Here is a 57,671-nt window from a genome sequence, read left to right as displayed (position 1 = left end):
ACACATGCTGAATTTATTTTTACATTGGTGATGAGCAGCATCATTGGCATCATTTTGTTAATGAAGGTCAAAGACCTCATTCTCTTCTGCTTTGATCCGATTCAAGCAAAAGTTGTGGGTTTACCCGTGACATTGATGCATTATCTCCTATTATCCATGCTCTCTTTAACGATTGTTACCGCGCTACAAGCGGCAGGCATCGTGCTTGTGATTGCAATGTTGATTGCCCCTGGCATCACTGCATTTTTACTCACCAAACGTTTTGAGTATATGTTATTGATCGCGGTGATCGCCTCTGTCAGTGCTTCAGTGATTGGCACCATCATCAGTTACCATTTAGATGCGGATACAGGTCCATCGATTGTCATTGTGCAAGCCATTCTCTTTGCTTTAGCGTATGGCGTGAGTTTACTCCTTCGCCCTTCAGCAACAAAAACGCCGCATCAAACTTGATGCGGCGCTGCCGTTGAATCTAGATTCATCCGTTAAACTAATGCTAGCCCACTTGCTCAGCCGCTTGCACTAAGAGATCGCTCAAGAACCAATACGCAAATGAGAAGTAAATCACCACGCCTAAAAAGTCCATGATGGATGTGAGCATCGGTGAGCTCAATGTGGCCGGATCAATGTTAAAGCGCTTGGCGATGAAGGGCAGCAAAATACCGATCAAACCACCCACAAATGTCACGGTAATCATGGACAATGCCAAAATCATCAACACTTGAATGCTGATACCATCTTTAAAGAAGTACGCTAAAATCACTTCCACCGTTGCTACCGTCACACCGAGCATCAAGGCGACCGGAATCTCTTTTTTGAAGATGAACCACACATCTTCCCATTTCAGCTTAATATCACCAAGCGCCATTGAACGAATCACAAGCGTTGCCGATTGACTGCCCGTATTCCCGCCCATGTCCACAATCGGTGCTAAGAACGCTGCTAAAATGATCACTTCAGATAAAATTTCCTCTTGTTTGGCCACAAAGCTACTGGTGAAGACGCCAAAAATCGTCAAAATGATCAACCAGAAACCACGCACGGTGAGCATGCGCCAAAAACCTGAATATTGATAATCCAGCTCTGGCCCACTCATCGGCACGTTACCCCCAAGCTTGGCAAAGGAGTCCGCAGCGGATTCACGTAAGCGCTCCATCGCATCATCGACAGTGACAATCCCGATCAAATGCCCATAGTTATCCGTCACAGGTAATGCATCAAAGTCATAGCGCTCAATCAGTTCAACCGCCACCGTATCTTTATCTGAGGCGCGCGCTTGAATGATGTCGCTCACCATAATGTCCTTCATACACACATCATCATCGCGCAGCAATAGATCCTGAAAGGAGAGTACGCCCACTAAATGACGAAATTCATCGGTCACATAGATCATGGAGAGCGAATCTTTATTGCGCGCTTCACGGCGGATTTGTTGCCAAACATCGCTGACGGTGGCATTGGCAGACACATTCACATAGTCGGCACTGGTCATCGCGCCCACCGTGCCTTCAGGATATGATGAAAGCTCTAAAATGGCATCGCGCTCACCTTTATCTAACGATGGAATGATGGAGTTGCGCTGCACTTGGCTCAGCATCACAAATAGGCTCACCTGCTCATCTGATGGCAATGCCTCAAACAAGCGCTTTAACGCCGCGATGGATAGATGCGGCACAAAACGCACTTTTTCTTCCTCTTCAAACTCCTCAAAAAGATAGGCTAAATTCTCGGCATCTAATTGTTCAAGGAGGGCGACGACATCTTCTGTGGCAAATTCTTCCACCGCATCGGCTAAGTCAATGGCTTTGGTATTTTGAATCAGTTCAATAAAACGCTCAACATCACGCGCTTGAATGATGGGTTCTAAATGAAAATAAAGATTAGATTTATGATAAACACTCATTAAGTTGCTCCCTTTTTTAATGATGAATTAGGAGAACCATGGTTTCAGACCATTGCAATCTTCAGCTGCCCTGAAGATTGAGGATTTCAGGACTCAGCTTATTGTATTGTGGTGTAAGATCGCCATATCGGCACGATCGAGTCATCATCCATGGAAAGTTTCCCTCTGTTAAAATTGTCGCCATTATACATGTTCAGTAAACAGTTGAATGTTAAATTATCTAAATGATAACCTCTGTCCTTTAAAAAATTGCTAACTTTTTAATTATTAAGCACTTTTTTATTTGTGCATTTGATCATATAATGCCAAATCGCAGGAGAGTGAGTTTAATCTCTGCCGAAGGCGCAAACTCCCATAAACGCTCAGGCTCATGGACTGCGAACAACGATATCAATCGCCAACTGGAGAGAGAGATGTGAATCTCCACCGAAGGGGCAAGCAATTTAGGTTGCGTAAACTCTCAGGTAAAAAGGACAGAGGGAGTGGCAAAACTCAATCCATTAGGAGTTTTTGTGCTTTTTTACATCTATATTGTAGCCATTACGGCTGAAGCCATGTCTGGCGCACTCGCAGCGGGACGTCGTAACATGGACATGTTTGGCGTGGCGCTCATTGCCTTTTTAACTGCCCTTGGCGGCGGCACCATCCGCGACATCATTTTGGGTAATTATCCCATTTCTTGGACGCAGCACCCAACATACATCTATCTCACCATTTCCGCAGGTTTATTGACCATGTTGGTGGCACGCTTCATGCATCGCTTAAATCGCATCTTTTTGATTTTAGATGCGATGGGGCTCATTGCATTTACCATCATTGGTTGCAATGTGGCGCTGCGTTTAGAGCCACAATTTCATTACAGCACCATTGTGGTGATCATGGCAGGCATGATTACAGGTGTGGGCGGCGGCATTTTACGCGATGTGCTCTGTAATCGCACGCCACAAGTTTTGCGCCATGAGTTATACGCGAGTGTCTCTTTATTGGTGGCATTGCTCTATTTGGGGTTAAAATACTTCCATGTGGATGAAAACATCAACATGGGCATCTCATTTGTGGTGGGCTTGAGCATTCGTTTAGCGGCCATCCATTGGAATTTGTCTTTACCCGTTTTCTCCTATTCACCCAATAAATGGAAATGATCCAATAGATAAGGAGTTATTATGATCCGTGCGTTGATACTCTCAACCCTCTTACTGTTGCCAAGTGCTGCGTTTGCTGTGGATGCACAATCTTCTGACCGCTGTGTGATACTCGAAGATGGCGCTGAGCTCTGCTTAAAAGCCCCGAAACAACCCAGTAATGCTCAGCCAAATCCTAAAGCGGTGGCCGAAGCCTTAACGCAATTATTGGCATTGCCGCAAGATTACGAGCCTTCTTTGCAGGCGGGCTTAAACTTTTTGTCTAAAAAAGATCCCTCTGAGATCGATGTGGTGACACTTGTCAATCAGCTGCTCACCGTCAACGATGTGCCCAGTGAAATTGGCAACACATTGCAAAGTTACGTCACTATGATCACCCAAGATTCACAAGAAGCTGAGGATCAATTTTTAAAAGCAGGCACCGGATTATTAAAACTCATCATTCAAGCCTCTAAAGAGACCGATGAAGAATAAAAAAAGCGCCTAAAGGCGCTTTTTTTATCTTAATTACGGCGTGACTTCTGCTGCTTTCGCGCCGCCTTCATCTGGCAGCGTCACAAAACCAATATTACCAAGCCCTGCCTTACTCAATGCCGTGATGGTTTTGGCCACCACTTCATACGGCACTTTCACATCCACATGCAATTGTACCAATGGATTGTGCTCAGGATTATTCGCTGTGGCTTCTGCCTTTAAGTTTTCAAGGGTTGTGAGCACCGTTTCATCATTGGGCATCAAGGTTTCATTGATGTGTACCTCTGATTGTTCATTGATGGCAATGATGATGGGCTGATTTTCCGTTTGATCTTGTTTGACCTGTTCTTTAATGTCCACCGCTTCAGGCAGTTTCAACTTCACCGACTGCGTGACTAAAGGCGCTGTTAGAATAAAGATCACCAAAAGCACGAGCATCACATCGATGAGTGGCACCATGTTGATCTCTGCCCGCGCCCGAGAATTTGTCCCACGTAAACGTCCAAAGGCCATGCTTATGCTCCCTGTTTTTTCGCTTTATCGTGACAATCATTGTGACAACCTGAGCAATCGCCGCCCAATAGATTCAACAATTCAAAGGCAAAAGAGTCAAGTGTGCCCATCGTCACTTGATTACGGCGCGTCACCCAACTGTGTGCCAATACTGCAGGAATGGCCACAGCTAAACCCACGCCAGTCATGATCAAAGCCTCACCCACAGGACCGGCCACTTTATCAATGGTGCCAGCGCCTGTTGAGCCAATTTCAATCAACGCATGATAAATGCCCCAAACAGTTCCGAATAAGCCCACAAAAGGTGCCGTTGCAGACACAGCTGCCAATGCCGTCACACCATTTTCACAGCGCAAATGAATTTCATCCAATTTCGTACTAAGGGCGCGCGTGATCACTTCACTGAGTGAGCCGCTGTCACGCAAAGAGTTGCCATGTGTTTTTTGATAACGCTGCACAGCATGCACGCCAGCATCGGTTAAAATCTCATGATAATTATTTGGCGTATGTTCCGCTAAATAGCCATCAATGTCTTCAACGGATTTAGCACTCCAAAACATTTTTAAGAATTTTTTTGTACGCACACGCTCAGACAAACCTTGCAGTGCCTTTAAAATGATGATGAGCCATGAAACCACCGACATTAAAATCAAGATGCAAAAGAGCACCTTACTCACCATGTCTGCTTGCCCAATAAAATGTTCAAATCCCATACTCGAAACTTCTGGTTGCATTGTCTTTCCTTTCTTTAAATTGTGAGGCTTAAAATTTTAATTGATACGGGATGCGAACGGAAAAGCTTTGTGCTTGACCATTGACCACATACGGTTTTAAACGCACTTTATAACCTGCTTTTTCTGCAGCTTTATCGATCTGCTCATTGCCTGAGGATTTTTCAATCTTAACAGACACCGCATACCCTTTTTCGTTAATTTGGATGAGCAATACGGTTGTGCCACCGACGCGGCGCATGATGACAGAACGCGGATATTGTGGTGAGGGTTTTGCGAGCACAGACACTTCCTGCATATTGAGTACACGATGATCAACGCGCTTAGATTGACGTTTATTTTCGGGTTTCGCCTCTTGCTTCTTAGGTTTAGGCTGTGGCTTTTTCACCTCTTTTTTCGGCTGCTGAATTTTTGGCGCATCAGGCGTTGGCTTTTTCACCGCAACAATCTCTTCTTTAGGCGGCTCAATGACAGGCTCAGGCTCAACCACTGGTTCTTCGATTTTTTCTGGCGTCTCCTCAATCGGTTCGGCTTGTGCAGTCACCGCTTCTGATGCTTCAGATGGCTGATCCTCATCATCGTGTTGATTCGTCACCTCTTTTGCCGTATCGACCCCGGCTAAGGTGATCTGACTCATGGTCATGGTGGGCTCAACAAACTCAATGTGCATCTCTTGGCCGCGCCCTGTATGCGTAATGGCATAAATTAAGCCACCATGAAGTAAAAACACCCCGATCAGTGCAGTCACAAAGATCATTAAATTTGTTTTGTCATGCAATAATGGCACAGCACTTTCCCAATTGGTTGATGTGTAAATTAAAATTGATATTTAGCAGTGATCCAAAAACGGCGACCTTCTTCTAAACGACGATAACGGTTAGTAAAATCGCTACTTTTGCTCACAATTTGAGGTGCTTGATAATCAGCAAAATTTTTATTGAGTACGTTGTCAATACCCGCGCTAAAACTCATTTGTTCATTCACTTGGTACTTCGCACCGACATTCATAATGACATAAGGTTTATAATAAACTTTTGCCCCTGCAGCTGTCAGGCCGTGATACTGTTTTGCACGATATTCAGCATCCATCCATGTACTCCATGCATCATCAATCGCCCAATGAACTTTGGCATTTAGCATGTGTTTTGGTGTTTCACTGAAAGGAATTTTTCGTCCCGTCGCATTACGAAACTCACTGTCTGTATAGGTGTAATTAAGATTTAAAACGATGTGATCAAACATTTGATAGCGCATGCCCGTTTCAATGCCATATACTTTGGCATCATCCACATTTCGATATTGGGCGGCTTCAGAAAAACCCGTCAAATCAATACCCGAAATCTGTGCACTTGGCTTTGTTTCTGTATTGATCTTATCTTTAAACTTCGTATAAAAGAGCGTGGCATTGGCCGAAAAATTTGTTTGATTATCAAAATACACACCCAACTCAGCAGATGTTGACGTTTCTGGCTTCAAATCTGGATTGCCCACCAATGGCAATGCTCCTTGACGACCATAACCCACAATGTCATTACGCATGAGTTGTAAATCTGGCGCTCTAAACGCACGGCTCACGCCGCCTTTGATTTGCCAATCATCATTCACATTCCATGTTAAGTAAATGCGTGGGCTAAAGTGACTGCCAAAATCCTCATTTTTATCATAACGTAAACCGAATGTTGCAATAAATGCATCACTGATTGACCATTCATCTTCTACAAAGAGCGCCCATTGCCACTGTTTGACATCTAAGGGCGCAGACGCTAAACCATCCGTGAGTTTTTGATGCTTATATTGCCCACCTGCTGTGATTAAATGGTCCCTGAGCCCAAACATCCATTTATTATCCACAATGATATTGGTATATTGAATATCGCGTTTTGTACCATCATAAGGCATTGGCTTGGCGGATAGAGGATTGATACGCCCCAATGTTTTTGTGTGATCCCATAAAATGGCGCTGTCCACTGTGACAGCATCATAACGGCCTTGATGAGACAGTGATACGCGATCGCGTGTGAATTTCAATTCATCACTATAGCCACCACCCACCAACTGCCCTTTTTTATTTGGTTTAACATGAGTGTTGAGTGTACCCAGCTGACCTTCACTATTATCAAAACGCTGCACGCCACGCTCATAATTTAAAATAATGTCATTTTGCGCATCTGGCGTGAAGCTCAATTTCGCACCATAATGATAATTTTTGCGTTTACCCAAGCCAGAAAACTGATTGTATTGCCCGGTATAATCACCACTGGCAGCTTCTTTGGCATTTTTTGGGAATTTGCCTTTGGCATTCCCCGCATGCTCATAACCAGCCATAATGGCTAAGCCAAGTGTATCCTTTATTAAGGGACCTGCGGCATATACACTTGTATTCATTTTTGATGCAAATTTAGATGTTTTTTGTGGTTCTGTAAAACCAACATTGAATTCACCGCCCCATTGCGTGGGTACTTTTTTAGTGATGATGTTAACGACGCCGCCCATGGCATCTGAGCCATATAATGTTGACATCGGACCGCGCACTACTTCAATTTGTTCAATGGCGGACATCGGTGGAATAAAGTTACTGTCCACATCGCCAAAGCCATTTGGACGTGCGCCACGACTGTTTTGACTTAAACGCTTGCCATCAATCATGATTAACGTGTAATCACTTGGTAAACCGCGAATGCTAATGTTCGCACCGCCTGATTTACCACCACGTTCAACACTCACACCTTCGACAGCTTTCAGTGCACCGCCTAAACCGGTGATGGGTTGATCCGTCAAGTGTTCGCCAGAAATCACAGAGATACTCGCAGGTGCATCTTTGATCGTTTGATCAAAGCCCGATGCGGTCACCACCACTTGGGATAAATTGATGATGGCATCATCGGCCGTTTCTTCTGCATGCGCCTGCATACATACGCTGGCCACTAAGGCGGCAAGCCCATTAATCTTCCATGATTTTGCGTCTAACATTCGTTCATCCTAGCTCAAACTGTCCATGAATCACGTTTCTTACGAAACACCTTAAATCGCTTCACAACTTTAGGATTGGAATTATTCCTATTTCCTTTTGAAATGTCAATACAAATGCTATTTATTCTCATTTGATAAAGTTAAGCAAATGATTGTGAGTCGGTTTAGACTGAAATTCTAGGCACAAAAAAAGAGAGCCAACGCTCTCTTTTTAAAGGATCAATACTGTTTATTAGTGACCGGATGTTCCTGCCCCACGGCTTGATTCATATAAGAACCAAGTGCGGCGCTCTGCTTGATCGATCCACTCATCTAACAAACTTGTGGTGGCAAAATCATCGTACTCATCACACACAGTGTGCACCGCGCGCAATTCTCGCACCAATTGTTTATTGTCTTCTACCAATTCCGCGAGCATGTCTGCGGCTTCCACATAATCTGCGGTGTTTTCTGTTAAACGAGATTTTGCAGCAATCTCACCAATTGAGCGCAAAGTTGTGTGTCCTAATTTACGCACACGTTCCGCGCAGTCATCCACCATGGTCAAAAGCTCGGTGGCTTGTTCATCTAATAATAAGTGATAATCACGAAAATGTGGGCCACTGACGTGCCAATGGAAATTTTTCGTTTTCATATATAAGGTGAAAATATCTGCCAATAATGCATTCATCCCACCGGCAATGGCGGCGGCACCTTTCGCATCAATGTCTGTTGGGGTTAATAAAGCGCCTTTACGAATTTCTTTAATGTTAGCTGGCATAATGAACTCCTTTGCATTTTCTGCATTTAGTGTGTTGATTTCATAGAATATTTCCAAACAACGCATCCATTATATCAACTCTATTTTTAAAATCCATTGAATCCTAATTATCTGAATCATTGTTAATTTTTATGGCTCATGATTTTCTATTGCGCAATTTGAATGCACATTAAATTACCAAAAGTAACATTTATTTCAAAAAGGCGTTATAATGTGTTTCTCCTACTACTGTTTTACATTTGTTGAATTTTATTCATTATTGAGGAATGAAACATGACTGATTACAAATTAGCTGCAAAGCAACTGAAAGAAGAACGCGCTTTTTTAATGAAAGAAAACAAAGCCATTGGCCAATCAATGTATGGTTTACACACTGCAGCCATTAAAGAAGGCGTGATTTCATCTAAACATAAAGAATTGATTGCCCTTGGCATTGCCATCAGCACTCAATGTGAAGGTTGTATGCTTGCGCACATTGAAGGTTTGATCTCTATGGGGGCAACCTTAGAAGAGATCGCAGAGACTGTGGATGTGGCCATTTTAATGGGCGGCGGTCCTGCAGTGACGTATGGCGGTAAAGCCATCGCGATGTATAAAGCTCTAAGCGCATAATTCACCCTCCCCCGAATTTATGCCAATAAAAAACCCTCTCGCTTGAGAGGGTTTTTACTGTTTGTATCAGTCGATCTATAAGCCGGGTTCTGTCGAGAATTATCATTCATCTAGGAGTGGAATCACTTCCACCCTCAAGCAACCTACCCGAACACAGCGCGGATCACGCTATCAGTGTTCCTATTTGGTCTTGCTCCAAGTGGGGTTTACCTCAGCTACACGAAGTCACCTTGTGTACGGTGCGCTCTTACCGCACCTTCTCACCCTTACCGAGACTTGCGTCTTTAGGCGGTTTAATTTCTTCAGCACTTTCCATCGGCTCGCGCCGTCTAGACGTTATCTAGCACTTTGATCCGTGGAGCCCGGACTTTCCTCGAATGATTGCTCACTCGCGATAATCCAATCAACTGATGCATGGATTATCCCGATTTTAAGAAAAATAACAAGCTTTTTCGTGAATTTCTTTATAGGAAGAAGATCAACGTGAGCAAAATATACACCGGCACTAAAATCAGCACAGACCACTTCATATAACCAAAGAAGCTTGGCATATTCACACCTGCTTGCGTTGCAATGCTTTTCACCATAAAGTTTGGTGCATTCCCGATGTACGTCATCGCACCCATAAACACTGAACCCATAGAGATTGCCAATAACGTCGGGCTTAAATCACCCATTAAATGGTGCGCATCGCCTGAAGCTAAGTTAAAGAAGACTAAATAAGTCGGCGCATTGTCTAAAAAGGCAGAAAGTGCACCGGTCATCCAAAAGTACATGGCATTAATCGGTGCGCCTTGTGTGTCATGCACCATTGTCACAACGCCAGACATTGAACCCATGGAACCGGCTTTTAAAATCTCTAACACAGGCGCAATTGTGATGAAAATACCCGCAAAGAGCTTGGCCACTTCTAACACAGGATCCCAACCAAATTCATTTTTCTGATGAATCTCTTTAGCCGTCACTTTTAACGATAAAAATGCCATGATCAACAAAATCACATCGCGCACAATGTTTTGTAACTCAACTGGTGTACCTAAAACGGTAAAGGAGATGCCAGGCTTCCAGAAACCTGAAATCAATACGCCCACAATGATGCCGGCTAAGAAGATAAAGTTCACCTTGCCATCAATGCGAAACGGTACTTTTTCTTCGCTGGCATCCACTGTAATGCCCTCTTTTTTATAGCAATAGCTGTCTAACACAAAGAAAATACCCAGCACAATCACCGTAGTGATCAACAATGGCAATAGCATGTGTTTCATGGTCCAGAAGAAATCTACACCTTTTAAGAAGCCCAAGAATAAGGGTGGATCACCCAATGGCGTTAAACTACCGCCAACGTTGGCCACTAAGAAGATGAAGAAAATCACAATGTGCACGCGAGATTTGCGGTTTTCATTCGCGCGCAATAATGGACGAATGAGCAGCATCGCAGCGCCCGTTGTGCCCATGAATGAGGCCAAAAACGTCCCGATCAACAAAATGGTGGTGTTCAACAATGGCGTGCCTTTGAGACTACCTTCTAAATAGATGCCACCTGAAACAGTGAAGAGGGAGAAAATCAAAACAATGAACGGAATGTATTCCAAAAGCATCGCATGGGCGATCACTTCTGTCATCTCACCGATGCCAAAGACGATGATGAATGGGATCATAAACCCTAAACACCACAACGCGGTGATCTTACCAAAATGATGGTGCCAGATGTTCACAGCCACCAATGGGAAAATGGCGATGGACAATAAAATCCCTGCAAAAGGAATGATCCACAGTAAACTTGCATTAGCGCCATCAAAACCAGCGGAAAAAGCTGCTGACGATAGACTCAGCGCCACTAGCAATAAAGATGTTAACTTCTTCATATCTACTCTTTAAGTTTATTCAAACAAGGATAGATACTACAATAATCAAATGGCCAAAGCTACAAAAAATCTACCTCTTTGCCCATTTTTCCTTAAGTTTATGCCCATAAAAAAGCCAAATTTCCTGAAAAATTTGGCTGGATGTTCCACTAAAGTACTGTACTACGATCGTATTTAAGCACCAAAGACTCTAAAACGCTCACTGTCTAACATATGCGCTTTTTCTGCAGGTGCGCCTTCTATGGAGCCAAATGGCATCTGTCCAAGCAGCGTCCATGATTCAGGCAATTGCCACTCTTCTTGCACCTTGGCATTGATCAAAGGATTGTAATGCTGAATGCTCGCACCCAGTTGATGTTCCGTCAGCATGAGCCAAACGGCATATTGGGCAATGGCCGTGGATTCTTGTGCCCATTTTGGGAAATTCTCTGCATACATTGGAAAACGCTCTTGCAATGATTGCACCACTGTTTGATCCTCAAAGAATAAAATGGTGCCAAATGCCGCTCTAAAACCATCTAAACGCTGTTGCGTAGCAGCAAATTGTGCTTCCGGCACGATTTGACGCAGGGCTTCTTCAGCAATGGACCACACACGTTGATGGGCTTGGCCATACAACACCACAACGCGCGAACTTTGTGAGTGAAAGGCTGACGGCGCTTCTCTAACAGCATGCTGAATCATCTGTGTCAATGCTTCTGTGCTCATCGACACTTGATTGCCCAATTGATAAATGCTGCGACGCTTTGCCAACAATGCTTGAATATGACTCATAAAAAATGCCTCGTATTGAGTGGAAAAAATGGAAGAGATGCCATGAATTATAAAGACCCAATTTCTAAATGCGAATGGTTTTCCTTTAACAAACTATTCTAAAAATAGAACAATAAAATAATATAAATAAAAAATTTAGAACAATTGTAACTCCGTGTGATTTCTCCCATCGTTTTCAGTATAATGTGCGGACCATTTCTCCAACATTCATTTAAGGAATTAAAATGTCATCAATTGAGCAAAAAAGCGCCAATGCCATTCGTTTTTTAAGCATGGACGCGGTACAAAAAGCAAACTCAGGTCACCCGGGTGCACCAATGGGTATGGCCGAGATGGCTTATGCGCTCTGGCACAACCATTTATCTCACAACCCAAGCAATCCTAACTTCTTTAACCGTGACCGTTTTATTTTATCGAATGGCCATGCATCCATGTTGTTGTACTCATTGCTTCATTTAACGGGTTATGATGTTTCAATTGATGATTTGAAAAACTTCCGTCAATTGCACTCTAAAACAGCGGGTCACCCTGAACATGGCTACATTGCTGGCATTGAAACCACAACAGGTCCATTGGGTCAAGGCATCAGCAATGCTGTGGGTTTTGCATTGGCAGAAAAAATGTTAGCGGCACAATTTAACAAAGATGATTTAGCGATTGTGGATCACCACACGTATGCATTTTTAGGCGATGGCTGCATGATGGAAGGCGTCTCTCACGAAGCGTGTTCATTGGCAGGTACTTTAAAACTCAATAAATTGATCGCATTGTATGATGACAATGAAATCTCTATCGATGGTAATGTCACCGGTTGGTTCACTGACAATACCAAACAACGTTTTGAAGCCTATCAATGGCACGTTATTGGCCCAATCGATGGCCACGACATCGAAGCGGTTTCTCAAGCGATTACAGAAGCAAAAGCGCAAACAGAAAAACCCACTTTGATCATCTGTAAAACCAAAATTGGTAAAGGCTCTGTCTCTAAAGAAGGTTCAGAAGCCACGCACGGCTCACCTCTCGGCAATGATGAAATTGCAGCCATCCGTGAAAAAATGGGTTGGACAGCAGCGGCCTTTGAAGTGCCTGAAGATGTCGCAAGCCATTGGGATGCCAAAGCAAAAGGTTTGGCCACAGAACAAAATTGGTCTGCCCTTTTTGCACAATACGAAAGCAAATATCCTCAATTGGCTAAAGAATTCTTACGCCGTATGCATGGTGATTTACCTGCCAACTTTGATGAGATCATCAAAAATGCCATGACAGATGTTGTGGCTAAAGGTGAAAGCATTGCAACACGCGTTGCCAGTAAAAATGCATTGGATGCATTGGCATCTCATTTGCCTGAAATCGTGGGCGGCTCTGCCGACTTAACGCCATCAAATAACACATTCTTTAAAGCAAGTGTTGATTTAAACATCACCACGGGCGAAGGCAACTATGTGCATTATGGCGTGCGTGAATTTGGTATGAGCGCCATCATGAATGGTTTAGCGTTACACGGCGGTTTCATTCCTTATGGCGCAACATTCTTAGTGTTCAGTGATTATGCTCGTAATGCCATTCGCATGAGCGCATTGATGGAACAAAAAGTGATCTATGTCATGACGCATGACTCCATCGGTTTAGGTGAAGATGGCCCAACGCATCAACCAATTGAGCACGTTGAATCTTTACGCTTAATTCCTAACTTACGTGTTTGGCGCCCTGCCGATACTGTGGAAACCATGGCAGCATGGGCTGCAGGTTTAACCTCTAGCAAAAACCCAACATTGTTGGCATTGTCTCGTCAAAAACTGCCATTCTTAACGCGTGTTGAAGCAAGTGTTGAGAACATCCGTAAAGGTGGATATGTCTTAAAAGAAAATGCCAATGCAAAAGTGACCTTAATCGCCACGGGTTCAGAAGTTGAATTGGCGATGAAAGTGGCTGCAACACGTGATGATGTACGTGTTGTCTCCATGCCTTGCGTTGAAATCTTCCGTGAAAATGACAAAGCATACAAAAACAGCGTCTTGGGTGATGCACCCGTTTTGGCGATTGAAGCTGGCACCACACGCGGTTGGTATGAGTTTGCAGATGATGTTGTGGGCATTAACACCTTTGGTGCCTCTGCCCCTGCAGAACAATTATTCGTTGAATTTGGCTTCACTGTGGATAATGTGAATCAACACATTGAGCAATTAATTCAAAAATAATGCAAAATTAGTGCTTCAGTGCGATTGAATTTTGAAAATTCAGTCGCATTATGAGATAACATCTTTTTATTTTGGAGTTACAAATGTTAAGAACATTACTTTTATCCTTGGCAACAATCACTTCTTTATCTGTTGCAAATGCACAGGCTCAACCTGCAGCAGGCGGCGACATGACAAGTACATTTATCTTGATTGCCATTATGGGTGCAATGATGTATTTCATGATCATTCGTCCACAAAAGAAACGTCAAAAAGAGCACCAACAATTGATGGCCGCATTGAAAGTTGGCACAGAAGTTATCTCAACAGCAGGCATTGTGGGCAAAGTGGCAAAATTAGAAGACAACTATGTACACGTTGAAATCGCCCCAAATGTTGTGATCAAATTCCAACGCGCAGCCATCGTGAACATGGTTCCTAAAGGCACCATCCAAGACGGCGGCGACAAAAAGGGTAAGAAAGACGACAAAAAAGACGACGTTGTCAAAACTGAAGGTTAATCCCGCACACTTTATGTAACGAAATCGATGGCAAGTGATTCACTTGCCTTTTCGCTTTTCATCAACAACGAAGAAATCATTATGCTAAATCGTTATCCACTCTGGAAAAATTTATTGATCATTTTGGTGTTAGCGATCTGTACATTATTAGCGCTGCCCAATTTATATGGTGAGGATCCTTCTGTTCAAATCTCCCCAACACGCACAACACAAGTGGATGATCAACTCATCAATAATCTTGAGGGATTGCTCAAAGAACAGAATTTGCCTTATAAACGCCTTGAGCGCCTCGATGATCAAGTGTTGGTGCGTTTCAACGATACCGAAACACAATTAAAAGCCAAGGATCTGATCGCGCGCGATCTTGGCAATGGCTACATGACGGCCTTAAACTTAGCGCCTGATATGCCACAATGGTTAGAAAACTTAGGCATTCGTCCCATGTATTTAGGGCTTGATTTACGTGGTGGCGTGCATTTCTTATTAGAAATCGACATGCAGTCACTCATCACTCAGCTCACTGAAAGCTATGCCGATGAAATCAAAGCGGCATTAAGCGAACATAAAACCCCGTATCAATCTGTCACCGTCAATGGCGAAACCATTGAAGTACGCTTTAAAAATGATGCAGAAGCGGCCAATGCCCGTAACTCCATCACCATCAACAAACCCAACTTAATGCAGCTCAATTGGAGCGTCAATGGCAATCTATTGATCGCAAAACTCTCTGCGGCTGAAATCACAGAGCGCAAAAACAATGTGGTGGCACAAAACATCGTGACATTGCGCAATCGTGTCAATGAATTGGGCGTCGCTGAACCTGTGATTCAACGCCAAGGTGCTGAACGCATCGTGGTGCAATTGCCAGGCGTGCAAGACACCGCACAAGCCAAAGAAATTTTAGGCACAACCGCCACATTAGAGTTCCACATCGTTTATGAAAACAGTGCGATGGAAGCACCACAAGTGGCACAAGGCTTGAAAAAAGCGCCCCTTGGCACAAAGCTCTATCATTGGCGTGACTCTGATCAACCGATTCTCTTAAAGCGCCAAGTGATGCTAACGGGTGAATCGATCGTCAATGCTGTGGCGCAAATTGACCCAGAAAATCGCCGTCCTTTAGTGGCGATCACTTTAGATTCACAAGGTGCGGATAAGTTCTCTGTGGCCACAAAAGCCAACGTTGGCAAACCCATGGCAACGGTGTTCATTGAGCATAAAACTGAAACTGTCATGGAAAATGGTAAAGAGGTTAAACGCAACATTGTGACCGAAGAAGTGGCCAATGCAGCCACCATTCAGCAGCAGCTCTTTAAAAACTTTGTCATCACCGGTTTAGATTCATTGGATGAAGCCAATAAATTGGCCATCACATTGCGTTCAGGTGCACTAGCAGCTCCGATCCAAATCATTGAAGAGCGCACCATTGGCCCAAGTGCCGGTAAAGACAACATCCAAAAAGGGATGAATGCTGCCCTTTATGGCTTAATCGCTGTGATGGCATTCATGCTCATTCGCTACAGTGCTTTTGGTTTGATTGCCAACATTGCATTGTTTGCGAACTTAGTGCTCATCATTGCCTGTTTATCTTTATTGCAAGCCACTTTAACATTGCCGGGGATCGCAGGGATCGTGCTCTCACTTGGGATGAGTGTGGATGCGAACGTCTTGATCAATGAGCGCATTCGTGAGCTCTTACGTAAAGGCGTGAGCCCGCAAAATGCCATCAACGATGGTTTTAACCGCGCATTTGCCACCATTATGGATGCGAACTTAACAAGCTTGTTTGCAGCTGTGGTGCTCTTCTTAATTGGTTCAGGGGCCATCAAAGGCTTTGCGGTGACATTGACCATCGGGATCATCACTTCTGTCTTTACGGCTGTCTTTATGAACCGTGCAATTGTGAATGCCATTTGGGGCGGCCGTCGTCTTAAATCCATTCCGATTGGTGGTAAAGAATTGCTCCATATTTTCAGTGGTGACACCACCTATGACTTTATGAAGTACGCCAAAGCATGGGTAATCTTCTGTGTGTTTGTCATTGTGGCAGCCATTGGTTCTGTGGGTGTGTTTGGCTTTAAATATGGCCTTGACTTCACAGGCGGCACAGAAGTGGAGGCGGTGTATCAAAACAGCATCGAAACAGATGATGTGCGCAGCGCCATTGAACACGCGGGCCTTAAAGATGCAGAAGTGCAACACTTTGGCTCAAGCCGTAATGTGCTCATCACTTTGCCAATCATTGAAGGCATGAATGAGGCTTCAATTTCCACCAATGTTCTCAATGCGTTAGAAACTTTAGATCCCAATGTGGAAATCAAACGCGTGGACTTTATTGGCTCAAAAGTGGGCGATGAATTGGTCACAGGCGGTGTTCTTGCCTCCGCGATTGCCATTTTGATGATTCTTGCCTACATCTGGATGCGCTTTGAGTGGAAATTGGCCGTCAGTACCATTTTGTCCACCTTACATGATGCGGCATTTATCCTAGCGGTCTTTGCCATTTTAGGCATGTATGGACACCTGCAATTTGATCTGACCTCACTGGCCGCGATTTTAGCGGTCATCGGTTACTCGGTGAATGATACGGTGGTTGTGCTCGATCGCATCCGTGAGAACTTCCGCGCATCTCGTACCGGCACGCCAAAAGAGATCATTGATCAAGCCATCAATCAAACATTGTCTCGTACCATCATGACATCGGTGACCACATTGCTTGCGTGTTTATCATTGTACTTATTTGGCGGCGAAGCGATTCACTCCTTCTCCTTCATCATGTTGATTGGTATTTTAGTCGGTACTTATTCTTCAATTTTCATTGCCTCTTCATGCGCACTGTTGCTTGGCCTCAAACGCGAAGATCTCTTACCGCCTAAAAAAGAGAAAGAAGATCAACCAGAGCAAGAATCCATGACCTATTTCTAAATAGTCAAAGGTAATCAACTCTCTACAAGCCCCACTTTCCGTGGGGCTTTTTAGATTTTGCGGTTTATGTGATAATATCATCTCCCTCGTTGATCAGATTTTAGGTATAACATTTTGAAACAAGCCATTCGCAGGCAGCCTATCGAAAACATTACGCAAGATGCGCCGCATAAAGTCACCTCTATGATTCGCTTAGTCATTTCGAGCGTTATCATTTTTATTGCTCTGTTGATGTTCCTGAGTTTAGCCTCCTACCATTCCGATGACGCCGCATGGAGTAAAACCATGGGGGATCTGTACGTCAATAACTGGTTGGGTACAAGTGGCGCCTATTTTTCGGACATTATGTTCAATGCCATTGGCCGTGCAGCTTGGTTATTGCCCGTTGCCATGGTGGGTTATGCTTACTTTGCCGTGCTCAAAAATGATCATGCCATCGACATTGAAAACTTTTTCTTTAAAGCATTGGGCTTCACCATTTTTCTTATGGTGGCAGCGACGCTGTTAAACTTTTACCACCCGGATGCCAGCATTTTAAAGCGCGGCGGCATCATTGGACAAACACTCGCCTCGCTTCTCAACAGTAGCTTAACTTTGTTACCGGGCATTCAAGCGGGCTCTGCCCTTTGCACCACACTCAGCAAAGGCGTATTGCTTGCTTTGCTTGTGGTCACAGGTAGTTTAGCCACCGGAACCGGCCCCCTTTTATGGATTGATGGCTTAGGTGCCATGATTCTTTCAACCATCGGACGTGCTCGCGGTTTTTTCGTCAATCGCGATGAGGACCAAATTGCCCCAAAAGCAGTAGAATCTGAACTGGCTGCTGTGGAACATTTGATGGAGCCCGATCCGCGTCACAAAGATCCTCGTCCAAACGCTTTATCCATGATCAAGGATAAGTTTTCTACCCTGCGCACCACATTATTTGCTCCCAAAAGCGCCCCAAACATTGATTCCGCGGCGGATGAATACTATTTTAACGAGCAGCCCGATCTCATTGAGGCACTCGATGGCAATGGGCACATCGAACCCACGTTTGAACCCAAAGCTAAAAAAGCACCCAAAAGTGATGAAAAAATTGAACCCTCTTTGCAGCTTGCGCCGATTGCTGACATTGCTGCGTTCACGCCGCCAAAAACCACACCAATTGACATTGCGCCCAAAGCTGCGCCATTAGAATCTCGCATTGAGCCAGCATTTGAAGCACCCTCTGAGCCACATGCGCCCCTTCGTGGACAAAATGGCAAAATGCTGACGCCAAAATTTGAACCCAAATTTGATAAAAATGGCCAGCCCAAAATACCCACCATTTTTAGAAAACCATCCACAAAAATGTTGCCTGACGATGATGCAGACAATCCCATCGATGATAGCATTGCAAAACTCAAAGATTGGGTGAATGAGGATGCAGCATTGACTTCACAACCTCAAGCAGCCAACATTATTAACCCCATCATCAATGCGGTGAAAGCGCCACTTTCTGCCGTGACAGAAAGTGCAAATACTGCCGTCAACTCACTCTTTCACAGTGAACCGATCACAGCAGGCAGTGATGCTGCACCTAAAAAGGATGATGCTGAGGATTATGATGCCTTGATTGAAACCTTAGAAAAATACAATGCACCCAAATATTCCATTGATGCATTGCCTGAGGCGCTTTCAGATACAATCACCACAGCAACAGAAGCCATCAGCGATGTCATTGAGTCGGTAAAAGAGCAAAAAGAAGAAACGGAAGAAGATCCATTTACCAATCTGCCTAAAGTTGAAATTTTAAGTGAACCCATTCTCCCTGAGATTGAAGCCCCCATTCAAGATGAGCCTACCATCGAAGCGCCTGTGATGGCTGCACCGATTGAGCCCATCATTGAAGCGCCAACAGAAGTACTTCATTACCAATATGAGCCCACAGTCATGCCCAAAGCTCAGGCACCCACTTGGCAATGGATGCCAGAACCCACGCCAGATCCTGTGGTCATCCCGGAAATGCCTGAAGCGCCTGTTGACATTGCGCCCTCTTTACCCACAGAGCCAACCTTGCCTGTAGAACCGATCATCTCGTCGTATGATGATTTTGAGGACAATGCCCCTGAGATTCTCCCGCCGGATGATCTCATTGTGCCAACGCCCAACATCATCATGCCAAAAGTGGCCGTGCCAGAAGAAGATCCGAATCGCCGTGCAGAACTCTTAAAACATTTCCCGATGGCCGGACAATTGCCAAGCTTAGACCTCCTAGCCGATCCCCCCACCGTGGTGGATCAATACAATGATGAAGAGCTCGATTACCTTGCCCTATTGATTGAAGAGCAACTCAGCCATTTCTCCATTAAAGTTGCCGTGGCAAACATTGAACCGGGCCCCGTCATTACGCGCTTCTCATTAGAGTTGGCGCCCGGCGTTAAAGTCTCTCAAATCAATAATTTAGAGAAAGACATTGCCCGTGGATTATCCGTCACCAGCGTGCGTGTGGTGGAGATCATTCCCGGCACCAGCTATGTGGGGCTTGAAATTCCGAACCGTAAGCGCGAAATCGTTTACTTTAAATCTGGCTTAGAGTCTCAAGAATACCAAGACGAAGCGCATCCATTGACCTTGATTCTTGGTAAAGACATCTCTGGCAACACCGTCACCGCGAACCTTGGCAAAATGCCGCATGTTTTAGTGGCAGGGACAACCGGCTCTGGTAAATCTGTCGGTGTCAATACCATGCTGTTGAGCATGCTCTTTAAAGCATTGCCAGAGGATTTACGCCTCATTTTAATTGACCCGAAAATGCTCGAGCTCTCTGTTTATAATGACATCCCGCACTTATTGACGCCTGTGGTCACAGACATGAAAGAATCTGCCAATGCCCTGCGTTGGTGCGTGGCTGAGATGGAGCGCCGTTATCAACTGATGAGTCAATTAAAAGTGCGCAACATCGCTGGTTTTAACCAAAAAATTGCCGAAGCAATGGCCGCAGGCGAGCCCATCATTGATCCATTGTGGCGCAGAAGCGCCCATGTCTCTGACACAGAGCGCCCGCCTTTATTGGAGAAATTGCCGTTCATTGTTGTCGTCATCGATGAGTTTGCCGACATGATGATGCTTGTGGGTAAAAAATGTGAAGAGCTCATCGCGCGCCTTGCCCAAAAAGCACGTGCTTCAGGCATTCACTTGATTCTAGCCACACAGCGCCCATCGGTTGATGTCATCACTGGCCTCATTAAAGCCAACATTCCAACGCGCATTGCTTTTCAGGTATCGAGTAAAATTGACTCACGCACCATCATTGATCAACAAGGGGCGGAAACCCTCTTAGGCCATGGCGACATGCTCTATATGCCACCTGGCAATGGCTTGCCAATCCGCGTGCATGGTGCATTTGTTGAAGATGCTGAAGTCAATAAAGTGGTGGAATTTTTAAAACTCACCGGTGAGCCCGATTATGTGGAAGACATTTTACATGAGCCCACCGAAGCGATTCCCGGCTTAACGCCAGAAGCTGCCGGCGTTGCCGCAACACCGGCTGAAGAACAAGATCCATTATTTGATGAAGCGGTGAAAATTGTCGTAGAATCTAGACGCGCAAGCATCTCCTACATTCAACGCAAATTGCGTGTGGGTTATCAAAGGGCTGCGCGCCTAATGGAAGAGATGGAAGAGTTACGCATCGTCACTCCGCCACAAGCCAATGGTAACCGAGAGGTGATCCTCGCGGCTGACAAAGACGATTATTAATGATTCAAAGGAGAACAACATATGATTCATGAACTACTGATCAACGCCCCGGCTTCTGTGAAAACTGTGCCGATTCATCTGTATCATCAGTTTTCCGATCTCGATTTAACGCCTTTTGAGCAAAATTGGGTGCATCAATCGGCTGGCCGCGCACCAGATGTGCTGCCCATTCCCGATGAAACCGGCGCCCTTAGCAAAGTGCTTGTGCGTTTTGATCCACATGAACAGATGTTCTCCCTTGGTCATTTTTACACATCCGCACCGCAAGGCATCTATTACATCGCCAATGATGATTTGTCAGAAGATGCCCTCTATCAATTGCTTTTGGGCTTTGCACTCGGTGCGTATCAATACAGTGAATTTAAAGCCTCCACAGCGCCAAATGTACAGATCCTCTTTCCTAAAGCGCTTGATCGTCAACAGCTGCTCAATGAGATTGAAGCCCATTACATCACGCGAACCTTGATCAATCGCCCGCCAAATCATTTGAATCCTGAAGGCTTAACCCAATACATTCAAACGCTCTTTGACAATCAACCGGTCACCGTTAAAGTGATCAAAGGCGATGATTTATTGACAGAAAATTTCCCATTGATTCACCATGTGGGCAATGGCAGTGATTCTGCGCCGCGCTTGGTGGAGATCACTTATGGCGATCCGATGCACAAAAGCCTAACGCTCATTGGTAAAGGCGTCACTTTTGACAGCGGCGGATTGGATTTAAAACCTGCCAGCGGCATGCGCTTGATGAAAAAAGACATGGGCGGCGCTGCTCATGCAATTGCATTGGCCCAATGGATCGTCAAATCCAAATGGTCCATTCATTTACGCGTGTTGTTACCAATTGTGGAAAACTCGGTTTCAAGCACCGCAATGCGTCCGGGCGATGTTGTCAAAGCGCGCAATGGTTTGACCGTTGAAATTGATAATACAGATGCTGAAGGCCGCCTCATTTTGGCCGATGCCATCAGTTATGCCAGCGAAGTGCCCACCGATGCAATTGTGAACTTCGCCACATTAACCGGTGCTGCTCGCGTGGCTTTAGGCCCTGAAGTGCCCGCCCTATTTGCCACCGATGATGATTTAGCCGATGACATTTTAACCCACGGTCAAATGCAAGACGATGCCTTATGGCGAATGCCATTGCATGCGCCCTACAATGAATGGATTGAGTCAAAATGTGCCGACATTTTAAACGCCTCAACACAGCCCTATGGCGGTTCAATTACGGCGGCTCTTTTCTTAACGCACTTTTTGAGTGATAATGTGCCGTTTGCTCACATTGATGTAATGGCATGGAATGTTCGTAATCGCAAAGGTCGCCCGATGGGCGGTGAAGCTATGGGACTGCGCGCAACCTACTATGGGTTAGCGCATCACTTTGGAATGAATGTATGACTATGATACAAAAAATTATGATGTTGGTAATGCTATCGATCCTCACAAGCATCGGTGGCATGGCCTTTGCATACACAGGCTTTTCCGCATTGGTGATTGAGCCAAAAACCGGCAAAGTCATCTATGAGCACAATGCCACAGAGCGTCGTTACCCTGCCTCATTGACCAAAATCATGACGCTCTACATTCTCTTTGAAGATCTCTCAAGAGGGAAAATCAAGATGAATCAGCGTTTGCCCATTTCAGCACGCGCCGTCAAGGCCGAATGTTCCTGCCTTCGCCCAAAAGCTGGCACATCCATTACCGTGGAAACCGCTGTAAAGGCATTGATTGTGCAATCGGCAAATGATGTGTCCATTGCCGTTGCTGAATTCATCGGCGGAACGGAAGCTAAATTTGTCGAACGCATGAATAAAACCGCTAAGCGTTTAGGCATGACCAACACCCATTTTGTGAACCCAAATGGTTTACCCAATGACAATCAATACACAACCGCACGTGACATGGCAACCCTTGGCGTCGCCATTTACAACCATTTCCCCAAATATTATCCACTGTTTCAAACGGAGAGTTTTTACTTCGATGGCAGATTGATCAAAGGTCATAACCGAGTCAACAGCATGCTTGCAGGTGCCGATGGCATCAAAACAGGTTATATCCGTAAATCAGGCTCCAACTTAGTCACCAGCGCTCAGCGCGGAAACACCCGTTTGTTTGGCGTCGTGATTGGCGGTCGCAACACGCAATCACGCGATAATATTATGGTGGATATCATGGAGCAATCCTTTGAAGCATTGCAGCGCAACCATCGCAATCCTTCAATCTCTCCAATCATCACAGAAGATCTTCTTGTGGGTTATGATCCTCAAAAAAACCCCAAACCTAAGCAAATTGTTGCCACTAATCACAAAAATAAAGTCAACATCGTCTCAAATGACGCGCCTCAAACCATTCCAACCATTAAACTTATTTCTAATCATAAAACCATTGCCAGCACAACGAATTCTAAAAAAGCCGCGGCAATACAAGTGGGCGCCTATAAAAGTCGCAAATCTGCACAAGACAGAGCGCGCATGGCACATCGTAAATTACAACAAGGCAAAATTGATGTCGTCTTAATCGACAACTTATACCGCGCGCGTTTGTCAGGCTTTAGCTATGAAAAAGCAACTTTAGCCTGTCATCAGTTAAAACAAAGTGGCAATGACTGTATTGTGATTGCTAAATAAGACGCGTGTTTTCTAAAACAAACCGATTAAACCGCGCAAAGCCACGTGATGCAGTGGCTTGCGTGCTTAATTTAAGGAGATTATGGGGGTTATTACTAATTTAAAAAATGACGTTTTTTACACACCATTTTTACGGTAACTGTTTGGAGTGATTAACCCTTTTGCGTTAAACACATGTTTGATGCGTCAAACATTCCAAATAATCGTGTTATCATTGAAGCAATTTTTCTGCTCAGCAGATCAATTTTGTAATAATCAAAATCAACAATTATTACGATCACATTATTTCAAATAGGTGAAAATATGAGCGATTTAAATACTATTCAAGATATCGATCCAATCGAAACCCAAGACTGGATTGCCTCCATTGAAAGTGTCATCAAAACTGAAGGCAAGGAACGTGCGCGTTATTTGCTTGAACGTGTCATTGAGCGTACTCATCGCGATGGCATCGAAGTGCCTTTCTCTGGTACAACGGAATACATCAATACCATTCCTGTTCATGAGCAACCGCCATACCCTGGCAATTCCGATATCGAACATAGAATCCGTGCATATAACCGCTGGAATGCCATGGCAATGATTGTGAAAACCAATCTAGCAGACTCATCCCTAGGCGGCCATATCGCAAGTTATGCATCCCTTGCCACAATGTGGGAAGTTGGCTTTAACCATTTCTGGCATGGCCCAGATGGTGATGACCATGGCGGCGACTTAATTTTCTTCCAAGGCCATTCAAGCCCTGGCATTTACGCGCGCGCATTTTTAGAAGGCCGCATCACTGAAGAACAAATGCTGAACTTCCGTCGTGAAGTCGATGGCAAAGGTTTGCCATCTTATCCGCATCCTTGGTTGCAAAATGACTTCTGGCAATTCCCTACGGTATCGATGGGCTTAGGGCCAATGCAAGCCATTTACCAAGCGCGTTTCTTAAAATACCTTCATGCGCGTGGCCTTGCCGATACTTCTAAACGTAAAGTTTGGTGTTTCTGTGGGGATGGCGAAATGGATGAACCAGAATCTTTAGGTGCCATTTCTTTAGCAGGCCGTGAAAAACTCGACAACTTAATTTTTGTGGTGAATTGTAACTTACAGCGCTTAGATGGCCCTGTACGCGGCAATGGCAAAATCATCCAAGAATTAGAATCTAACTTCCGTGGTAACCATTGGAATGTGATCAAATTGATCTGGGGCAACGGCTGGGATGCACTCTTAGCACAAGATCACAACGGCATTTTACGTAAGCGCATGATGGAAGCGATTGATGGTGATTATCAAACCTATAAATCGAAAAATGGCGCGTATGTGCGTGAGCACTTCTTCAACACGCCTGAATTGCGTCAAATGGTGGCTCATTTATCTGACAATGATATTTGGCGCCTCAACCGCGGTGGCCATGATGAAAACAAAATCTACGCTGCGTATGATGCTGCCGTTAAGCATGAAGGTCAACCTTCTGTGCTTTTGGTTAAAACCATCAAAGGTTATGGCATGGGTCAAGAAGGTGAAGCGCAAAATACGTCTCACCAACAAAAGAAAATCAGCATCGATGCCCTTCGCCAATTCCGCGATCGCTTTGAAGTGCCTGTGACAGATGAAGAGATCGAAGAGTTGAAATTCATTCGCCCTGCGGAAGATTCACCTGAGATGAAATATCTTCGTGAACGCCGCGAAGCGTTGCATGGTTACTTACCTAAACGCCGCCTAAAAACTGACAATCCATTGCCAGCGCCACAATTAGAGGCATTTAAAGCGCAATTAGCCGCCACACAAGAAGGCCGTGAAATTTCCACAACCATGGCATTTGTGCGCATGCTCAATACCATCTTAAAAGATAAAGCCATTGGTAAAAATGTGGTGCCAATCGTGGTGGATGAATCCCGTACATTTGGTATGGAAGGTTTGTTTAGACAATTGGGCATTTGGTCACAAGCGGGACAAAACTACATCCCACAAGATGCTGATCAATTGATGTACTACAAAGAAGCCAAAGATGGCCAAGTGTTACAAGAAGGTATCAACGAAGCAGGTGCTGTCAGCTCATGGATTGCTGCGGCGACTTCATACTCTGTCAGCAACGTGCCAATGATTCCATTCTTTGTGTGCTACTCCATGTTCCAATTGCAGCGTTGTCTTGACTTAGTGTGGGCAGCAGGCGATCAACGCGCACGCGGTTTCTTAATGGGCGGTACAGCCGGTCGCACAACGTTAAATGGCGAAGGCTTACAACATGAAGATGGCCACAGCCACATCTTAGCGCAAGTGATTCCAAACTGTGTGTCATACGACCCAACGTTCCAATATGAATTGGCCGTAATCATGCAAGATGGTTTAAAACGCATGTATCAAGATCAAGAAGATGTGTTCTACTACATCACCATCATGAACGAAAACTACAGCCATCCTGAAATGCCTGTGGGCGTGGAAAAAGACATCCTCAAAGGCATGTATTTATTCCGTAAAGGTGAAAATGCTGATGCTAAAAAACGCGTGCGTTTATTGGGTTCAGGCACCATCTTCCGCGAAGTGATTGAAGCGGCTGAATTATTGAAAGCCGATTGGGGCGTGGATGCGGACATCTATGGTTGCCCAAGCTTTAACATCTTGGCCCGTGATGTTCAAGACACTGAACGCCACAATATGCTTCACCCACTTGAAAAACCACGCGTTTCTCATGTGGCTGAATTGCTCAATGATTCTGATGCGCCTGTGGTTGCTGCGAGCGACTACATCCGTTTATTTGGTGATCAAATCCGTGCCGCCATCAAAGCACCTTACAAAGTATTGGGAACCGATGGTTTTGGCCGCTCAGATACCCGCGGTAAATTGCGTGAATTCTTTGAAGTGAACCGTTATTACGTCACTGTGGCTGCCTTAAAAGAGCTTGCAGATCAAGGCGTGATTGAACCGAGTGTTGTTGTGGACGCCATCAACAAATATGGCATCGATGTACACAAGAAAAACCCAATCACACTTTAATTTTGACTGAATAAAGAAAGGATAAAAGATTATGGCATTGACAGATATTAAACTGCCTGACATCGGAAACTTTGATGAAGTGGATGTGATTGACATTGCTGTGGCGGTTGGTGACACCGTCGCTAAGGATGACTCTTTGATGACCCTTGAGTCAGACAAAGCCTCCATGGATGTGCCTGCCGAAATGGCAGGTGTGATCAAAGAAATTTTGGTTAAAGTCGGCGATAAAGTAAAAGAAGGCGATTTGGTCTTTCGCATCGAAGCCTCTGAAGCTGCGGCACCGGCTGCACCTAAAGAAGCACCTAAAGCAGCTGAAAAGCCTGCAGATGCCCCTAAAGTTGAAGCGCCAAAAGCAGCACCTACACCAGCACCCGCTCAGCCTGTGCCAGCTGCCAATGCAGCCAATCAAGCGGCATTGGATTTTTCAGGGGCGCATGCTTCCCCATCTGTGCGCGCATTTGCCCGTGAATTAGGCGCTGACCTCAATCAAGTGAAAGGTTCTGGCCCTAAATTACGCATCATGCGTGAAGACGTTGTGGCTTATGTCAAAGGCATGATGACAGGCGCTGGCAGCGTCGGCGCAGTCGGCACCACAAATGGTGGCGGCTTAAGCTTATTGCCTTGGCCAAAAGTGGATTTTGCCAAATTTGGTGAGATCACTCGTGAGCCAATGTCCCGCATTAAGAAAATCTCTGGGGCAAACTTAGCGCGCAACTGGGCGATGATTCCTCATGTGACTCAATTTGATGAAAGCGATGTCACAGAGCTTGAAGCATTCCGTAAGCAGCTCAATAAAGAGAATGAGAAATCGGGTAAAAAGGTGACCATGCTCGCGTTTTTAGTTAAAGCGTGTGTGCATGCACTGAAAAAATTCCCAGAGTTCAACAGCTCATTAGATGGCGATGATTTGATCCTCAAAAATTACTACCACATCGGCTTTGCGGCAGATACGCCCAATGGCCTTGTGGTGCCCGTGATTCGTGATTGTGATCAAAAAAGTGTGTTGGAAATTGCTGCAGAAATGGGCGAGCTTGCCAAATTAGCGCGTGAAGGCAAATTAAAGCCCGATCAAATGCAAGGCGGCTGCTTTACCATCTCCTCATTAGGTGGCATTGGCGGCACAGCCTTTACGCCGATCATCAATGCCCCTGAAGTTGCGATTTTAGGCGTGTCTCGCACAGACATGAAACCTGTGTGGAATGGTTCAAGCTTTGAGCCGCGCTTAATGTTGCCACTGTCATTGTCCTACGATCACCGTGTGATTGATGGCGCAGCCGGTGCACGCTTCATTGTGCATTTGAATCAGTGTTTAACTGATATGCGTCGCATTTTAGTGTAAGGAGAATTCATGGCGATTGAAATAAAAATTCCCAACATTGGTAATTTTGACGCCGTTGATGTCATTGACGTTCTTGTGAACGTCGGTGACGTTGTCAGCGTTGATCAAAACCTTTTGACCTTAGAGTCTGATAAAGCCTCGATGGATGTGCCTTCGGATCAAGCCGGCAAAATCACTGAAATCCTCGTGAAAGTGGGCGATCAAGTCAAAGAAGGTGACACCATTGCAATGATTGAGCCGACCTCTTCTGAAGATGCACCAAAAGCTCAAGACACTGCAGCATCTGCCACACCTAAAGCTGCACCAAGCACTTCAACAAATGTGATTGACATCATCATTCCTAACATTGGCAACTTTGAAGCTGTCGATGTGATTGATGTGGCCATTAACGTGGGGGATACCATTCACAAAGATCAAAACTTAGTGACACTAGAGTCTGATAAAGCCTCGATGGATGTGCCTTCTGAAATTGATGGCACCATCACAGAAGTGTTGATCAAAGTCGGTGATCAAGTCAAAGAAGGCGTTGTGATTGCCAGAGCCACAGTGGGCGCAGCACAACCGGCACAAGCCCCAAAGGCTGCACCAAAAGCGGAAGCTGCGGCGCAAACCATTGTTGAGCCCAAAGCGGCAACAGCTGCCCCAAGCGATGTCGATTGCGATGTGGTGGTCATTGGTGCGGGTCCTGGCGGTTATTCCGCAGCCTTTAGAGCGGCGGATCTTGGCTTGAAAGTGGCATTGATTGAACGTTACCCAACCCTTGGTGGCGTGTGCTTGAATGTGGGTTGTATCCCATCAAAAGCATTGCTACATGTGGTGAAGGCCAAAGAAGAGGCTGAAAAGCACTTAAAACATGCTGGCATCTACTTTGATGCACCGCGCATTGAGTTGGATGAAATCCGCAATTACAAATCATCTGTGGTGAGTAAATTAACGGGCGGCTTAGCAGCCATGGCAAAAATGCGTAAAGTGGACGTGATCCAAGGCGTGGCAACCTTTAAAAATGATCATCACTTAACGATTGCCTTAAGTGATGGCGGCGAACGCACATTGTCTTTTGATAAAGCGATCATTGCTGCCGGTTCACGCGCCATTCATCTGCCATTTATGCCAGAAGATCCACGCATCATCGATTCAACGGGCGCTTTAGAGCTTCGCGAAATCCCTAAACGCATGCTTGTGATTGGTGGCGGCATCATTGGTTTAGAGATGGCAACCGTTTACTCTAACCTTGGGGCGAATGTCGAAATCGTTGAGTTCACAGAAGGTTTCATTCCTGGAGCAGACCGTGATTTAACGAAGATCTTTGAAAAATACAACAAAGATCGCTTCACAAAAACCATGTTCAAAACCAAAGTGGTGGGTGCAGAAGCATTACCAGAAGGCATTAAAGTGAGCTTTGAGGGTGACAATGCCCCAAGCGAACCACAAGTGTATGACTATGTGCTCGTCGCCATTGGCCGCGCACCCAATGGTTTGACGCTCAATGCTGAAAATGCAGGCGTGAATGTGACAGACCGCGGCTTTATTAATGTTGATAAGCAAATGCGTACCAATGTTGGCAACATTTTTGCCATCGGTGACATTGTCGGTCAGCCAATGCTTGCCCATAAAGCGGTGCATGAAGCACACGTGGCTGCTGAAGTGTGTGCCGGTCACAAGCGCTTCTTTGACATCAAGCAAATCCCATCTGTGGCATACACAGACCCTGAAATTTCATGGGCGGGCTTGACGGAAACAGAAGCAAAAGCACAAGGCATTGCTTATGAGAAAGCTGTTTTCCCATGGAGTGCAAGCGGTAAAGCGTTGGCCAGCTCACGTGAAGAAGGCATGACTAAGCTCATCTTTGATCCTGAAAGCAAAACCATTTTAGGTGGCGCAGTTGTAGGGATCAATGCCGGTGACTTAATTGGTGAAATTGCCTTAGCCGTTGAAATGTGTGCAGATGTCACAGACATCGCCCACACCATTCACCCACATCCGACTTTAATTGAGTCTGTGGGCATGGCGGCAGAAGTGGCGGAAGGTGCCTGTACCGATCTTCCCCCTGCTAAGAAAAAATAGATCATTCATCTTGATTCAATGAGCAGCCTTCGGGCTGCTTTTTTATGCAGGTCATTTAGGCAATCGATGTTAAGTATCAGATCCCATTGAAGATATGATTCACCACTCGTCAAAAGGCTTTGATCATGCTAGAATTCCGTAGTTTATCGATAAGTTTTATCTACAAAGGGATACCATGTCAGAAGAAGTGATTCGTACCAACTTTATTCGTCAAATTATTGACAATGACTTAAGTACAGGTAAGTACAAAAGCCCATCAGATGTCCACACTCGCTTCCCACCCGAACCGAATGGTTATCTGCACATTGGGCACGCTAAGTCCATCTGCTTAAACTTTGGTATCGCAAGAGATTATCAGGGCAAATGTAACTTACGCTTTGACGATACGAATCCATGCAAAGAAGAACAAGAATTCGTTTCTGCCATCAAAGCTGACGTTGAGTGGTTAGGTTTTGAATGGAATGAAGAGTGCTATGCCTCCGATTATTTCCAACGTTTTTATGAATGCGCTGTGTTGTTGATCAAAAAAGGCTTAGCGTATGTCGATGACTCAACGGCTGAAGAGATCCGTGCGATGCGTGGTTCTTTAACAGAAGCCGGTCAAAACTCCCCATATCGCGAGCGCTCAATTGAAGAGAACTTAGCACTGTTTGAACGCATGAAAAATGGCGAATTTGGTGATGGTGAAAAAATCCTTCGCGCCAAAATCGACATGGCTTCCCCAAATATGAATTTGCGTGACCCTGCCCTTTATCGCATTCGTCACGTTGAACATCATCAAACCGGTAATCAATGGTGCATTTACCCAATGTATGACTTTGCGCATGCATTAGGCGATGCCTTTGAAGGCATCACGCACTCCATTTGTACATTAGAGTTTGAAGATCATCGTCCTTTATATGATTGGTGCGTTGAGCATTGCGGCATTGAACAAAAACCTCATCAATATGAGTTCTCTCGTTTAAGCTTGCAATATGCCATTACATCTAAACGTAAATTGACGCAATTGGTGACATCCGGCACAGTCACAGGCTGGGATGATCCCCGCATGCCCACCATTTCAGGCTTGCGCCGTCGCGGTTGTCCACCGGAAGCCTTACATTTATTCTGTGAGCGCATTGGCGTGACAAAATCAGAAAACTCCATCGAAATGGAGCAATTTGACCAATGCATGCGCGATGTCTTGGATGATAAAGCATCCCGCCGCATGGCAGTGCTTGACCCCATTTTAGTGACCCTCACCAACTTTGATGAGCGCGTTGAATTAGAATTGCCAAATCATCCCAAAAATGAAGCCGCCGGCAAACGCATTGTGCCATTTGCCAAAGCACTTTACATTGACCGCAATGACTTTGTGTTGAGTACAGAAGATAAAAAATTCAAACGTTTAATTTTGGGCAACTACGTGCGTTTACGTGGCGCTTACATCATTAAAGCCACAGATTATAAAGCCGACATTGATGGCAACATCACAGAAGTGATCGCAGAAATCGTGCCAGATACGTTGGGTAAAAATGCAGAAGGCATCAAAGCAAAAGGCGTGATTCATTGGGTGGCTGCCAACGATGCCGTCGATGCACAAATCCATTGCTATGAGCGTTTATTCACTGTGCCACATCCTGATCGTGAAGAGGGCGAAATTTTTGATTACGTCAACCCTAACTCTTTGATCATCAAACAGGCAAAAGTGGAACCGGCTTTGGCAGATGCACCCGCTGAAGTGGCGTATCAATTTGAGCGCGAAGGTTACTTTGCCCGTGATCGCAAAGAAGATGGTTTGGTCTTCAATCGTGTTGTAACTTTAAAAGACAGCTTCGGAAAGTAACCCATGTCATTTTTTAATGCAGTTGCAGAGCAGTTCGATTTAGTACTGCTCTATAAAAATATATTGTGGGATGGCTTTATGCTCACAATTGAACTTGGGTTGTGCTCGTTGATGGTGGCCATTGTATTGGGCACCTTCGCGGCTTTAGGTTCATTCAGTGAATCTAAGTTTGTGCGCGGTACGGTGACCGCGTACACCACCATTATTCGCGGGATTCCGGACATTGTCCTCATCTTTTTGTTCTATTATGGGATGCAAACCCTTTTGAACAAAGCGATGGAGGCGATGGGGCTTGAGATCTATCACATCAATCCATTTGTGGCCGGCGTCATCACCATTGGCTTTATGTTTGGTGCCTTTATGGCAGAAAGTTTCCGTGGTGCATTATTGGCGGTGCCCAAAGGACAAAAAGAGTCAGCCCTTGCCCTTGGCATGTCCCCTGCCCGCGTTTACTTTAAAATTGTCATCCCTCAAGCCATGCGCTTTGCGCTCCCAGGCTTGAATAACAACTGGCTCGTTTTATTAAAAGCCACCGCATTGGTCTCTTTAATCAACTTGCAAGACTTTTTGGCGATCGCGGTCAAAAGCGGACAATCGACTCGCGCGCCCTTCACCTTTTTGATCACTGTTGCCATTGGTTATCTACTGTTAACGACAGTTTCCATCATTGTGGTCAAATGGTTAGAAAAACGCTTCTCAAAAGGCGTCGTACGAGGAGCTTTTTATGAATAATTTATGGGCCGAATACGCGCCGCTCTTTGCCAATGGCGTGTGGGTGACTTTGCAGCTCACCTTTATTTCCTCCCTCATTGGCTTGGCGTTTGCGTTGCCTTTATCGTTTGCTGCGCTCTCAAGAAACCCGCTCTTTTCCGCGCCGGTTTCTGCCTTTAGCTACTTTTTTCGTGGCACGCCACTGTTGGTACAAATTTATCTGCTTTACTATGGATTGGGGCAATTTTCTGCAGAACTGCGTCAAATCCCTTGGCTTTGGAACATTGTTAAGCAACCTTATTGGTGTGCAATCATCGCGTTCAGCTTAAACACATGTGCCTATACCATTGAGATCTTTAAAGGCTCATTTAAAAACACCGCCAAAGGTGAAATTGAAGCCGCCATTGCCATGGGCATGAGTCAATGGCAGATCTTTTATCGCATCATTTTCCCATCCGGCTTTCGCCGTGCGTTGCCTGCCTACAGCAATGAAGTGATCTTCATGCTCCATGGCACTGCTCAAGTCTTTGTGATCGCACTTGTGAACTTAGACATTTTAGGGGTTGCCCGCAAAATGCAACGCGCCACATTTTATGACTTTACACCGTATTTAATCGCTGCTTGTTTGTACTTATTGATCACCTTTTTACTCGTCTTCATTTTCAAAAAATGCGAGAAAAGATGGCTCTCCTATTTACAAACCGCCCATTAGCGCGATAATACAGTCATTGACAAACCACCAAAGGACACTGACATGATGAATCTTCCAAATTTATTGACACTTTTTAGAATTTTTGTCATTCCTGTGTTGGTGTTGGTCTACTTTTTGAAAATTGACACCATGGTTTATCATGTGCCATTGAAGAATATTTTGCTCTGCTCGCTATTTGCGTTTGCGGGCATTACCGACTATTTTGATGGCTATTTAGCGAGAAAGCTCAAAGTTTCCTCGCCCTTTGGTGCATTTTTAGACCCTGTGGCGGATAAATTGGTGGTGGCAGTGGCATTAGTCATCATCGCTGTGAGCCAACCCCATTCAGCGATCATTACCTTGTGTACGATTGTCATCATTTGCCGTGAGATCACCATCAGTGCATTGCGCGAATGGATGGCTTCCCTTGGACGCCGTAATTCCGTGGCCGTCTCTTGGATTGGCAAATGGAAAACCACATTTCAAATGGGTGCGATCGGCTGCTTATTGTTTGAATCTGACTTCATTGGCTTACCGATCTTCCTCATTGGCGAGGTGGGCTTGATCATCGCATCGGCATTAACGCTCTACTCGATGATCGATTACCTATTGCTCGCCTACCACAGTGAGAAAAAGCACCAAAGCGAAAACCGCTAAGCGCTTAAACTTTGTCCGCTCTCGCGGATGAATTTTTCAATGACCATCACCAAACGCAACTCATTTTGAGGGGCGTTTTTTGTTTCCATCACATCGGTCATTCTAAAATTCTCCCACGCGATCAACTCATTGCCACGCAAATAAGCGGCCGCCTCATTCATGAACCATAAAATAAAGGGCGTGGCTTGCAGTTTGATGGATAAATCCGTCACTTTTGTGCCATCGTGCTGAATGCTTAAACCAATCACCACATCATTGCGATCTAATGTAAATGTATGGGTGGGCGTAAAATCCTGCGGATTGAGCAGTTTTAAATGAATGTCACTGCCTTTTTGATGCACAACGGGCAATACAGTGGCGCAGCGCTCGCCCCTAGCAATGTGCTGCAGCTGAGCAATCGCAGTGCCAAGATCATTGAGCGCCCGCTGAAAATCAAATGCCAACAGATAACGCCCTAAACTGATGCGCACACTTTCACGCGCATGTTTGGCATCATAGCCAAGCTCTGTGAGGACATGGGATGGCAATGTCTCATCACTGTTACAGGCAGAACCTCTTGAGAAACAGAGCTGCGACACTGCCGCCATCAAAGTTTCCCCATAAATATGGGGCACATGCAAATTGATAATCGCAGGGGTTAAACGCGCCTCTTTACCATTACGCGTCACGCCATATGGTGCAAGATGATCAAGTAACGCCGCTAAGCGCGCTTCACTTTGTTGATGCTCTGTGGCGTAATGGCCAGGCAATAACTGCACCGCGCGGGCAAGACCCATGATTTGATGGTTCGCCAACGTACCCACATGATGCCCAAGCTCTGTTTTAGCCCCATCAATCACAGGCACCATCGGAATTTTAGGAAAATCACGCTGATATAATACGCCAATGCCTTTAGGGCCATAAATCTTATGCGCCGTAAAACTGGCCAAATCCACCCAAGAAAAATCAGGTTTAAAGTGCGGCATCGCTTGCGTGGCATCCACATGCAGTAAAATTTTATGACGGCGCGCCACTTCACTGAAACCCTCGATGTCGTAAATCTCACCCGTTTCATTATTGACCCACAAAGAAGTGATGATGGCCGTTTCATCCGTAATGGCAGCTTCCACCATCTCTTTGGTGATTTGTCCTGCATCATTGGGGGCTAAAAATGTCGCTTGATACCCCTCTTTCACCAATGCTTGTACGGTATTTAATGTGGCCTTATGCTCTGTTGTGATGGCAATGATGTGTTTTTTACGCTGTGCGCGCATCACACCTTTTAACGCAAGGTTAATGGATTCTGTGGCGCCACTGGTTAAGGTTAAGGTGCTTTGTTCAACATTGAGAAATTTTGCCACCACAGACAAAGCCTCATCAATATGACGATGGGCAGCATGACCTAAAATGTGCTCACTGCTTGCATTGCCCCAGATCTGAGACAATCCTAAGGTCATCTGTTCAACCACCTCAGGTGCGGGCGGTGTTGTTGCCGCATAATCTAAATAGATAATTTTTTTATTCATACTTTTCCTCGTTCGATGAACAGATGGGACAGGTGGGATTTTTGCTGAATTTGAAGGTTTGCCATTCACACGTTGCCCCATTGTAAACACGCAAACGATTGATCATCACAGGCATCCCCACAATGATTTTTAACGCTTCTTGCGCTTGCATCGCACCAATGATCTGTAAAATGGGGGCAAATACCCCAAAGAGTGCACAATTGCCATCATCGCTGTGGGCACCGTCAAATAGGCAGTGATAACAACCACTTTCGGGCGATCTAAAATCATACACCGCCAATTGCCCTTCCATACGAACGGCAGAACCTGAAATGAGCGGGATATTGTAATGATTCGCCATGCGATTATTCGCTTGGCGAATGGTGAAATTGTCCGTGCAATCGATAATCATGTCCACATCTTTAGCGAGCGTCATTAACAGTGCATCATCGGCCTTTTGTGCGATGGCATCTATCCGCACTTCAGGGTTTAGTGCCTGCATGTGCGCTTTTAATGCATGAGCTTTTGAATGGGTCAAATCTGCTGTTGTGAAATGAATTTGGCGCTGCAAATTTGAAAGATCCACCACATCGTGATCCACAATGGTCAAATGCCCAACGCCCGCCGCCACTAATAACGGAATCACCGCATTGCCTAAGCCACCACAACCGATCACTAATATTTTTGCAGACTTGATGGAAAGTTGCCCCTCTAAATCAATTTCAGACAACAGGATGTGGCGCGAATAGCGCAGCAATTCATGATCAGTTAGCATCGATAGGAATATTCAGCAAAAGAAAGATCCATTATAATCTTATGACCCAAAAAATGGTAGAATGCATCATTTATTGGCTTTTAATCCTTTGTTGTTTTAGGTAGATCATGACTCAATCAGTTCCGGTTTCACAGAAAAAATTAGAAAAACGTTTACGCCGTTTAGTCGGCACCGCCATTATGGATTATCAGATGATCGAAGATGGCGATCGCATCATGGTGTGCTTATCTGGGGGCAAGGACTCCTATGCGATGCTTGATCTCCTCTTAAAACTTAAAGAGAAAGCACCTGTGAATTTTGAAGTCTTTGCGGTGAATTTAGATCAAAAGCAACCGGGCTTTCCTGATCATGTATTGCCAGAGTATTTAAGTGCCCTTGGCGTACCCTTTGACATCATCACGCAAGATACTTATTCGGTGGTCAAAGAGTTAGTGCCAGAAGGCAAAACCACATGTAGCCTCTGCTCACGCCTTCGTCGTGGGATTTTATACCGTTATGCCAAAGAAAATGGCTTTAATAAAATTGCCCTTGGTCATCACCGCGATGACATCGTAGAAACGTTGTTCATGAACATGTTCTTTGGCTCAACACTCAAAGCGATGCCGCCAAAATTAAAAAGCGATGATGGGGACAACATCCTCATTCGTCCATTGGCGTATTGTGCGGAAAGTGATTTGCAAAAATATGCAGACATCAAAGAATTCCCCATCATTCCGTGCAATTTATGTGGCTCACAAGATGGTTTACAAAGACAAACCACCAAAATGATGCTACAAGAGTGGGAGGAGAAATATCCTGGACGCATTGAGAACATTTTCCGTGCCATTAAAAATGTGCGCCCTTCTCAATTGGCTGACACAGAACTCTTTGACTTTGTGAATTTCACCGTCAAAGAGGATCAAAATACCCAAAGCGCCACCCCAAATTGGTTGGCATCATAATGACACAATAAACCCCCAAGGAGACAATCCATGAAAGCAATGGTGATTACAGAGTTTGGTGATTCTTCCGTCCTTAAAATTGAATCGCACCCCATCCCCGAGGTTAAAGCCGATGAAGTGTTGATTAAAGTGAAAGCGGCCGGCATTAATCGTTTAGATGTCAGTCAGCGCAAGGGCAACTATCCCGTTCCTGAAGGCATCATTGCTGACATCTTGGGCTTAGAAGTCTGCGGCATCATTGAAGCGGTGGGCAGCGATGTCACCGATTGGCAAGTGGGCGATGCCGTCTTTACATTATTAACAGGTGGTGGTTATGCTGAATATGTGACAGCCCCAAGCGTCATGTGCATCCGCAAACCAGACAATCTCTCTTTCATTGAAGCAGCCTCATTGCCAGAGACGTTATACACCGTTTGGAGCAATGTGTTTGACCGCGGACAATTCAAAGCCGGTGAAACCTTTATGGTTCACGGTGGCACTAGCGGCATTGGCATCACCGCCATTCAATTGACGCGCTTATTTGGTGCCAAAGCTGTCTTCACAACTGTGGGCAGCGATGCTAAAAAAGCCTTTTGTGAATCATTAGGGGCCAAAGCTGTCAACTATAAAACAGAAGACTTTGAAGCGGCCTTCAGTGAAGTGGATGTGATGCTTGACATCATCGGCGGCGATTACTTCAATAAAAATCTCAATGTGATGAATATTGAAGGACGCCTTGTGTATATCAATGCCATGAAGGGCTTTAAAGTGGAGTGTAATTTACTCAAAATCATGGGAAAACGTTTAACGTTAACAGGCAGTAAATTGCGTGCCCGTGAAATTCCTTTTAAAGCGGCGATCACAAGTGCATTAAAAGAAAAAGTGATGCCACTTGTGGAAAATGGTGAATTTAAACCCATCATTCATGCTGTTTTCCCCTTAGAAGATGCCGCAAAAGCCCATGATTTGATGGAATCGAGCGAGCATATTGGCAAAATTATGCTAGAGATTCAATAAGCTAACAGATATGGATAATTAATGTGCGATTTTAAAGCTTGCTACTTTGAAAAGTAACCGATATAATCACACCCCTATTTACTCATAGGCATATAGCTCAGTTGGTTAGAGCACCACCTTGACATGGTGGGGGTCGATGGTTCGAGTCCATTTATGCCTACCATATCTCTTGGGCCTTTAGCTCAGTTGGTTAGAGCGCTCGACTCATAATCGAGTGGTCGTTGGTTCAAGTCCAACAAGGCCCACCATCTTGAGTCGCCCTGACAATACATGCTGCAATCTCCCTCATTTATGTTTATAATGCCTTTCCTTTAGGTCTAGAACATTAAGGAATAGAATGCAGCTACGTCAATCTCTCATCCCCTTATTATCCCTCACACTTTTATTGACATCTGCCCATGCGCAAAACAATGTCAAATATGTGACGGATCAATTACAAGCACCTATTCGCTCTGCTGCCAATGAAACCAGCCGCATCGTCAAAATGCTCACAGCCGGTGAAAAGCTCACCATTGTGGGAGAAAATCGCCAGCATTATGATGTGATTTATGGTGACAATAAATCCCGCGGATGGATCCATAAAAGTTTTGTGATGGATGAACCGGCTGCCCGTGAATTCGTGGAGATGGCCAAAGAAGAGTTCGAACCCCTACAAAAAAAGATCAATGCCCTACAAAAAGAGACCGAAGAGAAAGATCATCTGATCAATGCCCTTAAAGAGAATCAAAAGAAATTAGAGCAAGCCTTAGATGTGCAAACCAATCGCGTCACATATTTAGAGCAGATCAATAAAAATGCTGTGGACATCGACAACGACAATCAAGTGCTCACCGAACGCAATATGCAGCAAGCCCTTGAGTTAAAACAACTCAAAAGCGAAAACTTTACCCTCAAAGAGAATAAGCGCAGCGATGAGTGGCTCAAAGGGGCAAGCATTTTATTTGCCGGCATCCTCCTTGGCACCTCTATCTTGCCGCGCCTATTGCGCTATCGCAACCAAAAACGCAAATGGAGCCGTTACTAATTCACTTTAAGGAAGCCTTATGAGCAACAATCTTCGCATTCGTCCTTTAGAAAAAGAGGACCTTCGTTTCATTCATCATTTAGACAACAATGCCTCCATCATGCGCTATTGGTTTGAGGAGCCCTATGAATCATTCTTAGAGCTCTCTGACCTGTATGATAAGCACATTCATGATAAAAGTGAGCGCCGCTTCATCTTACAGCTGGCCGATGAAGAGTCGCGCATTGGTTTGGTTGAATTGGTGGAAATTGATTACACCCATCGCCGCGCGGAATTTCAAATCATCATTGCCCCAGGTCACCAAGGCCAAGGTTATGCGCGCCATGCCACAAAATTGGCGATGGATTATGCATTTTTCACCCTCAACTTATATAAGCTCTATTTAGTGGTGGATGAAGCCAATGAAAAAGCCATCCACATCTACTCTAAACTGGGCTTTAGCATCGAAGGGACATTGCGCCATGAATTTTTCTCAGCCGGCGCGTATCGCAATGCCATTCGCATGTGCATTTTTCAAGATGAATACCGTAAATTGGGGCTATAACGCATGAATGCACTGATGCAAGGACTGAAACCCTATCTTTCTCCTAAAATCCTAACGGTGGGATTTTTAAGCTTTGCATCAGGCTTACCCATTTTGATGACGCTCTCGACCTTGACCTATTGGCTCTCGGTTTATGGCATCGACAAAAAAAGCATTGGCCTGATGAGCCTAACAGGTTTGCCCTATGTGTTTAAATTCATCTGGGCACCGTGGCTGGATCAAAAACGCCCTTGGCTACTGAAGCATTTAGGCCGCAGAAAGAGCTGGATTGTACTTTTTCAAGCGTTATTGACCCTCATTTTCATCGCCCTTGCCTTTGTGAATCCAAAAGATGACATTGGCATCATCTCTTTGCTCATCTTTTTATTGGCCACAGCATCAGCAAGCCAAGACATTGTGATTGATGCTTATCGCATCGATTACTTAACGTCGCAAGAGCAATCTTATGGCTCAGGCTTATCACAAGTCACCTACCGCATTGCGATGCTGTTGATGGGTGCCGCTGTCTTATATGCAGCAGACTTCATTGCCTGGCCCACCATTTTTATGCTGATCGCGGCGCTATTTGGCCTCATGACGCTCTCAACGCTGCTCTTTGTCAAAGAGACAAACCAAACCACCGTTCACGCCATTGAAGCTCAGCGTACCGCCTTAGAAACGGTTTTACAGTACATCATTGTGCCCTTAAAGAACTTCATGAGCCGCCCACAAGCAGCATGGATTTTACTGTTCATCATTCTCTTTAAAATGCCCGATGCCATTGCAGGCGTGCTCATCTCCGCTTTTTACAATGAAATGGGCTACACCGGTGCACAAATTGGCTTGATCAGTAAAGTTTATGGACTCATTGCCACATTGATTGGCGCCCTATTATCTGCACAAATCATCAGCCGCATCAGCCTATATCAAGCCTTGGTTGTCTCTGCCGTTTTGGTGGGATTAACGAATCTTGGTTATTTATGGATTCTTCATGACCCCACAACGCTCTCTTTAACGCTTGCGATCTCCTTGGAAAACTTCATTGGCGGCTTTGCCAGTGCAGTGTTCATCACTTATTTAAGCTTATTGTGTAATCAATCCTACTCTGCCACGCAATACGCCATGCTCAGTGCGCTGGCCGCCTTTGCCTTACGCATTTTCGGCTCATTTTCAGGCTTTGCAGTGGAAGATTATGGCTGGCAAAACTTCTTTATTTTTACTGCCTTTTTATTCGTGCCGGCATTGTGTGCGTTGGTGGGCATCCGCAAAAGTGTGCAGGATTTGGCACATAAAAGGACATAAAAAAATCCACCTCAAATGTTGAGGTGGATCGCTCTATTGAAGTGACATCAAAGCATTATTTTGCCACGATGTTCACCAATTTTTTAGGCACCACGATCACTTTTAGAACGTTTAAGCCTTCTAAATGGCGCTGAGCGGCTTCATTCGCTAAAGCCATTGCTTCCACTTCTTCTTTAGGTGCAGAGGCTGCAATCACAAACTCACCGCGCAATTTACCATTGACTTGCACAACATAATTGATTTCATCTAACACCAATACAGATTCATCCACGGTTGGTAATGCTTGATCTTCAATTTTGCTGTGATAAATGTTCGTCCACAACTCATGCACAATATGCGGCACAATCGGGTACAACAAACGAAGCATGATGGAAAAACCCTCATTGCGCACATACATCGCTTCTTGTGAATCATCTAACTCGCCAAGGGCATTTAACATCTTCATACATGCAGAAATCACAGTGTTGTACTGATGACGATCATAGTCAAACAATGCTTTTTTCAATTCAGCATGCACCACGCGACGAATGTCTTTAGATGCTTTGTGCGAAGGTGCAAATTCAACCACTTTAGCCAATGAATCTTGCCATTCGTAACCAAATGTCCATAAGCGTTTTAAGAAGCGCTGCGCCCCTTCTACACCAGAGACTGACCATTCTAAAGATTGCTCAGGTGGTGCACTGAACATCATGAATAAGCGCGCAGTATCTGCACCAAATTCATTGATGATGGATTCAGGATCCACACCATTGTTTTTCGACTTACTCATTTTTTGTACGCCGCCAAACGTCACAGGTTGGCCATCGGCTTTTAAGATGTAAGTGGTTTGACCATCTTCCACCACAGGCGTCACATCATCTAAGTTGTACCATGTGTAACCAGACGCTGTATGACGATAGAATGAAGGTGAAATCACCATTCCTTGCGTCAATAATGCTTTAAACGGTTCTTTCGGCGCTTTCGCAGGATCACCCAATAAACCTTCATCGCGCATCAATTTATGGAAAAAGCGTGAGTACAATAAGTGTAAAATCGCATGCTCAATGCCGCCAATGTATTGATCCACAGGCAACCACTGTTCTGCACGCTCATCTAACATCGCCGTTTGGCAATCGTAGGATGCAAAGCGCGCATAATACCAAGAAGAGTCCATAAAGGTATCCATGGTATCGGTTTCGCGGCGAGCAGGTGCACCACATTTTGGACACGTTGTATTGACAAAGCTGTCCAATTTATTCAATGGGTTGCCTGAACCATCAGGAATCAAATCATTCGGTAACACCACCGGCAAATCTTGTTCAGGTACTGGCACATCGCCACAGCATTCACAATGAATGATCGGAATTGGACAACCCCAATAACGCTGACGAGAAATCCCCCAATCGCGTAGACGATATTGCGTTTTGATTTCACCCAATTGTTTAGCTGCCAAGAATTTTGCAATTGCAGCAATCGCATCATCAAATGTTAAGCCATTGAATTCACCTGAATTGATGAGCGCGCCATGCTCTGCATATTCTGCATGCCATGTGGTGTAGCTTTGATCTTGTGCCTTGTTTTCAATCACAGGTTTGATGGGTAAACCATATTTTGTGGCAAATTCAAAGTCACGTTCATCATGGGCAGGCACAGCCATCACAGCGCCTTCACCGTATGTAATGATCACATAATTCGCCACCCATACCGGTAAATCTTCACCTGTGATTGGATGCTGAACAAATGCGCCCGTTGCCATCCCTTTTTTCTCTTGCGTGGCGATGTCCGCTTCGTTTGTGCCACCTTTTTTACACGCATCAATAAATGCTTGTAACTCTGGATTATTTTGTGCCGCTTTCTGGGCAATCGGATGCTCAGGTGCCACAGCCACATAGCTCACGCCCATCAATGTATCAGGACGCGTTGTGAACACTTTCATCACGCCATCTTCATACGGGAAGCCAATTTCCATCCCTTGTGATTTACCGATCCAGTTTTTTTGCATGATTTTGACTTGCAACGGCCAATCGGTCAACGTTTCCAAATCATCCAACAACTCTTCGGCATAATCGGTGATTCTAAAGTAATACATCGGAATTTCACGGCGTTCAACATCCGCACCAGAACGCCAACCTTTACCATCGATCACTTGCTCATTGGCCAATACGGTTTGATCAATCGGATCCCAGTTCACAATGCCGTTTTTGCGGTAAATGATGCCTTTTTCATACAATTTAGTGAATAACCACTGCTCCCAACCATAATAAGAAGGTTCACACGTGGTGATTTCACGACTCCAGTCAAAACCAAAACCCAATAATTTCAATTGGTTTTTCATGTAGTCAATGTTCTTTTTCGTCCACTCATAAGGTGAGACTTTATTGTCAATGGCCGCATTTTCAGCTGGCATACCAAACGCATCCCAACCCATTGGCTGAAGCACATTGTAGCCCTTCATGCTCATGTAACGGCTCATCACATCACCAATGGTGTAGTTGCGAACATGCCCCATGTGCAGTCGGCCAGATGGATATGGGAACATGGAGAGACAATAGTAGTTCTCTTTTCCTTCCACATGGTCGGCAACTTTAAAGGTTTGATGATTTTCCCAGTAGGATTGGGCACTCTTTTCAACATCGCTATGATGATACGCAGGTTTCATACGGCATTATTCCAATCTATCAATTAAACAAAGAAAAGCATTCATTCTACCCTATTTTGTCAATAGTTCTAGTTTTTATCCTGGATAATTCTTAGGATTTGCAGTAATTTTTTTATGCTTAAAAAACAATGAGATCAATACAATAAACAATCGCAAAAATAGTCTTATATGAGAATAATTACTATTTATTAATGATTGCTATTCACATATAAGATTTTTATTGCTACAATCAATTTTATCAATTTTCCCACCCACATGAACATGGAACTTGACACATGGAATCCAATGAATTTAACGTAGAAGTGATTGATAATAAAGGTGCTGAGTTGTTTGCCCAAGTCGCGCCTGAGCTCAATCGTTTGCATGATGAAAACCTCACATTATTGATGGCCACTTTAGACAGCGATCAAATCCCGCATGCAAGCTATACACCTTTTGCGCATGTTGATGGCGCCTATTACATCTTCATTGCAGACATTGCTGCCCACACACAACACGTTAAAAATCATCCTACTTTTAACATCATGATTGTCGATGATGAGAGCAAAACTCGTAACATCTATGGCCGTAAGCGCGTGAGCTATCAAGTACACGCCACAGAAATCGAGCGCGACCATCCTGAGTTTGACAAAGGCATTGAAGCATTGACTTTGCGTGCAGGCAAAACCGTCAATGTTTTAAAAGAGATGGGCGATTTTCGTCTCTTTCGCTTAACCCCAACTAAAGGCACTTTGGTGACAGGTTTTGGTAAAGCATTCCGTTTAGATCCACAAAATCCTGAAAACATCCAACATTTAACAGGCAATGGCGGCAAAGGTCACGTGCGCGATGCAGACTATGAAAGAATGCAAAATCGCGGCCACGGCCAAGCGCACTCTGCTTAACTGAACATATATGCAAGCGATCTCAATCATCACCGCTCCCTGATGATTGATTGTCCTAAAGCTCCCCCTCGCTGATGGATAAGACAGTTTGATGATAACCTCTTGATCACACTACCCCCTTATCGGTCGCTTGCATATATTCTTAACACAAAGGAAGATTCATGACCCCTGAACAAATCACTGCCCTCAAAGCCCAATTAGCGGAAAATCCTAGCGTATTATTTGAATCCTTAGCCGAGGAACACAATGCCTCAGAAGCTCAAATGATCGAGTGTTTACCAGAACATTTTTGGACAAAAATCGATGGTGCGCACTTTCAAGCCTTGCTGCAAGAAGTGGCCACATGGGGCAAAGTCACAACAATCATTCACTCATCGGGCTCCATTTTTGAATTTTCAGGACCTTTTCCAGAAGGATCTGTGGCACATGGTTACTATAACCTCAGCCATGAATCCGGATTAAGCGGACATTTAAAATTCGACAACTGTGGCGCCATTTATTTTATCGAACGTCCATTTAGAGGCTCGGCCACATACAGCATGTTATTGACGGATTTAAAAGGCCGCATCATGTTTAAAATCTTTTTAGGCCGCGATGAAAACCGTGTGATTTTCCCAGATCAAATCGAGAAATTCCACGCATTGGCCAAAGCCTTCAACTAAAAGTTTATTTCACTCAAGTCCTAAGCGTTTGGCCTCTTTATGGGGCCTTTTTTTATGGTGTAGATAAAGGTTCAATGCCACAAATCTCTGGATGATCTTCCACCCATCGAAAGCGCACATTCCACTGCCCTAAACTGACGCCATAGATGCGATTGGTCTTTTTATGATACACAGGGCGCGGATTTTGCCCAATGACCTCTTTGATTAAGGCTTGGGTTTGGCTTGGCAATGCATCGAATATGGCCACTGCATCCTCATGAATGCTCACCGCATGCATCATCGGAGCTTCTGCTGCAAATGTCGTACTGGCAGTGACAATGGCATCGGTAAAGGGAATGTAGGGCTTGATGTCATAAATGGGCGTGCCATTAACTAAATCGTGACCGGCGATCTCAATGGCCACTTCATCGGCATCAATTTGTATAATTTCAACGGCGGACAACCCTAAGCCATTTGGGCGATATGGGCTACGGGTTGCCAAAACACCCATTTTTTGATTGCCGCCCAAACGCTGAGGACGCACTTTTGCATCCCCTTGCCATTTGTTTTGATGAAAGCCAAACACCAGCCAAATGTGGCTAAATTGCGACAATCCATCAATGAAATCCATTGATCGATACGGCGGCACCAAACGCACCCACGCTGTTGCGCTGGTCACCAAGCGTGGCTGACGCGGCACGCCAAACTTTTCAGGATAGCAGCCATCAATGATGGCAATCGGTGAGATCTCCATCACTCAGGAAATTGCGCTAAAAATTCATCTTCACTCATCACCAAAACACCCAGTTCTTCGGCTTTGGCCAATTTTGAGCCCGCTTTTTCACCGGCCAATAATGCAGTGGTATTTTTTGATATTGAACCTGACACTTTTGCACCTAAACTCAACAAGCGCTCTTTGATGCTCTCGCGGGTAAAATGATGCAATGTGCCCGTCACCACCCATGTTTGATCCAATAATGGTAAAGCATCGGCATCTTTTGGCGCAATGGCGGGATATTCAATGGTGATGTGCTGCAACAAACGCTCAAGCAATTCACGACTTTGTGGCTGCTTGAAAAACTCCACCAAATGACTTGCCATCACGGGGCCAATGTCATCAATCTTTTGGAAATTCTCCGCAGTCTCGCCTCTTAACGCATCTAACGATGAATAATGGGCGGCCAATACGCGTGCGGTGGCTTCGCCCGTTTCACGAATGCCAAGGGCATAAATGAATGGTGCAAAACGTGGCGTGCGACTTTTTGCAATGCTTGCTAAAACATTATCGGCAGATTTTTCCCCCATGCGCGGCAACTCCAACAGTTGCGCCTTAGTTAAGGTGTATAAATCTGCCGGATCTTCCACCAAACCTTCATTGACAAAGATCTCTAGCCATTTTTCCCCAAGCCCATCAATATCCATGGCTTTACGGGACACAAAATGTTTTAAGCGCTCAATGCGCTGCGCTTTACAGCTAAAGCCACCCGTGCATCGCAAAGCGGCCTCCCCTTCAACCCGCTCAACCGGTGAGTCACACACAGGGCACGATTTTGGAAACTCAATGGCACGCACATGATCATTGCGATGCTCAAGCGCCACGCGAATCACCTGCGGAATCACATCGCCCGCACGACGAATCATCACTTCATCACCAATCATCACTTGTAAGCGTTTGATCTCATCTTCATTGTGCAGCGTTGCATTTGACACCATAACACCGGCAACATTGACAGGTTCTAAACGGGCAACCGGTGTAATGACACCTGTTCTGCCCACTTGAAAATCCACATCAAGCACCGTTGTGCGCGCTTCCATCGCCACAAACTTATGAGCAATGGCAAAGCGTGGCGCGCGGGAAACAAAGCCCAATTTTTCTTGTAGATCATACTGATCCACTTTATAAACAACGCCATCAATCTCATAAGGCAATTGATCACGCGATGCCAAAATTTTGGTTTGATACGCCAATAAATCGGCAACGGATGCGGCGCGCTCATTCAATGGACAAATCGGTAAACCATACGATGCCAAACCTGCAAGGGCTTCAGAATGCGCTGCAAAAGGTTTGGGATTCTCTTCAATGATGCCGATGCTATAGGCATAAAAACTCAATTGGCGCTGTGCAGCAATTTTAGAATCTAGCTGACGAATGCTGCCTGCCGCCGCATTTCTTGGATTGGCAAACGGTTTTTCATGCTTTTTTAAACGCGCAGCATTTAATGCATCAAACACCGAGCGACGCATAAATGCTTCGCCGCGCACCTCTAAACGGCGCGGAAAATCACCCTTTAACACCAATGGAATGCAACGAATGGTTTTCACATTTTCTGTGACATCTTCACCGCGCACACCATCGCCACGGGTTGCAGCACGCACCAATACACCATTTTCATACAAAATGCTGATGGCCAAACCATCCAATTTTGGCTCCGCCCAATAGTTTAAACGCGCCATTTCATCATGAGTGAGCTTTTCACGAATGCGCTCATCAAACTTCACCACATCTTCTTCTTTAAAGGCATTATCTAAAGAGAGCATCGGCATCTCATGGATCACTTCTGTAAAACCCTTTAAAATGGTGCCGCCCACTTTTTGCGTGGGCGAATCAGGCAATCGCAACTCAGGATGTGCCGCCTCAAGTGCTTTTAACTCATGAAACAGTGCATCAAACTCTGAATCGGTCAACTCAATTTGATCTAAGACATGGTAATTGTAATTTTGACGATTGATCTCATCAACGAGCGCACGCATGCGCGTTTCAATGGCCTCACTCATGGGATTCCTTTGCAATTTTGCCTAAATTTTTTCAATAAAAAAATGTTCTTAAAAAGCAAATTTTAAGAACATTTGATCACGCAATGCATTCATGCATTAACGATGTGAACGGTGTTTTGCCCAGATTTGCTTCTCTTGCGCACGTGTTTTGGCCACTAAATTTTGTAAATAATCGCGATCTACAGGCTGTTGATTCTCATCTAACAACGTCCCGCCAATGCGTTGCCCAAAAAAGGCCGCTGCATGAATCAATCTTTCCACGGTATCCATTTGTGGATCAGGTCCTGGAATGCTGGCAAAAAAGAGTAAACCTGGAATTTCCGTATTTAGAATATCAGGTGTGTTAAAGCTGCCAGGATGAATCATGTTCGCAATGCTATACATCGGTTCATCGCCTAAATAAGTGGTCACAATTTGCTGTAAAAAGCCATCGGCACCCACCATCAATTTAAGATCCTTAGCTGTCTCTAGCACTTCATAACCGGTATACGGCGCATCATTGGGCGCACGCAAAATAAGCGCCACTGTACCCACAGGTTCAGGTCGTGCTTGTGATGCATCATCATGCGCATCTTCTGTGTTGCTGCTACCTGCGAACATCTCTTTGATGCGCGCAAAAAAACTGGCTTTAGGTGCCTGTTCTTCCATCTGCTCATCGTCATCTTCGTCAAGCGCATCATCTAAATCTTCAGAATCTTCTGGCAATCGATCAGCACTGCTTTTTTCAGGTTTTTGTGTGGATTCATCCACTGCAGCAGTTTTCGGTGGTGCTTTAGGGGCAGGCGCTTCAACCATTTCTGCCACTTGAACCACTTCAGTTTGCACAGGTTCACTCACAGTCTCCTCACCGTCATCTTTAGGCAATGCTTGCTGACTGAATTCAGAGAAATGATGATCAATGTGTGGCTCAATGCGATCATTGTCTTCTTCATCGTTTTGTCTTTTTAAGATAAACCAATAAATACCGCTCGCCACAGCAATGATTAATAACAATAAAGATCCGATTGATCCACTCATGGTTGCTTCCTTATACGCGTTTTATTCTTGATCAAGGGAGAGTTCAAAGCCTTTATGATACTAAAAAAAAGAGCATTGCACTATTGATTGATGTTTTTTGCTTGATCCACACCCACCATCGTGGCTGTAATGCGATCATAGATCGTTTGATGCAACCCTCGTTTGTCATAAAAGCCCATGATGAATGTGCCAAGTAAAATCAACAAACCAATGGTGCTTAAAAAAGAGACCAACAAGAAAAAAGCGGTGATGATGCACGTTTGGCGCAAAATGGCTTGACGCAACAAGACTTGAGGACCAATCAATGAATAGACACGGATTCTAAATAAACGTTTGCCAAAGGTTGCGCGATATTTGCTGTCCATCAGGCCAAAATAAAGCACTTGAATGGCAAAGGCAAAAAACATCACACTCATCACTAAATCTGCAAAATCCTCATTGGCCATATAGCCATTGACCACATTGCGCACATCTTCTTGCGTCACTGCGCCATTTAACGCATTTGACAATTCATACAACAAAGACGTATTGATGATGCCAAGCGGCGCAAGCACCAACTCGAGCAGGACATTCGATAAAATGATGCAGATCATCATGTCCACAATGAAAGCACCTGCACGTTTGAGCATCGATGCTGGCGCAACTTTCACAACGGTGACATTGTCGCGTTGCACATTTTTGATGGTTTTTTGCAGCTCTACAAATGCCTCTTCTAGAAGCTTTTCAGTCTCTTTAGCCTGTTGATCTACAGCCGCTGCGGGCTCAGCTTCAAGGATTGCCACAGGTTCAATCACCACCACTAAACCAAGGCCGGCCAAATAATCTCGAATGTATTCAGCCTCTTCGCGCGTTGCTTCGTGTTTGATGATGGTTTTATCGGTGTTAAACCATGAGGCAAAGAAATCATCCTCTTTGTGATATGCCCCTGCCAATGCGCGCATGGCCATCTCTTGGCTATGCCCCGCTTTTAATTCACCATAAAACAGTACCTGATATTTCTCTTGTCCCACTGTATACCCTTATTTGACTGAAGAATCATCGCCCCATTTATGCATGAGGTCATGTTCAATGTTGAGTTGATCTAAAATTCTGGCCACCATAAAGTCGATGATGTCATCAACGCTTTTTGGCATGTGATAAAAGCCAGGATTTGCAGGCATCACGATCGCGCCTGCTTCGGTTAATGTGAGCATGTTTTTGATGTGAATGGCGTTAAGCGGTGTTTCCCTTAACACGATCACCAACGGCTTGCGTTCTTTGAGCATCACATCGGCAGCGCGCTCAATCAGATTGTTCGATTGCCCAGTTGCCACCGCACTCAAGGCACCTGTTGTGGCCGGTACAATCACCATCGCGCGCGATGCATTTGAGCCCGATGCCATCGGGGCGCTCCAATCTTCCACACCATAAATGCGCAGTAAATCGGGTTTATCCACACCCACAAGTGCAAGCAGTCGCTCCTTTTGCACTTGGGGTTGATTGCCAAGTTGTACATCCATTTCCATTGCAAACACCAGCAAAGCGGCTTTACTGATCACCACATTTAAGGGGTAATCAGCTTTGAGCAGCACTTCAATCAGGCGAAGGCTGTATTGCACACCCGATGCACCTGTGATGGCAATGGAAATGCGTTGATGTTCTTTAGGCAAATTAGGCATGTTCAATCGCTTGCATATCTTGTGCAGTAAAATCATATGTTTTACCACAAAATTCACAAGTCACACTCAAATGGCCATCTTCTGCCAAAATTTCATCCACTTCTTCTTTAGACAACTGCTTGAGCATGCTCTCTGAACGTTCACGCGAGCATTGGCAATGGAAATGCAGCGGCTCTGCATCAAATAAACGCACATCATCTTCAGAATATAAACGATACAACAATGTTTGCGTATCTAACTCGCTGAGCTCTTCGCCCGTTACAGTTTCGGCTAAATGGCACACACGATTGAAGGCATCTTCATCTTCCATTTCACCTGGAATGCGCTGAAGCAATAAGCCGCCCAATTCATCTTGACTGTTGCGTAAGAAAAGGGCTGTGCGAAGCTGCTCAGAAGTTTCAAAATAACGCTCAATCGCCGCAGAAATGCTCTCATCGATCAATGGAATCACACCTTGATAGCTGTTATTTGAGTTGGCATTTTCTGCTGTGATCACAACGCGGCCACCTTCTGTGAGCGCTTTAAATGTGGCATTTTCTGGCAAATCATCACGATATGTGGCTGTGGCTCTAAAGCCGCCATCATGCGTGATTTGCACCACCAACATTTGCAATGCGCCGGTGGCTTCAATTTGCACCGTCAAGCGACCTTCGATTTTAATTGTGGCGCTCAATAATGCTGTGGTTGCCACCAATTCACCCAAATATTGCTGCACAATGGCAGGATATTCACGGCGATTTAAAATTTCTTGCCATGCGCTGGTCAATTTGACGCGCTCACCACGGATCGGCAAATTTTCGAATAAAAAGCGTTGAAACATATTCACATTTGATTGCATGTGTTCACCTTGTACGGAAAAATAAAAGATCAATGGTTAAGTATACTACAAGATACCCAATTTCGGTTTAACCACGTGCACATTGAGGATTCTGCGATCATCCACTTCTTTGACCGTAAAGAGATAGCCTTGCAATTCAAGGGAATCGCCCACGGCAGGCACATTGTCAAAAATGTCCACAAGCATACCACCAAGAGAGCTGTAATCATCTTGTTCATCCACAAGGCCGCGTACACTCAAGGTTTGCTCCACTAAATGAAGATCACAAGAACCTGCCATGATCCACTCATCTTCGCCGATCACTTCAATCGATGCTTTTTCATCTTCATCGGGAAATTCTCCGGCAATCGCTTCGATGATGTCTAACAACGTAATCACGCCATGTACTGAGCCAAAATCATCCGTCACAATCACCATGTGCGCATTTGTATGACGGAAAATGTCCATCATCTTCAATACAGTTGTGGAGCGATGAGAGAAAATCGCAGGTTTAATGGTATTTTCACGGTCGATTTCACCGGTTGTCATTAAATCGGCAATCACGTCTTTTGCGCGCACCACACCGATGACTTCATCTAAATGACCCTCACACACCGGAAAATAGTTGTGGGGAATCTCTTTGACTTGGCGCAAGATTTCTTCTTTTGAATCTTGAATGTTGATCCAAGAGATATTATTGCGCGGCGTCATGATCGAGCGAATCATCCGATCACCTAAAGTTAAAACGCCGCTCACCATGTTGCGTTCATCTTGCCCGAAGATTTCAGGTTCATCTAAATGATGATCATCCTCTTCTTCAGCTTCGCTCTCTTCATGCTTATCATTTGTACCCAGCATTTTTAGCACCAAATTCGCTGCGCGTTCACGCCTTGAATATTTGCTCTCTTGCTTTAAGAGATTGCGATTGATCAATTGATTGATGAGCTCAATAAAGACAGAAAAACCAATGGCAGCATAAATATAGCCTTTAGGCACTTCAATGCCAAAGCCTTCCATGATGAGGCTTAAACCAATCATCAATAAGAAGCTTAAACACAACACCACAATGGTGGGATGACGATTGACAAAGTCCGTCAATGCTTTAGCAGCAAAGAGCATCAAGCCCATAGAGATGCTCACAGCTGCCACCATCACCCAAAGGTGTTTTGCAATGCTCGTCGCTGTAATGACGGCATCAAAGGAGAATACAGCATCTAAAACAATGATTTGTAAAACAATTGGCCAGAATTTCGCATAGCCTTTTGATTTGCCTTCCACAATCATGCCGCCTTCTATGCGCTCATGAAGCTCGCGGGTGGCTTTTTGCAATAGGAAGAAACCGCCAAAGACTAAAATAATGTCCCGAACGGAAAAAGGATGCTGAAAAAATGGATCGGTAAAAAGTGGTTGCGTGAGGGTGATCATCCACGTCATGACGGACAATAAACCAATACGCATGATGAGCGCTAAGCTTAAGCCGGTGATTCTTGCACGATTTCTTTGACGAGGCGGAAGTTTATTAGACAGTATTGCAATGAAGATTAAGTTATCAATACCTAAAACAATTTCTAAAACAATTAGAATGATGAGCGAAACCCATATCGATGGGTCCAGCAGGACTTCCATATATTTCCTCTATATGCAGTAAATAAAGCGTATAATTTGCATCACTTTTCTATTGAACGCAAACTATTTTACAATAATTCACATTTTAACCCAAAATCGGAGATTTCATAGTCACATGGTTACCGCTTCAGCCTCTGCCCACACGCCAATGATGCAACAATATTTTGGCATTAAGTCTGATTATCCTCACATGTTGGTGTTTTACCGCATGGGGGATTTTTATGAACTGTTTTATGAGGATGCAAAGCGGGCAGCAAAGTTGCTAGACATCACTTTAACTGCCCGCGGGCAATCAGCCGGTGAGCCAATTCCAATGGCGGGCATTCCCTACCATGCGGCAGAAAGCTATTTGGCGAAACTTGTGCGCCTTGGTGAGTCAATTGCCATTTGTGAACAAGTGGGCGAAGTGCAGGCCAAAGGCCCGGTCAAACGTGAAGTGGTGCGCGTCATTACGCCAGGAACACTCACCGATGAATATCTTCTGGATACCAAGCGCGACAATCAAGTGGCTGCTCTGACGCTTCATCAAGGTCAATGGCTGTTGTCATGGCTGGATCTTTCAAGTGCGCGCTTTAAACTCACCGATCCCTTAACGGAATCTGAATTGCTCTCTGAGCTCATTCGCATTCAGCCTTCTGAAATCATTGTGCCGGAAGATTTAACACTGCCCGATGCCATCGCTAAAATCGCCATCACACAATCCTATCCTGCTTGGCACTTTGATTTATCACGCAACAGTGAAAAACTGCGTCAACATTTTAAATTAACATCGCTGCAAGGCGTGGGGCTCACAGATGATGCCTTGCCCATCATGGCCGCAGGTGCTTTACTGACGTATGCCAAAGAGACACAAAAAAGTGAGCTTGACCATATCACAACGCTGCACATTGAACACATTCATGATGCATTGATCTTAGACACAACAACGCGTAAAAATCTTGAGATCGAGCGCACATTAAGTGGCGGCAGCGAACACACATTGCGCGCCCTCATTGATCATTGCCAAACGCCGATGGGCTCGCGTCTGTTGTCCCGTTGGCTCAATCGCCCTTTACGAGATCACGCCACATTAAATGAACGTCTTGATCTCATCGAAGCGATCGAACCTTTGTGTGAAGCGATCAGCCCACTTTTAAAACAGATTGCAGACATTGAGCGCCTCGCCACACGCATTGCCCTAAAAACGGCTCGTCCACGTGACTTGATTCAATTAAAGCAGAGTTTAGCGGCACTACCGGCTTTGTCTGATCACATTGCCAACCATGCGGCCATTACCCGAATCGCACCTACGTGGCTTGCTGACTTAATGCCCATGCCGGCACTCTTTGAGCTCATCAGCCGTGCCATTGTCGATGAGCCCCCGGTGTTGATTCGTGATGGTGGCGTCATTCGCATGGGCTATGATGCCCAATTAGATGAGCTGTTAAACCTCAATCATGAAGGCAAAAACTATCTTTTAGAACTTGAAGAGGCACAAAAACGCACCACCGGCATCACCCATTTAAAAGTGGGTTATAACCGCGTGCATGGTTATTACATCGAGGTGCCGAGCCAATATGCAGACAAAATGCCACCTGAATACGTGCGTCGCCAAACTTTAAAAGGCGTAGAGCGCTACATTACGCCGGAATTAAAACAGTTTGAAAACAAAATCCTGCATGCTAAAGAAAATGCCCTTGCCCTAGAAAAGCAACTGTGGGATCAACTGCTCGATCAAATCATCCCTGAAGTGACGCGCTTGCGTTTACTGAGCGATGCAATTGCTCATGTGGACATTTTCGTAAACTTTGCCAACCTTAAAAACAACCTCAATTGGTGCCGCCCGCAATTTACACCCACCATTGGCATCACCATTGTTGAAGGACGCCATCCGATTGTGGAATCCACCATCACGCACCCTTTCATTGCCAATGATACAACATTGTTGCCGGATCAACGCATGCAGATCGTGACGGGGCCCAATATGGGCGGTAAATCCACTTACATGCGCCAAACAGCATTGATCACACTTTTGGCTTATATTGGCTCTTTCGTCCCTGCAAAAGCTGCCACCCTTGGGCCTGTAGATCGCATTTTTACCCGCATTGGCGCACAAGATGATCTCTCCTCTGGGCAATCGACTTTTATGGTGGAGATGCTTGAAACCGCCACCATTCTCCATTACGCCACAGAAAAAAGTTTGGTGTTGATGGATGAAGTCGGCCGCGGCACCTCAACCCTTGATGGATTATCCCTTGCGTGGAGCGCCGCTGTGTATTTGGCCACGCGCTTAAATGCCCTCACAATTTTTGCCACCCACTATTTTGAAATGACAGAGCTTGAAAACCTCTATCCGCAGATTGTCAATCTGCATTTAGATGCTGTGGAATATAAAGATGAGATCATCTTCATGCATGCGGTGAAAAAAGGCGCTGCATCCAAAAGTTATGGTTTACAAGTGGCCGCCCTTGCCGGCATTCCTCAAGATGTGATTGCAATGGCCAAGGAAAAACTGCAAGAACTTGAACACTCATTTGCCCATGCCACACAGCATCAACCCATCGAGCTGCCCAAAACACCTTCTGAACAATTACCGCTCTTTATGGCAGAGGAACATCCTGTGGTGACGCAGCTTAAAGCCACAAATGTTGATCGATTGACGCCAAGAGAAGCGTTGCTCCTCCTTTATGAACTCTCCGATCAACTCTAATTATAAACCTTCCTTCACGGAAGGTTTTTTTTCAAATCAAAGCGTGCTATGTTCGAAGATACATCACCTTTTATTTCGGAGCGCCCATGGACAACGCTGAATTATTCGCCAGCATCGATGCCATCAAAGATGAGATGATCGCCATTCGTCACCATCTTCATCAACATCCTGAAATCGGTTATGAGGAGCATTTAACCAGTGATCTTGTGGCCGAACGATTGACACAATGGGGCTATACTGTCCACCGCGGGCTTGCTAAAACCGGCGTTATCGGACAGCTCAAAAATGGTGAAGGGCCAACCATTGCTTTACGCGCAGACATGGATGCCTTACCCCTTGAGGAGCACAATGATCTCCCTTATCAAAGCAAACACACCGGTAAAATGCATGCCTGTGGGCATGATGGACACACAGCGAGTATGCTTGCCGCAGCCCGTTATTTGGCAGAGCATCGCCCATTTCAAGGCACCGTAAACCTTGTGTTTCAACCTGCAGAAGAGGGTTTAGGTGGCGCGCCACGAATGATGCAAGAAGGTTTATTTGAGTCATTTCCCTGTGATGCCATCTTTGGCTTTCATAACATCCCCAATTATCCTGCCGGACACTTTGGCTTTTGTCATGGGCCGGCCATGTCTTCAGCCGATGCCGTCACCATCACCGTCACCGGCAAAGGTGGACATGGCGCACTGCCCCATTTAAGCATTGACCCGATTGTGGTGGCATCCTCCATTGTCATGGCACTGCAAACCATTATCTCACGTAATCTCAATCCCCTTGAAACGGCGGTTATTTCTGTGGGTTCGATTCATGCAGGCACCGCCACCAACATCATTCCCAATCATGCCGTGATTAAACTCACCGTACGTACGCTCAATAAAGCCGTACAAGCACAGATTGCTCAGCGCATCACAACGATTGCCACATTACAGGCAGAAAGTTATGGCGCAACGGCGACCGTGGATTATCAAAAAGATGTGCCCGTTTTGGTCAACACTGAAGCAGAAACGCGGTTGGCAGAAGATGTAGCGCGCAATCTCTTTGGTGATCACGCCGTGATTGATCACTGCCCGCCCGTGCTTGCAAGCGAAGATTTTGCCTTTATGTTAGAGGCGCGCCCGGGCTGCTATTTATTTGTGGGCAATGGCACAACAGGTGCACACAGTTGCTCGCTCCACAATCCCCATTATGATTTTAACGATGAAATTTTGCCCATTGTGGCAGCGTATTGGGTCAAATTGGTGGCAACGTTTTGCCCGCAATCGGCCATCATCGATGAATAAAATTATTGCAGCATTTTGTGATTTTTTTGTGTTATTGTAGGAAAAACAGATTCATTCATACGAGATCAATCACAAATGCTAGAAAATATAACAAATTCACCCATTTTGCTTTACGGCACCAGCGATTGTCATTTGTGCGAAACGGCAATGGAAATTTTGGATGAACATCACATTCCTTATGAATTCATCGACATTGCCCATGACAATAATTTAGTGGAACAATTGGGTTGGTTCATTCCTGTCATCAAAGTCAATGATGAGATGATCAAGAGCCCATTGAATTTTAATGAGCTCTTGCCAAAGTTAAAAGCCAGCCTTTAATCAATGCTCGATGTTCAGGCGCTTGGCTTCCCATTTACGGGATTTCCAGCGCCAAGCATTGACAAGACCGCGAATCCACTCATCACACAAAAAGCCGATCCAAATGCCAATGAGCCCCATTTCCAACACAAAACCGAAATAGTAACCCACAGGAATGGCAATGCCCCACATAAAGACCAATGCGGCATAAAATGGGAAACGGGCATCGCCTGTTGCACGCAGCGCATTGACCATCACAATGTTTTGTGTGCGCCCGGGCTCTAACAAAATCGAGAGTAAAAAGAGCGGCAATAACAA

The 57,671-nt window shown here is 45.1% G+C and carries 46 protein-coding genes, 2 tRNA genes, 1 other RNA gene and 2 riboswitches (2 of these 51 cut by a window edge); of the genes, 29 read left to right on the top strand and 20 right to left on the bottom strand.

Annotated features, from left to right (window positions below; translation table 11 throughout):
* On the top strand, positions 1 to 453 hold the 3' portion of the coding sequence (locus tag B9T20_RS08505; protein WP_094490655.1) for a metal ABC transporter permease. The gene continues 399 nt to the left of window position 1, outside the view; only the last 453 of its 852 coding nucleotides appear in the window; the start codon falls outside the window, past its left edge; the stop codon is at positions 451 to 453.
* A gap of 43 nt (positions 454 to 496) precedes the next feature.
* Here the strand turns inward: B9T20_RS08505 and mgtE are convergent, their stop codons facing one another.
* Positions 497 to 1,903: a magnesium transporter gene (gene mgtE, locus B9T20_RS08500; protein WP_094490654.1), complete on the bottom strand. Its 1,407-nt coding sequence runs from the start codon at positions 1,901 to 1,903 to the stop codon at positions 497 to 499.
* Positions 1,904 to 2,206: 303 nt separating this feature from the next.
* A riboswitch (glycine riboswitch) is annotated at positions 2,207 to 2,291 on the top strand.
* A 3-nt stretch (positions 2,292 to 2,294) separates the two neighbouring features.
* A riboswitch (glycine riboswitch) is annotated at positions 2,295 to 2,390 on the top strand.
* Between the two features lie 25 nt (positions 2,391 to 2,415).
* Here mgtE and B9T20_RS08495 point away from each other — a divergent pair.
* Together B9T20_RS08495 and B9T20_RS08490 are read left to right on the top strand one after the other, a co-directional pair.
* Positions 2,416 to 3,045: a trimeric intracellular cation channel family protein gene (locus B9T20_RS08495; protein WP_094490674.1), complete on the top strand. Its 630-nt coding sequence runs from the start codon at positions 2,416 to 2,418 to the stop codon at positions 3,043 to 3,045.
* A 21-nt stretch (positions 3,046 to 3,066) separates the two neighbouring features.
* On the top strand, positions 3,067 to 3,519 hold the full coding sequence (locus B9T20_RS08490; protein WP_094490653.1) for a hypothetical protein: 453 nt from the start codon (positions 3,067 to 3,069) through the stop codon (positions 3,517 to 3,519).
* A gap of 33 nt (positions 3,520 to 3,552) precedes the next feature.
* Here B9T20_RS08490 and B9T20_RS08485 read toward each other — a convergent pair whose 3' ends face one another.
* The 5 genes from B9T20_RS08485 to B9T20_RS08465 form a co-directional block, all read right to left on the bottom strand.
* Positions 3,553 to 4,032: a biopolymer transporter ExbD gene (locus B9T20_RS08485; protein ID WP_094490652.1), complete on the bottom strand. Its 480-nt coding sequence runs from the start codon at positions 4,030 to 4,032 to the stop codon at positions 3,553 to 3,555.
* Between the two features lie 2 nt (positions 4,033 to 4,034).
* Positions 4,035 to 4,766: a MotA/TolQ/ExbB proton channel family protein gene (locus tag B9T20_RS08480; protein WP_094490651.1), complete on the bottom strand. Its 732-nt coding sequence runs from the start codon at positions 4,764 to 4,766 to the stop codon at positions 4,035 to 4,037.
* Between the two features lie 28 nt (positions 4,767 to 4,794).
* A complete protein-coding gene (locus tag B9T20_RS08475; protein ID WP_233491653.1) occupies positions 4,795 to 5,520 on the bottom strand; it encodes an energy transducer TonB in 726 nt (241 codons plus the stop codon).
* 59 nt (positions 5,521 to 5,579) lie between these two features.
* Entirely contained in the window at positions 5,580 to 7,733 is a 2,154-nt protein-coding gene (locus B9T20_RS08470) for a TonB-dependent receptor domain-containing protein (RefSeq protein WP_094490649.1), read from the bottom strand.
* Between the two features lie 232 nt (positions 7,734 to 7,965).
* Complete coding sequence (locus B9T20_RS08465; RefSeq protein ID WP_094490648.1) at positions 7,966 to 8,493, bottom strand: Dps family protein; 528 nt, start codon at positions 8,491 to 8,493, stop codon at positions 7,966 to 7,968.
* A gap of 273 nt (positions 8,494 to 8,766) precedes the next feature.
* Here B9T20_RS08465 and B9T20_RS08460 point away from each other — a divergent pair, with 273 nt between their 5' ends.
* Positions 8,767 to 9,105: a carboxymuconolactone decarboxylase family protein gene (locus tag B9T20_RS08460; protein WP_094490647.1), complete on the top strand. Its 339-nt coding sequence runs from the start codon at positions 8,767 to 8,769 to the stop codon at positions 9,103 to 9,105.
* A 62-nt stretch (positions 9,106 to 9,167) separates the two neighbouring features.
* Here B9T20_RS08460 and rnpB read toward each other — a convergent pair.
* The 3 genes from rnpB to B9T20_RS08445 form a co-directional block, all read right to left on the bottom strand.
* Positions 9,168 to 9,516, bottom strand: an RNA gene (gene rnpB, locus B9T20_RS08455) — RNase P RNA component class A.
* 53 nt (positions 9,517 to 9,569) lie between these two features.
* A complete protein-coding gene (locus B9T20_RS08450; protein ID WP_094490646.1) occupies positions 9,570 to 10,970 on the bottom strand; it encodes a sodium:proton antiporter in 1,401 nt (466 codons plus the stop codon).
* A gap of 174 nt (positions 10,971 to 11,144) precedes the next feature.
* Positions 11,145 to 11,744 carry a nitroreductase family protein gene (locus tag B9T20_RS08445; protein ID WP_094490645.1) on the bottom strand — a complete coding sequence of 200 codons (600 nt, stop codon included), beginning with the start codon at positions 11,742 to 11,744 and terminating at the stop codon, positions 11,145 to 11,147.
* A 224-nt stretch (positions 11,745 to 11,968) separates the two neighbouring features.
* Between B9T20_RS08445 and tkt the strand changes: the two genes are divergently transcribed.
* From tkt to pgsA, 13 genes are all read left to right on the top strand, one after another.
* Positions 11,969 to 13,942 carry a transketolase gene (gene tkt, locus B9T20_RS08440; protein ID WP_094490644.1) on the top strand — a complete coding sequence of 658 codons (1,974 nt, stop codon included), beginning with the start codon at positions 11,969 to 11,971 and terminating at the stop codon, positions 13,940 to 13,942.
* 83 nt (positions 13,943 to 14,025) lie between these two features.
* Positions 14,026 to 14,442, top strand: a complete 417-nt coding sequence (gene yajC, locus B9T20_RS08435) for a preprotein translocase subunit YajC (RefSeq protein ID WP_094490643.1) — start codon at positions 14,026 to 14,028, stop codon at positions 14,440 to 14,442.
* An 81-nt stretch (positions 14,443 to 14,523) separates the two neighbouring features.
* A complete protein-coding gene (gene secD / locus B9T20_RS08430; protein ID WP_094490673.1) occupies positions 14,524 to 17,367 on the top strand; it encodes a protein translocase subunit SecD in 2,844 nt (947 codons plus the stop codon).
* A 114-nt stretch (positions 17,368 to 17,481) separates the two neighbouring features.
* Positions 17,482 to 21,090, top strand: a complete 3,609-nt coding sequence (locus tag B9T20_RS08425) for a DNA translocase FtsK (RefSeq protein ID WP_094490642.1) — start codon at positions 17,482 to 17,484, stop codon at positions 21,088 to 21,090.
* 21 nt (positions 21,091 to 21,111) lie between these two features.
* Complete coding sequence (locus B9T20_RS08420) at positions 21,112 to 22,488, top strand: M17 family metallopeptidase (RefSeq protein WP_094490641.1); 1,377 nt, start codon at positions 21,112 to 21,114, stop codon at positions 22,486 to 22,488.
* Positions 22,485 to 23,717 carry a D-alanyl-D-alanine carboxypeptidase gene (locus B9T20_RS08415; protein WP_233491650.1) on the top strand — a complete coding sequence of 411 codons (1,233 nt, stop codon included), beginning with the start codon at positions 22,485 to 22,487 and terminating at the stop codon, positions 23,715 to 23,717. The genes B9T20_RS08420 and B9T20_RS08415 overlap by 4 nt, the downstream gene beginning before the upstream one ends.
* 303 nt (positions 23,718 to 24,020) lie before the next feature.
* A complete protein-coding gene (gene aceE / locus B9T20_RS08410) occupies positions 24,021 to 26,696 on the top strand; it encodes a pyruvate dehydrogenase (acetyl-transferring), homodimeric type (RefSeq protein ID WP_094490640.1) in 2,676 nt (891 codons plus the stop codon).
* 31 nt (positions 26,697 to 26,727) lie between these two features.
* Entirely contained in the window at positions 26,728 to 28,035 is a 1,308-nt protein-coding gene (aceF, locus tag B9T20_RS08405; protein ID WP_094490639.1) for a dihydrolipoyllysine-residue acetyltransferase, read from the top strand.
* A 9-nt stretch (positions 28,036 to 28,044) separates the two neighbouring features.
* A complete protein-coding gene (lpdA, locus tag B9T20_RS08400; RefSeq protein ID WP_094490638.1) occupies positions 28,045 to 30,099 on the top strand; it encodes a dihydrolipoyl dehydrogenase in 2,055 nt (684 codons plus the stop codon).
* A gap of 175 nt (positions 30,100 to 30,274) precedes the next feature.
* Positions 30,275 to 31,924 (top strand): glutamine--tRNA ligase/YqeY domain fusion protein, encoded by a 1,650-nt coding sequence (locus B9T20_RS08395; protein WP_094490637.1) that lies wholly within the window; start codon positions 30,275 to 30,277, stop codon positions 31,922 to 31,924.
* A 3-nt stretch (positions 31,925 to 31,927) separates the two neighbouring features.
* Complete coding sequence (locus B9T20_RS08390) at positions 31,928 to 32,656, top strand: ABC transporter permease (RefSeq protein WP_094490636.1); 729 nt, start codon at positions 31,928 to 31,930, stop codon at positions 32,654 to 32,656.
* Positions 32,649 to 33,347, top strand: a complete 699-nt coding sequence (locus tag B9T20_RS08385) for an ABC transporter permease (protein WP_094490635.1) — start codon at positions 32,649 to 32,651, stop codon at positions 33,345 to 33,347. The genes B9T20_RS08390 and B9T20_RS08385 overlap by 8 nt, the downstream gene beginning before the upstream one ends.
* A 42-nt stretch (positions 33,348 to 33,389) precedes the next feature.
* Complete coding sequence (gene pgsA, locus B9T20_RS08380) at positions 33,390 to 33,983, top strand: CDP-diacylglycerol--glycerol-3-phosphate 3-phosphatidyltransferase (RefSeq protein WP_094490634.1); 594 nt, start codon at positions 33,390 to 33,392, stop codon at positions 33,981 to 33,983.
* Here the strand turns inward: pgsA and B9T20_RS08375 are convergent.
* Together B9T20_RS08375 and B9T20_RS08370 are read right to left on the bottom strand one after the other, a co-directional pair.
* A complete protein-coding gene (locus B9T20_RS08375) occupies positions 33,980 to 35,488 on the bottom strand; it encodes a cysteine desulfurase family protein (protein WP_094490633.1) in 1,509 nt (502 codons plus the stop codon). The genes pgsA and B9T20_RS08375 overlap by 4 nt on opposite strands.
* Positions 35,481 to 36,242, bottom strand: coding sequence for a HesA/MoeB/ThiF family protein (locus B9T20_RS08370; RefSeq protein ID WP_094490632.1), 762 nt, complete (start codon positions 36,240 to 36,242; stop codon positions 35,481 to 35,483). Before B9T20_RS08370 ends, B9T20_RS08375 begins: the two co-directional genes overlap by 8 nt.
* A gap of 107 nt (positions 36,243 to 36,349) precedes the next feature.
* On the opposite strand from B9T20_RS08370, the gene ttcA reads away from it, so the two are divergent.
* From ttcA to B9T20_RS08335, 7 genes are all read left to right on the top strand, one after another.
* Positions 36,350 to 37,183: a tRNA 2-thiocytidine(32) synthetase TtcA gene (ttcA, locus tag B9T20_RS08365; RefSeq protein WP_094490631.1), complete on the top strand. Its 834-nt coding sequence runs from the start codon at positions 36,350 to 36,352 to the stop codon at positions 37,181 to 37,183.
* Positions 37,184 to 37,213: 30 nt separating this feature from the next.
* Positions 37,214 to 38,179, top strand: a complete 966-nt coding sequence (locus tag B9T20_RS08360) for an NAD(P)H-quinone oxidoreductase (RefSeq protein WP_094490630.1) — start codon at positions 37,214 to 37,216, stop codon at positions 38,177 to 38,179.
* Between the two features lie 86 nt (positions 38,180 to 38,265).
* Positions 38,266 to 38,342: transfer RNA gene (locus B9T20_RS08355), tRNA-Val, on the top strand.
* Between the two features lie 8 nt (positions 38,343 to 38,350).
* Positions 38,351 to 38,427 (top strand) — tRNA-Ile (locus tag B9T20_RS08350).
* Between the two features lie 89 nt (positions 38,428 to 38,516).
* Entirely contained in the window at positions 38,517 to 39,203 is a 687-nt protein-coding gene (locus B9T20_RS08345) for a TIGR04211 family SH3 domain-containing protein (RefSeq protein WP_094490629.1), read from the top strand.
* Between the two features lie 19 nt (positions 39,204 to 39,222).
* Positions 39,223 to 39,747 carry a spermidine N1-acetyltransferase gene (speG, locus tag B9T20_RS08340; RefSeq protein WP_094490628.1) on the top strand — a complete coding sequence of 175 codons (525 nt, stop codon included), beginning with the start codon at positions 39,223 to 39,225 and terminating at the stop codon, positions 39,745 to 39,747.
* Positions 39,748 to 39,750: 3 nt separating this feature from the next.
* Complete coding sequence (locus B9T20_RS08335; RefSeq protein WP_094490627.1) at positions 39,751 to 41,028, top strand: MFS transporter; 1,278 nt, start codon at positions 39,751 to 39,753, stop codon at positions 41,026 to 41,028.
* 55 nt (positions 41,029 to 41,083) lie between these two features.
* Here B9T20_RS08335 and leuS read toward each other — a convergent pair whose 3' ends face one another.
* Positions 41,084 to 43,666 (bottom strand): leucine--tRNA ligase, encoded by a 2,583-nt coding sequence (gene leuS / locus B9T20_RS08330; RefSeq protein ID WP_094490626.1) that lies wholly within the window; start codon positions 43,664 to 43,666, stop codon positions 41,084 to 41,086.
* A gap of 275 nt (positions 43,667 to 43,941) precedes the next feature.
* On the opposite strand from leuS, the gene B9T20_RS08325 reads away from it, so the two are divergent.
* Both B9T20_RS08325 and hutX read left to right on the top strand, forming a co-directional pair.
* Positions 43,942 to 44,550, top strand: a complete 609-nt coding sequence (locus B9T20_RS08325; RefSeq protein ID WP_094490625.1) for a HugZ family protein — start codon at positions 43,942 to 43,944, stop codon at positions 44,548 to 44,550.
* Between the two features lie 161 nt (positions 44,551 to 44,711).
* Positions 44,712 to 45,212, top strand: a complete 501-nt coding sequence (hutX, locus tag B9T20_RS08320) for a heme utilization cystosolic carrier protein HutX (protein ID WP_094490624.1) — start codon at positions 44,712 to 44,714, stop codon at positions 45,210 to 45,212.
* Positions 45,213 to 45,264: 52 nt separating this feature from the next.
* Here hutX and tsaA read toward each other — a convergent pair whose 3' ends face one another.
* The 7 genes from tsaA to B9T20_RS08285 form a co-directional block, all read right to left on the bottom strand.
* Entirely contained in the window at positions 45,265 to 45,945 is a 681-nt protein-coding gene (gene tsaA / locus B9T20_RS08315; protein ID WP_094490623.1) for a tRNA (N6-threonylcarbamoyladenosine(37)-N6)-methyltransferase TrmO, read from the bottom strand.
* Positions 45,945 to 47,966, bottom strand: a complete 2,022-nt coding sequence (gene ligA, locus B9T20_RS08310; RefSeq protein WP_094490622.1) for an NAD-dependent DNA ligase LigA — start codon at positions 47,964 to 47,966, stop codon at positions 45,945 to 45,947. The genes tsaA and ligA overlap by 1 nt, the downstream gene beginning before the upstream one ends.
* Positions 47,967 to 48,062: 96 nt before the next feature.
* Positions 48,063 to 48,983 (bottom strand): cell division protein ZipA C-terminal FtsZ-binding domain-containing protein, encoded by a 921-nt coding sequence (locus tag B9T20_RS08305; protein ID WP_094490621.1) that lies wholly within the window; start codon positions 48,981 to 48,983, stop codon positions 48,063 to 48,065.
* An 80-nt stretch (positions 48,984 to 49,063) separates the two neighbouring features.
* Positions 49,064 to 49,993, bottom strand: a complete 930-nt coding sequence (locus B9T20_RS08300; RefSeq protein WP_094490620.1) for an RDD family protein — start codon at positions 49,991 to 49,993, stop codon at positions 49,064 to 49,066.
* Between the two features lie 9 nt (positions 49,994 to 50,002).
* Positions 50,003 to 50,641 carry a UbiX family flavin prenyltransferase gene (locus B9T20_RS08295; protein ID WP_094490619.1) on the bottom strand — a complete coding sequence of 213 codons (639 nt, stop codon included), beginning with the start codon at positions 50,639 to 50,641 and terminating at the stop codon, positions 50,003 to 50,005.
* Positions 50,634 to 51,479, bottom strand: coding sequence for an Hsp33 family molecular chaperone HslO (gene hslO, locus B9T20_RS08290; RefSeq protein WP_094490618.1), 846 nt, complete (start codon positions 51,477 to 51,479; stop codon positions 50,634 to 50,636). Before hslO ends, B9T20_RS08295 begins: the two co-directional genes overlap by 8 nt.
* A 45-nt stretch (positions 51,480 to 51,524) precedes the next feature.
* Positions 51,525 to 53,084 (bottom strand): TerC family protein, encoded by a 1,560-nt coding sequence (locus B9T20_RS08285; RefSeq protein ID WP_094490617.1) that lies wholly within the window; start codon positions 53,082 to 53,084, stop codon positions 51,525 to 51,527.
* A 115-nt stretch (positions 53,085 to 53,199) separates the two neighbouring features.
* Between B9T20_RS08285 and mutS the strand changes: the two genes are divergently transcribed.
* From mutS to B9T20_RS08270, 3 genes are all read left to right on the top strand, one after another.
* Positions 53,200 to 55,773 (top strand): DNA mismatch repair protein MutS, encoded by a 2,574-nt coding sequence (gene mutS / locus B9T20_RS08280; RefSeq protein ID WP_094490616.1) that lies wholly within the window; start codon positions 53,200 to 53,202, stop codon positions 55,771 to 55,773.
* An 86-nt stretch (positions 55,774 to 55,859) separates the two neighbouring features.
* Positions 55,860 to 57,053: a M20 aminoacylase family protein gene (locus B9T20_RS08275; RefSeq protein ID WP_094490615.1), complete on the top strand. Its 1,194-nt coding sequence runs from the start codon at positions 55,860 to 55,862 to the stop codon at positions 57,051 to 57,053.
* Positions 57,054 to 57,128: 75 nt separating this feature from the next.
* Positions 57,129 to 57,374: a glutaredoxin family protein gene (locus tag B9T20_RS08270; protein ID WP_233491648.1), complete on the top strand. Its 246-nt coding sequence runs from the start codon at positions 57,129 to 57,131 to the stop codon at positions 57,372 to 57,374.
* Here B9T20_RS08270 and B9T20_RS08265 read toward each other — a convergent pair whose 3' ends face one another.
* Positions 57,375 to 57,671 carry the 3' end of an MATE family efflux transporter gene (locus B9T20_RS08265; protein WP_094490614.1) on the bottom strand. It continues 1,056 nt past the right edge of the window, so only the last 297 of its 1,353 coding nucleotides appear in the window; the start codon falls outside the window, past its right edge; it ends in the stop codon at positions 57,375 to 57,377.

The sequence above is a fragment of the Wohlfahrtiimonas sp. G9077 genome, assembly GCF_002252155.1.
GTDB lineage: Bacteria > Pseudomonadota > Gammaproteobacteria > Cardiobacteriales > Wohlfahrtiimonadaceae > Wohlfahrtiimonas.
Note: the sequence above shows the minus strand (reverse complement) of the source record. Positions and strands in the feature narration are given on the sequence as shown.

What these genes read in the sequence shown, in the direction of transcription:
- aceE (WP_094490640.1), top strand. Translation starts at nt 24,021, where the DNA reads ATGAGCGATTTAAATACTATTCAAGATATCGATCCAATCGAAACCCAA.
- tkt (WP_094490644.1), top strand. Translation starts at nt 11,969, where the DNA reads ATGTCATCAATTGAGCAAAAAAGCGCCAATGCCATTCGTTTTTTAAGC.
- B9T20_RS08420 (WP_094490641.1), top strand. Translation starts at nt 21,112, where the DNA reads ATGATTCATGAACTACTGATCAACGCCCCGGCTTCTGTGAAAACTGTG.
- B9T20_RS08325 (WP_094490625.1), top strand. Translation starts at nt 43,942, where the DNA reads ATGGAATCCAATGAATTTAACGTAGAAGTGATTGATAATAAAGGTGCT.
- B9T20_RS08465 (WP_094490648.1), bottom strand. Translation starts at nt 8,493, where the DNA reads ATGCCAGCTAACATTAAAGAAATTCGTAAAGGCGCTTTATTAACCCCA.
- hutX (WP_094490624.1), top strand. Translation starts at nt 44,712, where the DNA reads ATGACCCCTGAACAAATCACTGCCCTCAAAGCCCAATTAGCGGAAAAT.
- B9T20_RS08335 (WP_094490627.1), top strand. Translation starts at nt 39,751, where the DNA reads ATGAATGCACTGATGCAAGGACTGAAACCCTATCTTTCTCCTAAAATC.
- B9T20_RS08375 (WP_094490633.1), bottom strand. Translation starts at nt 35,488, where the DNA reads ATGAATAAAAAAATTATCTATTTAGATTATGCGGCAACAACACCGCCC.
- B9T20_RS08485 (WP_094490652.1), bottom strand. Translation starts at nt 4,032, where the DNA reads ATGGCCTTTGGACGTTTACGTGGGACAAATTCTCGGGCGCGGGCAGAG.
- B9T20_RS08345 (WP_094490629.1), top strand. Translation starts at nt 38,517, where the DNA reads ATGCAGCTACGTCAATCTCTCATCCCCTTATTATCCCTCACACTTTTA.
- leuS (WP_094490626.1), bottom strand. Translation starts at nt 43,666, where the DNA reads ATGAAACCTGCGTATCATCATAGCGATGTTGAAAAGAGTGCCCAATCC.
- ttcA (WP_094490631.1), top strand. Translation starts at nt 36,350, where the DNA reads ATGACTCAATCAGTTCCGGTTTCACAGAAAAAATTAGAAAAACGTTTA.
- B9T20_RS08460 (WP_094490647.1), top strand. Translation starts at nt 8,767, where the DNA reads ATGACTGATTACAAATTAGCTGCAAAGCAACTGAAAGAAGAACGCGCT.
- B9T20_RS08415 (WP_233491650.1), top strand. Translation starts at nt 22,485, where the DNA reads ATGACTATGATACAAAAAATTATGATGTTGGTAATGCTATCGATCCTC.
- B9T20_RS08360 (WP_094490630.1), top strand. Translation starts at nt 37,214, where the DNA reads ATGAAAGCAATGGTGATTACAGAGTTTGGTGATTCTTCCGTCCTTAAA.
- mgtE (WP_094490654.1), bottom strand. Translation starts at nt 1,903, where the DNA reads ATGAGTGTTTATCATAAATCTAATCTTTATTTTCATTTAGAACCCATC.
- yajC (WP_094490643.1), top strand. Translation starts at nt 14,026, where the DNA reads ATGTTAAGAACATTACTTTTATCCTTGGCAACAATCACTTCTTTATCT.
- B9T20_RS08490 (WP_094490653.1), top strand. Translation starts at nt 3,067, where the DNA reads ATGATCCGTGCGTTGATACTCTCAACCCTCTTACTGTTGCCAAGTGCT.
- hslO (WP_094490618.1), bottom strand. Translation starts at nt 51,479, where the DNA reads ATGCAATCAAATGTGAATATGTTTCAACGCTTTTTATTCGAAAATTTG.
- secD (WP_094490673.1), top strand. Translation starts at nt 14,524, where the DNA reads ATGCTAAATCGTTATCCACTCTGGAAAAATTTATTGATCATTTTGGTG.
- B9T20_RS08475 (WP_233491653.1), bottom strand. Translation starts at nt 5,520, where the DNA reads ATGATCTTTGTGACTGCACTGATCGGGGTGTTTTTACTTCATGGTGGC.
- B9T20_RS08285 (WP_094490617.1), bottom strand. Translation starts at nt 53,084, where the DNA reads ATGGAAGTCCTGCTGGACCCATCGATATGGGTTTCGCTCATCATTCTA.
- tsaA (WP_094490623.1), bottom strand. Translation starts at nt 45,945, where the DNA reads ATGGAGATCTCACCGATTGCCATCATTGATGGCTGCTATCCTGAAAAG.
- B9T20_RS08305 (WP_094490621.1), bottom strand. Translation starts at nt 48,983, where the DNA reads ATGAGTGGATCAATCGGATCTTTATTGTTATTAATCATTGCTGTGGCG.
- speG (WP_094490628.1), top strand. Translation starts at nt 39,223, where the DNA reads ATGAGCAACAATCTTCGCATTCGTCCTTTAGAAAAAGAGGACCTTCGT.
- B9T20_RS08445 (WP_094490645.1), bottom strand. Translation starts at nt 11,744, where the DNA reads ATGAGTCATATTCAAGCATTGTTGGCAAAGCGTCGCAGCATTTATCAA.
- aceF (WP_094490639.1), top strand. Translation starts at nt 26,728, where the DNA reads ATGGCATTGACAGATATTAAACTGCCTGACATCGGAAACTTTGATGAA.
- ligA (WP_094490622.1), bottom strand. Translation starts at nt 47,966, where the DNA reads ATGAGTGAGGCCATTGAAACGCGCATGCGTGCGCTCGTTGATGAGATC.
- B9T20_RS08270 (WP_233491648.1), top strand. Translation starts at nt 57,129, where the DNA reads ATGCTAGAAAATATAACAAATTCACCCATTTTGCTTTACGGCACCAGC.
- B9T20_RS08450 (WP_094490646.1), bottom strand. Translation starts at nt 10,970, where the DNA reads ATGAAGAAGTTAACATCTTTATTGCTAGTGGCGCTGAGTCTATCGTCA.
- mutS (WP_094490616.1), top strand. Translation starts at nt 53,200, where the DNA reads ATGGTTACCGCTTCAGCCTCTGCCCACACGCCAATGATGCAACAATAT.
- B9T20_RS08470 (WP_094490649.1), bottom strand. Translation starts at nt 7,733, where the DNA reads ATGTTAGACGCAAAATCATGGAAGATTAATGGGCTTGCCGCCTTAGTG.
- lpdA (WP_094490638.1), top strand. Translation starts at nt 28,045, where the DNA reads ATGGCGATTGAAATAAAAATTCCCAACATTGGTAATTTTGACGCCGTT.
- B9T20_RS08480 (WP_094490651.1), bottom strand. Translation starts at nt 4,766, where the DNA reads ATGCAACCAGAAGTTTCGAGTATGGGATTTGAACATTTTATTGGGCAA.
- B9T20_RS08370 (WP_094490632.1), bottom strand. Translation starts at nt 36,242, where the DNA reads ATGCTAACTGATCATGAATTGCTGCGCTATTCGCGCCACATCCTGTTG.
- B9T20_RS08295 (WP_094490619.1), bottom strand. Translation starts at nt 50,641, where the DNA reads ATGCCTAATTTGCCTAAAGAACATCAACGCATTTCCATTGCCATCACA.
- B9T20_RS08395 (WP_094490637.1), top strand. Translation starts at nt 30,275, where the DNA reads ATGTCAGAAGAAGTGATTCGTACCAACTTTATTCGTCAAATTATTGAC.
- B9T20_RS08390 (WP_094490636.1), top strand. Translation starts at nt 31,928, where the DNA reads ATGTCATTTTTTAATGCAGTTGCAGAGCAGTTCGATTTAGTACTGCTC.
- B9T20_RS08275 (WP_094490615.1), top strand. Translation starts at nt 55,860, where the DNA reads ATGGACAACGCTGAATTATTCGCCAGCATCGATGCCATCAAAGATGAG.
- pgsA (WP_094490634.1), top strand. Translation starts at nt 33,390, where the DNA reads ATGATGAATCTTCCAAATTTATTGACACTTTTTAGAATTTTTGTCATT.
- B9T20_RS08385 (WP_094490635.1), top strand. Translation starts at nt 32,649, where the DNA reads ATGAATAATTTATGGGCCGAATACGCGCCGCTCTTTGCCAATGGCGTG.